The 57671-nt window shown below is 39.9% G+C and carries 51 protein-coding genes (2 of these 51 running past the window's edge); 14 read left to right on the top strand and 37 right to left on the bottom strand.

Annotated elements, in window-relative coordinates; genetic code table 11:
• The 5 genes in view from JXQ92_RS10180 to nqrE are tightly spaced (at most 8 nt apart) and all read left to right on the top strand, a layout consistent with a single transcriptional unit that may run on beyond the window.
• Positions 1-1356, top strand: partial view of a Na(+)-translocating NADH-quinone reductase subunit A gene (locus JXQ92_RS10180; RefSeq protein ID WP_421986510.1) — the 3' portion only. It extends 12 nt beyond the left edge of the window; only the last 1356 of its 1368 coding nucleotides appear in the window; its start codon lies off the left edge, out of view; it ends in the stop codon at positions 1354-1356.
• 5 nt (positions 1357-1361) lie between these two features.
• On the top strand, positions 1362-2585 hold the full coding sequence (locus JXQ92_RS10175) for an NADH:ubiquinone reductase (Na(+)-transporting) subunit B (RefSeq protein WP_421986509.1): 1224 nt from the start codon (positions 1362-1364) through the stop codon (positions 2583-2585).
• Positions 2572-3339, top strand: coding sequence for an NADH:ubiquinone reductase (Na(+)-transporting) subunit C (nqrC, locus tag JXQ92_RS10170; RefSeq protein WP_421986508.1), 768 nt, complete (start codon positions 2572-2574; stop codon positions 3337-3339). Before JXQ92_RS10175 ends, nqrC begins: the two co-directional genes overlap by 14 nt.
• Before the next feature lie 4 nt (positions 3340-3343).
• Positions 3344-4009: an NADH:ubiquinone reductase (Na(+)-transporting) subunit D gene (locus tag JXQ92_RS10165; RefSeq protein ID WP_421986507.1), complete on the top strand. Its 666-nt coding sequence runs from the start codon at positions 3344-3346 to the stop codon at positions 4007-4009.
• Between the two features lie 8 nt (positions 4010-4017).
• Positions 4018-4632, top strand: a complete 615-nt coding sequence (gene nqrE / locus JXQ92_RS10160) for an NADH:ubiquinone reductase (Na(+)-transporting) subunit E (RefSeq protein WP_421986571.1) — start codon at positions 4018-4020, stop codon at positions 4630-4632.
• Between the two features lie 293 nt (positions 4633-4925).
• Here the strand turns inward: nqrE and JXQ92_RS10155 are convergent, their stop codons facing one another.
• Entirely contained in the window at positions 4926-6185 is a 1260-nt protein-coding gene (locus tag JXQ92_RS10155; RefSeq protein ID WP_421986506.1) for an ABC transporter permease, read from the bottom strand.
• A gap of 258 nt (positions 6186-6443) precedes the next feature.
• On the opposite strand from JXQ92_RS10155, the gene queA reads away from it, so the two are divergent.
• Positions 6444-7490, top strand: a complete 1047-nt coding sequence (gene queA / locus JXQ92_RS10150) for a tRNA preQ1(34) S-adenosylmethionine ribosyltransferase-isomerase QueA (RefSeq protein WP_421986505.1) — start codon at positions 6444-6446, stop codon at positions 7488-7490.
• Positions 7491-7561: 71 nt separating this feature from the next.
• On the opposite strand, the gene JXQ92_RS10145 is transcribed toward queA, so the two are convergent.
• The 3 genes from JXQ92_RS10145 to JXQ92_RS10135 form a co-directional block, all read right to left on the bottom strand.
• Entirely contained in the window at positions 7562-10408 is a 2847-nt protein-coding gene (locus tag JXQ92_RS10145; RefSeq protein WP_421986504.1) for a M16 family metallopeptidase, read from the bottom strand.
• 97 nt (positions 10409-10505) lie between these two features.
• Entirely contained in the window at positions 10506-11111 is a 606-nt protein-coding gene (locus JXQ92_RS10140; RefSeq protein ID WP_421986503.1) for a hypothetical protein, read from the bottom strand.
• 132 nt (positions 11112-11243) lie between these two features.
• Positions 11244-11786, bottom strand: coding sequence for a pyridoxamine 5'-phosphate oxidase family protein (locus JXQ92_RS10135; protein ID WP_421986502.1), 543 nt, complete (start codon positions 11784-11786; stop codon positions 11244-11246).
• Between the two features lie 151 nt (positions 11787-11937).
• On the opposite strand from JXQ92_RS10135, the gene JXQ92_RS10130 reads away from it, so the two are divergent.
• Together JXQ92_RS10130 and JXQ92_RS10125 are read left to right on the top strand one after the other, a co-directional pair.
• On the top strand, positions 11938-14169 hold the full coding sequence (locus JXQ92_RS10130) for a Tex family protein (protein WP_421986501.1): 2232 nt from the start codon (positions 11938-11940) through the stop codon (positions 14167-14169).
• Positions 14170-14303: 134 nt separating this feature from the next.
• Positions 14304-16661 carry an FtsX-like permease family protein gene (locus JXQ92_RS10125; RefSeq protein ID WP_421986500.1) on the top strand — a complete coding sequence of 786 codons (2358 nt, stop codon included), beginning with the start codon at positions 14304-14306 and terminating at the stop codon, positions 16659-16661.
• Between the two features lies 1 nt (position 16662).
• Here JXQ92_RS10125 and JXQ92_RS10120 read toward each other — a convergent pair whose 3' ends face one another.
• Positions 16663-17448, bottom strand: coding sequence for a glycoside hydrolase family 16 protein (locus JXQ92_RS10120; RefSeq protein ID WP_421986499.1), 786 nt, complete (start codon positions 17446-17448; stop codon positions 16663-16665).
• 19 nt (positions 17449-17467) lie between these two features.
• The gene (locus JXQ92_RS10115) at positions 17468-19033 is read right to left on the bottom strand and encodes an aryl-sulfate sulfotransferase (protein WP_421986498.1); all 1566 of its coding nucleotides are present in this window, start codon (positions 19031-19033) and stop codon (positions 17468-17470) included.
• A 188-nt stretch (positions 19034-19221) separates the two neighbouring features.
• Here JXQ92_RS10115 and JXQ92_RS10110 point away from each other — a divergent pair, with 188 nt between their 5' ends.
• On the top strand, positions 19222-20559 hold the full coding sequence (locus JXQ92_RS10110; protein WP_421986497.1) for a M24 family metallopeptidase: 1338 nt from the start codon (positions 19222-19224) through the stop codon (positions 20557-20559).
• A gap of 8 nt (positions 20560-20567) precedes the next feature.
• Here the strand turns inward: JXQ92_RS10110 and JXQ92_RS10105 are convergent, their stop codons facing one another.
• The 8 genes from JXQ92_RS10105 to JXQ92_RS10070 all read right to left on the bottom strand — a co-directional run bounded on the left by JXQ92_RS10105 (position 20568) and on the right by JXQ92_RS10070 (position 30783).
• Positions 20568-22028 (bottom strand): S41 family peptidase, encoded by a 1461-nt coding sequence (locus JXQ92_RS10105; protein WP_421986496.1) that lies wholly within the window; start codon positions 22026-22028, stop codon positions 20568-20570.
• 171 nt (positions 22029-22199) lie between these two features.
• On the bottom strand, positions 22200-22550 hold the full coding sequence (locus tag JXQ92_RS10100; protein WP_421986495.1) for a hypothetical protein: 351 nt from the start codon (positions 22548-22550) through the stop codon (positions 22200-22202).
• A 42-nt stretch (positions 22551-22592) separates the two neighbouring features.
• Positions 22593-22784, bottom strand: a complete 192-nt coding sequence (locus JXQ92_RS10095; RefSeq protein ID WP_421986494.1) for a hypothetical protein — start codon at positions 22782-22784, stop codon at positions 22593-22595.
• A 131-nt stretch (positions 22785-22915) separates the two neighbouring features.
• Positions 22916-23572, bottom strand: a complete 657-nt coding sequence (locus JXQ92_RS10090) for a hypothetical protein (RefSeq protein WP_421986493.1) — start codon at positions 23570-23572, stop codon at positions 22916-22918.
• A 56-nt stretch (positions 23573-23628) separates the two neighbouring features.
• Positions 23629-25920 carry a tetratricopeptide repeat protein gene (locus JXQ92_RS10085; RefSeq protein WP_421986492.1) on the bottom strand — a complete coding sequence of 764 codons (2292 nt, stop codon included), beginning with the start codon at positions 25918-25920 and terminating at the stop codon, positions 23629-23631.
• A 100-nt stretch (positions 25921-26020) separates the two neighbouring features.
• Positions 26021-26317: a hypothetical protein gene (locus tag JXQ92_RS10080; protein WP_421986491.1), complete on the bottom strand. Its 297-nt coding sequence runs from the start codon at positions 26315-26317 to the stop codon at positions 26021-26023.
• Positions 26318-26320: 3 nt separating this feature from the next.
• Positions 26321-27409 (bottom strand): serine hydrolase domain-containing protein, encoded by a 1089-nt coding sequence (locus JXQ92_RS10075; RefSeq protein ID WP_421986490.1) that lies wholly within the window; start codon positions 27407-27409, stop codon positions 26321-26323.
• Positions 27410-27474: 65 nt separating this feature from the next.
• Entirely contained in the window at positions 27475-30783 is a 3309-nt protein-coding gene (locus JXQ92_RS10070; protein WP_421986489.1) for an amidohydrolase family protein, read from the bottom strand.
• 328 nt (positions 30784-31111) lie between these two features.
• Here JXQ92_RS10070 and JXQ92_RS10065 point away from each other — a divergent pair, with 328 nt between their 5' ends.
• Positions 31112-32557 carry a M48 family metalloprotease gene (locus JXQ92_RS10065; protein WP_421986488.1) on the top strand — a complete coding sequence of 482 codons (1446 nt, stop codon included), beginning with the start codon at positions 31112-31114 and terminating at the stop codon, positions 32555-32557.
• Positions 32558-32683: 126 nt separating this feature from the next.
• Here the strand turns inward: JXQ92_RS10065 and rluF are convergent, their stop codons facing one another.
• A complete protein-coding gene (rluF, locus tag JXQ92_RS10060; RefSeq protein ID WP_421986487.1) occupies positions 32684-33418 on the bottom strand; it encodes a 23S rRNA pseudouridine(2604) synthase RluF in 735 nt (244 codons plus the stop codon).
• A 115-nt stretch (positions 33419-33533) separates the two neighbouring features.
• On the opposite strand from rluF, the gene JXQ92_RS10055 reads away from it, so the two are divergent.
• Complete coding sequence (locus tag JXQ92_RS10055) at positions 33534-34403, top strand: bile acid:sodium symporter family protein (RefSeq protein WP_421986486.1); 870 nt, start codon at positions 33534-33536, stop codon at positions 34401-34403.
• A gap of 39 nt (positions 34404-34442) precedes the next feature.
• Here the strand turns inward: JXQ92_RS10055 and JXQ92_RS10050 are convergent, their stop codons facing one another.
• The 3 genes from JXQ92_RS10050 to JXQ92_RS10040 are packed head-to-tail and all read right to left on the bottom strand — an operon-like array spanning position 34443 to position 36578.
• Positions 34443-35414 (bottom strand): peptidoglycan DD-metalloendopeptidase family protein, encoded by a 972-nt coding sequence (locus tag JXQ92_RS10050; protein ID WP_421986485.1) that lies wholly within the window; start codon positions 35412-35414, stop codon positions 34443-34445.
• Between the two features lie 29 nt (positions 35415-35443).
• On the bottom strand, positions 35444-36082 hold the full coding sequence (locus JXQ92_RS10045; protein WP_421986484.1) for a hypothetical protein: 639 nt from the start codon (positions 36080-36082) through the stop codon (positions 35444-35446).
• 1 nt (position 36083) lies between these two features.
• Positions 36084-36578: an RNA polymerase sigma factor gene (locus tag JXQ92_RS10040; protein WP_421986483.1), complete on the bottom strand. Its 495-nt coding sequence runs from the start codon at positions 36576-36578 to the stop codon at positions 36084-36086.
• A 197-nt stretch (positions 36579-36775) separates the two neighbouring features.
• Here JXQ92_RS10040 and JXQ92_RS10035 point away from each other — a divergent pair, with 197 nt between their 5' ends.
• Both JXQ92_RS10035 and JXQ92_RS10030 read left to right on the top strand, forming a co-directional pair.
• Positions 36776-37714, top strand: coding sequence for a carbon-nitrogen hydrolase family protein (locus JXQ92_RS10035; RefSeq protein WP_421986482.1), 939 nt, complete (start codon positions 36776-36778; stop codon positions 37712-37714).
• Between the two features lie 41 nt (positions 37715-37755).
• The gene (locus tag JXQ92_RS10030) at positions 37756-40314 is read left to right on the top strand and encodes a M14 family metallopeptidase (protein ID WP_421986481.1); all 2559 of its coding nucleotides are present in this window, start codon (positions 37756-37758) and stop codon (positions 40312-40314) included.
• 36 nt (positions 40315-40350) lie between these two features.
• Here the strand turns inward: JXQ92_RS10030 and JXQ92_RS10025 are convergent, their stop codons facing one another.
• The 11 genes from JXQ92_RS10025 to JXQ92_RS09975 form a co-directional block, all read right to left on the bottom strand.
• The gene (locus JXQ92_RS10025; RefSeq protein WP_421986480.1) at positions 40351-40752 is read right to left on the bottom strand and encodes an RDD family protein; all 402 of its coding nucleotides are present in this window, start codon (positions 40750-40752) and stop codon (positions 40351-40353) included.
• Positions 40753-40866: 114 nt separating this feature from the next.
• The gene (locus tag JXQ92_RS10020) at positions 40867-41766 is read right to left on the bottom strand and encodes a hypothetical protein (RefSeq protein ID WP_421986479.1); all 900 of its coding nucleotides are present in this window, start codon (positions 41764-41766) and stop codon (positions 40867-40869) included.
• A 6-nt stretch (positions 41767-41772) separates the two neighbouring features.
• Positions 41773-42483, bottom strand: coding sequence for a hypothetical protein (locus JXQ92_RS10015; RefSeq protein WP_421986478.1), 711 nt, complete (start codon positions 42481-42483; stop codon positions 41773-41775).
• Positions 42484-43074: 591 nt separating this feature from the next.
• The gene (locus tag JXQ92_RS10010; protein WP_421986477.1) at positions 43075-43497 is read right to left on the bottom strand and encodes a DUF4279 domain-containing protein; all 423 of its coding nucleotides are present in this window, start codon (positions 43495-43497) and stop codon (positions 43075-43077) included.
• An 85-nt stretch (positions 43498-43582) separates the two neighbouring features.
• Positions 43583-44230 carry a hypothetical protein gene (locus tag JXQ92_RS10005; protein ID WP_421986476.1) on the bottom strand — a complete coding sequence of 216 codons (648 nt, stop codon included), beginning with the start codon at positions 44228-44230 and terminating at the stop codon, positions 43583-43585.
• 400 nt (positions 44231-44630) lie between these two features.
• Entirely contained in the window at positions 44631-45149 is a 519-nt protein-coding gene (locus tag JXQ92_RS10000) for a hypothetical protein (RefSeq protein WP_421986475.1), read from the bottom strand.
• A 150-nt stretch (positions 45150-45299) separates the two neighbouring features.
• Positions 45300-45596: a hypothetical protein gene (locus tag JXQ92_RS09995; RefSeq protein ID WP_421986474.1), complete on the bottom strand. Its 297-nt coding sequence runs from the start codon at positions 45594-45596 to the stop codon at positions 45300-45302.
• A gap of 11 nt (positions 45597-45607) precedes the next feature.
• The gene (locus JXQ92_RS09990) at positions 45608-45886 is read right to left on the bottom strand and encodes a hypothetical protein (RefSeq protein WP_421986473.1); all 279 of its coding nucleotides are present in this window, start codon (positions 45884-45886) and stop codon (positions 45608-45610) included.
• Positions 45887-45991: 105 nt separating this feature from the next.
• Positions 45992-46348, bottom strand: a complete 357-nt coding sequence (locus JXQ92_RS09985; RefSeq protein ID WP_421986472.1) for a hypothetical protein — start codon at positions 46346-46348, stop codon at positions 45992-45994.
• Between the two features lies 1 nt (position 46349).
• On the bottom strand, positions 46350-46646 hold the full coding sequence (locus tag JXQ92_RS09980; protein ID WP_421986471.1) for a hypothetical protein: 297 nt from the start codon (positions 46644-46646) through the stop codon (positions 46350-46352).
• Between the two features lie 154 nt (positions 46647-46800).
• Positions 46801-48990, bottom strand: a complete 2190-nt coding sequence (locus JXQ92_RS09975; protein WP_421986470.1) for a DPP IV N-terminal domain-containing protein — start codon at positions 48988-48990, stop codon at positions 46801-46803.
• 453 nt (positions 48991-49443) lie between these two features.
• On the opposite strand from JXQ92_RS09975, the gene JXQ92_RS09970 reads away from it, so the two are divergent.
• Positions 49444-50067: a hypothetical protein gene (locus tag JXQ92_RS09970; protein WP_421986469.1), complete on the top strand. Its 624-nt coding sequence runs from the start codon at positions 49444-49446 to the stop codon at positions 50065-50067.
• A 36-nt stretch (positions 50068-50103) separates the two neighbouring features.
• Here JXQ92_RS09970 and JXQ92_RS09965 read toward each other — a convergent pair whose 3' ends face one another.
• The 8 genes from JXQ92_RS09965 to trxA form a co-directional block, all read right to left on the bottom strand.
• Positions 50104-50532, bottom strand: a complete 429-nt coding sequence (locus JXQ92_RS09965) for a GNAT family N-acetyltransferase (protein ID WP_421986468.1) — start codon at positions 50530-50532, stop codon at positions 50104-50106.
• Positions 50533-50726: 194 nt separating this feature from the next.
• Positions 50727-51176: a DUF1569 domain-containing protein gene (locus JXQ92_RS09960; RefSeq protein ID WP_421986467.1), complete on the bottom strand. Its 450-nt coding sequence runs from the start codon at positions 51174-51176 to the stop codon at positions 50727-50729.
• A gap of 82 nt (positions 51177-51258) precedes the next feature.
• On the bottom strand, positions 51259-51852 hold the full coding sequence (locus tag JXQ92_RS09955; protein WP_421986466.1) for a DUF998 domain-containing protein: 594 nt from the start codon (positions 51850-51852) through the stop codon (positions 51259-51261).
• 1 nt (position 51853) lies between these two features.
• Positions 51854-53248 (bottom strand): hypothetical protein, encoded by a 1395-nt coding sequence (locus tag JXQ92_RS09950; RefSeq protein ID WP_421986465.1) that lies wholly within the window; start codon positions 53246-53248, stop codon positions 51854-51856.
• Positions 53249-53408: 160 nt separating this feature from the next.
• On the bottom strand, positions 53409-56039 hold the full coding sequence (locus JXQ92_RS09945) for an ABC transporter permease (RefSeq protein ID WP_421986464.1): 2631 nt from the start codon (positions 56037-56039) through the stop codon (positions 53409-53411).
• Positions 56039-56368, bottom strand: a complete 330-nt coding sequence (locus JXQ92_RS09940; RefSeq protein WP_421986463.1) for a PadR family transcriptional regulator — start codon at positions 56366-56368, stop codon at positions 56039-56041. Before JXQ92_RS09940 ends, JXQ92_RS09945 begins: the two co-directional genes overlap by 1 nt.
• A gap of 187 nt (positions 56369-56555) precedes the next feature.
• On the bottom strand, positions 56556-57236 hold the full coding sequence (locus JXQ92_RS09935; RefSeq protein WP_421986462.1) for a hypothetical protein: 681 nt from the start codon (positions 57234-57236) through the stop codon (positions 56556-56558).
• Positions 57237-57575: 339 nt separating this feature from the next.
• Positions 57576-57671, bottom strand: the end of a protein-coding gene (gene trxA / locus JXQ92_RS09930; RefSeq protein WP_421986461.1) for a thioredoxin. It continues 234 nt past the right edge of the window; 96 of the gene's 330 nt are visible here — the last part of the coding sequence; the start codon falls outside the window, past its right edge — the gene reads right to left on this strand; the stop codon is at positions 57576-57578.

Raw genomic sequence — 57671 nt, 5'->3', positions numbered from 1 at the left:
GTAAAGCTTAAAAAAGGCTTTGACATTAACCTTGCCGGAAAGGCAGAACAGACAATCGCCAATACCTCCCCTTCGGAAACGTTTGCTTTAAAACCGACCAATTTTATCGGTATGAAAAGACCTAAGCTATTTGTAGCTGTAGGTGACAACGTGAAGGCTGGTACACCTGTGCTTTATGACAAAATGCAGGAAGACGTTATGATCTGTTCACCAGTAAGTGGTGAGATTGTTGAAGTAAAAAGAGGAGCCAAGAGAAAATTGTTAGAGATTAAAATCTTGGCTGACAAAGAAATTGAATACGAAACATTCAAAACCTACAATATTTCAGATTTGCAAAGTCTTTCAAGAGAAGACGCGCAGTCTCAAATGTTGAAAGGTGGAGTTTGGCCGAATATTATTCAAAGACCATTTGGGGTAACTGCCAATGAGGCAGATACACCAAATTCAATTTTCATTTCTGCTTTCGATTCTCATCCATTAGCTGCCGACACAGCATTCACACTGAAAGGTGATGAAGAAGCTTTCAAAGCCGGTATTGCAATCCTTAAGAAATTCACTTCAGGAAAGGTTCATTTGAATCACGATGCAGATGGTGAAATTTCTACAGTATTTGCCAATATAGAAGGCGTAGAGAATAATAAATTTAGTGGACCACACCCGGCAGGAAATGTTGGCGTTCAGATTCATAACATCGACCCAATTGGAAAAGGTGGATTAGTTTGGACGGTTTCACCTTACGGCGTAGCGCAAATCGGTAAACTATTCCTGAAAGGGGTATATGATGCCTCTCGTTTAGTTGCAATTGCTGGTTCGGAAATCGAAAAACCAGCCTACCACAAAACTTACACAGGAGCTGCAATTAACAAGTTTGTTGATGGAAACCTAAAAAGTGACCACGTAAGATTCATTTCTGGTAATGTTTTGACTGGTGAGAAAATTGAAAAAGACAGCTACTTAGGGTTCTACGATAACTTGCTATCGGTAATTCCTGAAGGGGATCATTCAGATTTCTTAGGTTGGATTATGCCTAGGAAAGAGGTACTCAGTTTCCATAGAGCATGGGGATTATTCTCTTTCTTAAATGGAAAGAATAAAGAATACGTGCTCGATACTAATACCAATGGAGAGCCAAGAGCATTCGTGCAGACTGGAACTTTCGAGAAGGTAGTACCGATGGATATTTATCCAACTTATCTAATCAAGGCAATTATGGCCGAAGATTTTGATAACATGGAGGCCTTAGGGATTTACGAAGTAATTGAAGAAGATCTAGCGCTTTGTGAATATGTTGATGTATCCAAACACGACATTCAAGAAATTGTAAGAGAAGGACTGGAATTAGTTCAAAACGGTTAATTAGGATGAAGTTTCTACATAAAATATTAGAAAAACAGAGACCTATGTTTGAAAAAGGAGGGAAGCTTGAAAAGCTATACTACCTTTTTGAAGCAGGTGAAACGTTTATGTTCTCTCCAGCAAGCACAGCGGCTAAAAAGGGAGTTCAGATCAGAGATGCTATCGACTTGAAGCGAATGATGATGACAGTTGTCATTGCCATGGTGCCATGTTTAGTTTGGGGTATTTTCAATGTTGGATACCAACATAATATTGCCACAGGCCAAGCGACAACATTCTTTAGCATAGATAACTTATTATTTGGAGCAAGATGGGTACTACCTATAGTTCTTGTTTCGTATGCAGCTGGTGGATTGCTTGAAGCTTTATTTGCAGTAGTACGTAAGCACCCAATAAACGAGGGCTTCCTTGTTACTGGGATGTTGATTCCACTGATTGTACCACCTACCATTCCATTATGGCAAGTAGCGTTAGCTACTATTTTTGGTGTAGTAGTTGGTAAAGAAATTTTCGGTGGTACCGGGATGAATGTTTTGAACGTAGCCATGACGGCAAGAGCGTTCTTATACTTCGCCTATCCTTTACAGATCTCTGGCGAGGTTTGGACACAAATGGCAGGCGATACGGCAGTGAATGGTTTTTCTGGAGCAACTGCTCTTGCAGTAGCTAATAATGTATCAATAGCTGGTACTCAAACAGTGGTTGAAGGTTTAAATCAAGCCAACGCCATGTTATCAGCCCCTTTCTCCAGTGGAAGCTTCTTTAGCTTCGATAATATGTTGATAGGCGGAATACCTGGTTCTATTGGAGAAACTTCAACGCTAATGGCGCTAATTGGTGGATTAATTCTAATCGCCACCGGAGTAGGTAGCTGGAAGATAATTGTAAGCGTTTTTGCTGGTGCTTTTGCAATGGGTACAATATTTAACCTTGCTGGTGCCAATGAGTTTATGGCCTTGCCCGCACATTATCATTTGGTATTGGGTGGTTTAGCCTTTGGTGCTGTCTTTATGGCAACAGATCCTGTATCTGCTGCACAAACAGAGACAGGTAAATGGATTTATGGAGCCCTTATCGGGATGTTGACTGTACTTATTAGAGTTTTGAATCCGGCATATCCGGAAGGTATAATGCTCGCAGTACTTTTCATGAACGTATTCGCTCCTTTAATTGACTTTTATGTAGTTCAAGCAAACAAGAAAAGGAGGATGGCTCGTGCAACAGTCTAACAAATACATCATAATATTCTCTTTGGTACTGACAGCAGTACTAGGGGGCATGCTTTCAGGCGTATCGCAGGTTTTAGGACCTGCTCAGAAGAAAGCTCAAGATTTAGATACAAAAAAGCAGATTCTAGGTGCTATACCTTCAGAAAAAGAAGCATTAGCTGACATGGAACCTGAAGAGATTCTAGCAAGATATCAGGAAGTAATTAGCAGTTCAGTTGCTGACTTTCAGGGTAACTTGGTTGATAAAAATGAGAAAGGTGCTGATATGGTGGCCGAAGAAGTGAACATTGAAAAAAACTACAAGAAATCTGTAGAAGATAGAATGTTCCCTGTTTTTAAATACAGTTACAATGGTGAAGAGGCCTATATCTTGCCTGTTTACGGTGCTGGACTTTGGGATGCGATTTGGGGCTTTGTAGCTGTAAATCCTGACCTAAAAAGTGTAAGAGGAATAAGCTTTGACCATAAAGGAGAAACTCCTGGGCTTGGCGCTAGAATTACTAGCGATGAAATCCAAGCAAGATATCAAGGTAAAAGTCTATATGATGATAATGGTAATTATGTAGCCATTACCATGGTAAAAGGTGAAAAAACTCCAGAAGATAGATTAGGACCTAATAAGGTTGATGGTTTAGCTGGAGCAACACTTACAGCAAATGGAGTAAATGATATGCTATTGAACTATATCGGCTACTACCAGAAGTATTTTGACAAGCACGTTAGAGGCGGTGCTATGACCCTTAATAACCAATAGAGATATGAGTACTGAAACTGCAGAAGCACCGGTAGCTAAAGAGTCAGAAGCTTTACTATCGAAAAGAAGGAAAAAGTTTATAACCGATCCTTTGAATGATGATAACCCAATTACTGTACAAGTATTAGGGATATGTTCAGCACTTGCTGTGACTACGCAAATGAAGCCAACCATGGTAATGGCTTTATCGGTGATCTTTGTAATGATCTTTTCTAACCTGATCATTTCATTGCTAAGAAACGCCATTCCAGGTAGGGTAAGAATTATTGTTCAGTTAGCAATTGTTGCTACACTTGTAACATTGGTAAATGAAGTTTTAAAGGCATATGCTTTCGATATCTATAAGCAGTTATCTGTATTTATCGGACTGATTATTACTAACTGTATTGTAATGGGTAGACTTGAAGCATTTGCTTTAGGTAATAAGCCTTATGATTCAGTATTAGATGGTTTGGGTTCGGGACTAGGATATTCTTGGATTATCCTTGCCGTAGCATTCTTTAGAGAGCTATGGGGCTCGGGAAAAGTATTTGGTTACGACGTTATGGGCGCTATCGGTTTCGAAAGCTTCGCGGCTAACGGATTAATGGTGTCGCCAGTAGGTGCCTTCATTGTACTTGGATTCATTATCTGGGTGCAGCGGTCTAAAACAGGATATGTAGAACATTAAGGAGAGAAATCATGGATTTATTGAATTTAGGAATCAAATCAATTTTTATAGAGAACATGGTGTTTTCCTACTTCCTAGGAATGTGTTCTTTTCTTGCGGTATCTAAGAAAGTTTCAACTGCTTTTGGATTAGGATTAGCTGTAGTTTTCGTTTTAGGCATGACTGTGCCAATGAATTGGTTATTGAACGAGTTTGTATTAAACGAAGGAGCACTCTCTTGGCTAGGGGCTGACTTTGCAGAAATAGACTTATCATTCTTAAGGTTTATCATGTTTATTGCAATTATTGCGGCAATGGTTCAGCTTGTAGAAATGACTATCGAGAAATTCTCGCCATCACTATATGGATCGCTTGGTATCTTTTTGCCATTGATCGCTGTAAACTGTGCAATCCTTGGTTCGTCACTATTTATGGCACAACGAGATTATACTATCGGTGAGGCAACAGTATTTGGCTTTGGTTCAGGTACTGGTTTCTTCTTAGCGATTATTGCACTTGCGGCCATTAGAGAAAAATTAAGATATTCTAACGTGCCCGATGGTCTTAAAGGTCTTGGTATTACAATGTTTATAACCGGTTTAATGGGGATAGCATTTATGAGTTTTATGGGTATATCTATCTAACAAATACCAAAAGATTTTAAGCCCTGTTTCATCTGATGAGACAGGGCTTTTTTTATGCCCTGTGCAGTACGTATTACAGCTCGATGAATCCATGCAAGAGTTTAGACAAATGTCTTCAGTGGTATAAAGAAACTAAAGGTTAAATGATGGATAGAAGAGTTAAGTATCTGACAATTCCATTTTCGTGGTAAGGGTAAAGTTGTTATTACAACTTCATTGAAAATTATAGGGGCGTAAAAAAGCCGCAATAGAAATCTCTGTTGCGGCTTTTACTTTCTTATATTGGTTATGCCTTAACCAGCTCTCATAGCCTCTACAGGATCAAGTCTTGCTGCTTTAGCGGAAGGGATAATTCCAGATACTAACCCGATGGTACTTGATACTACGACACCTAGAATTACATTCTTGGAGGATAACGCTACATCTAATGGGATTGGAATAAACGTTAACAGGTAAACTATCAAAATCCCGGCTATACCTCCGAATAGACATAAGAAGATCGATTCGAATAGGAATTGGAATAATATGAAGTAATTTTTCGCGCCGAGCGACTTTTGAATACCTATAAGCTTTGTTCTTTCTTGCACCGAAACAAACATGATATTCATAATTCCGAATCCACCCACAAGAATAGCAAATCCACCAATTACCCATCCAGCAATGCCAAGAACATCGAAGATGCCGCCTAGCGCATCGGCTATTGCTTCTGGTCTGTTAAGGGCAAAGTTTGTCTCGTCTTTAGGTCGCAGGCCTCGAGCCTTCCGAATCATGCCTTCCATTTCATTCTGAAGTTCCACAAGTCCAATATCATCCTCAAAGCCTTTTACGGCAACGGAAGGGTTTATGCCAAATACTCTTCCGATATAGTAAAGCTTGGTGAACATTTTGTATGGAATAAAAACACGATCATCGCTACTTGGTGTTCCGATAAAGCTTTCGCCTTCCCGTTCCATTACACCAATAACACGCACTTTGAAGCCTTTTACTTTTATGTCCTGCCCAATGGCATCGCCACCGGGAAATAACTGCTTCGCTACTTCGTCTCCAATTACTGCGACTGTTCTACCGCCTTCTATTTCTTGTTGTGTAAAGTATCGTCCTCGATCAACGGCTACTTCATAAACATCTTTGTATTGGTAAGTAATTCCCCATAGGTCGGTGCCACTTAAGCTACTGCTTCCTTTCTTGATTGTTGTAGAAGATCGGCCAACAATAGTGACGGCAGCCGCACTCTTTAAATTGGCATTTAGAAATTCGTATTCCCCATAGTTATTGTTTGGTCTTCTAAAATACTTCCACCATGGGTAGTTAGGATCAGGGCCGGTTCCGAATGGGAATTTATCGACCGTCACGACATTTGAACCTAAGAAATCAAGGCTGTCTTTAACATTCTTCTCTAATGAATCGACCAAGGTGAATACCAGAGTGATCAGCATAATACCTATTGTTACTCCTAGGAGGGAGAGAGTTGTTCTTAAAAGGTTGGTAGTCAGTACCTGAATGGCAAATCTTACACTTTCACCTATTAATTTTAGAAATATTCCTAATCGCATAAGGGGAGCTCTTTATAGCAATGATATATATACAACGTAAAGGATGAAAAAATGTAAACACCTTCAAACGGAAAATGGTTGAAAAAACTTTTTAAGACATTAAAAGGGCGTTTATCCAGTTGAATGGGGACTCGTATTATTCAGCGACTTAAATAGCCATGAAGAATAAGATTTCCAAAGGATAACCTGTGAACCTCAAGCAATTATTCTTATCTTTGCGAGCTATTTTAAGCCAAAGGTTTAACACAGAATCCATATATGAAATTATCAGCATTCAAGCTTGAGCTTCCAGAAGACAGAATTGCCAAATATCCAGTAGAAAACAGGGATGAGTCCAAACTCATGGTTTTGCACAAGGATACAGGTGAAATCGAACATAAGATTTTCAAAGATATTGTAGACTATTTCGACGAAGGTGATGTAATGGTCAACAATGACACAAAGGTATTTCCTGCAAGACTTTATGGTCAGAAGGAAAAAACTGGTGCTCAAATCGAAGTATTCTTGTTAAGAGAATTAAATGCTGAAATGCACCTATGGGATGTATTGGTTGATCCGGCTAGAAAAATTAGAGTTGGTAATAAACTTTACTTCGGTGAAGGTGAATTAGTAGCTGAGGTTATTGATAACACTACTTCTAGAGGTAGAACAATCAGGTTCCTGTATGATGGAAGCGATGAGGAATTCTACAAGACTATTGATACGCTAGGAGAGACACCTTTACCAAGAACTATTCCTAGAGAAACTGAGCCAGAAGATAGAGAACGTTTCCAAACGATTTATGCTAAAAACGTAGGCGCAGTTGCTGCACCTGTTGCAGGATTGCACTTCACGCAACAAGTATTGAAGCGTCTTGAAATCAAAGGTGTAGATGTTTCTCCTATCACACTTCATATTGGTTTAGGTACCTTCAGACCAGTTGATGTTGAGGATTTGACAAAGCATAAAATGGATTCTGAGAACTACATTATCGAAGAACCAACGGCTGAGATTGTAAACAGAGCTTTAGATAATAAAAAGAGAGTTTGTTCTATAGGAACAACTTCTATGCGTGCCTTAGAGTCTTCAGTTTCAGCAAGCGATAGATTGAAAGCAAATGCGGCATGGACAGATAAGTTCATCTTCCCTCCATACGAATTCAAAATCTGTAATGCACTTTTAACGAACTTCCATTTGCCAGAATCAACACTGCTTATGCAAGCTGCTGCTTTTGGTGGTTATGATTTCATGATGGAAGCATACCAAGTGGCTATTAAAGAGAATTATAGATTCTATAGCTATGGTGATGCAATGCTGATCATCTAAAGATTAGATATTTAAAATAAAAAAGCCTCTCCGAGATATTCGGAGAGGCTTTTTTATGTGTAATGAATAGTCTATTTCTGTTCAGGAGAAACCATTTCATTAATAAGAACTGGTTTTCCAAAGCCTAGTTTCTCTAGTCTTCTCATTTGTGTTTTTGCATCGCCTACAACTAGCCAGAACATTTTATCCGGGTCGAGGTATTTGTCTGAGAGTGCCTGAATTTTCTCAACCGTCATGTTTTGAACGATAGCCTCACGATCCTTTACATAATCATCTTCCCAGCCAAATCTGCTAATGTTTTGAAGCATATTTAACTTAGAGCCGGCGGTTTCAAAAGCCCTTGCATTACTCTTAATCAAAAAGCTTTTTGTAGTTGCTAAATCTTGCTCAGAGTAGTTCTTTCCATAATCCGAAAGGATGTCTTTCACCAATTGTGCCGATTCATAGGTGACATTGGTTCTTACACCACTTGAAATGTTGAATGAACCCGCATCCTTACTACCAGAAAAACCAGAACGAATACCATATGTATAGCCTTTGCCTTCTCTTAACTGTTGGGTAAGCTGCGATGCAAAACCGCCACCACCTAGAATGTAATTCATCACAGTTGCGGGATAATAATCATTGTCAGTGGCAGCCATTGCTGGATAGCCAATCTGCAAAACTGATTGTTTTGCGTCTGGCACATCATAAAAGAATACCTGCGATTTATCTGGCGCTGATGGGGTATTATAAACAGGAATGTTCACTGCTTTCGTAGCCCAACCGCTTTCGATCGGCTTCAAAGAGCTCAAAACATCTGTTTGACTAATATCTCCGACAACGTGCATAGTCGCTATAGATGGAGAGATAAAGCGCTCATAGTACCCTTTTAAATCATCAATTGTAATGGAATTGACAGATGATTCTGAACCAAGAATGTTCTTAGACCTAATGTTGTCTTTTCCATAGATAAGAATGTTGTAAGCATTGTTGGCCACGGCATTCGGATTGGCTTCTTGTTGTTTGATACTACTAACAATACTCTGTTTCTTTAGGTTGAACTCTTTCTCATCCCACCTAGGCTCTAATAAAATCTCCTTGACCAACGCCATTGTTTTTTCATAGTTCCTTCTAAGTGTATTTCCAGTAACTGATATGCTTTCAGTACCAGCAAATACATTGATAGAAGCACCAAGTTGAGCGATAGCTTCTTCAAGTTCTTTAGGCGTTCTGTTTTTGGTGCCTTGAGTCATCAAATTAGCTGTAAGATTTGCTACACCCACTTTATTGAGATCATCAAGTAGAAGACCTCCTTTTATGGTTAAGTTAAATTGTACCAAAGGAACCTCATCGTTTTCAATACCAAGCACCTTCATGCCATTGTCTAAGTCGGCTTTCCATACTTGTGGAATGGCCACATTAGGCGAGTCACCATAAGGTGGCTCTTGTGTTCTATCAAAACTGGATGGTGTACGGTTATATTCAGCCTGAATTGAGGCATCAAATCGCTCTTCTGCACCTTGTACTATTTTCTCTTCAACCACATTAGCTTTCACAGAACCGCTCAATGCTTGGGCCGCTCTACCTCTTGGTACAAAGCTCGTAGCAATGAAGTTTTTGTCTTTAATGTATTTGTTATAAACGCGCGTAACATCATCAGCTGTTACGTTCAAAATGTTTTCTACATCTTCTTTTACAAAACCAGGGTTTTTTGCAAAGATGTTGTATTGTGCTAGTTGAAAGCCTTTTCCTAGCACACTGCTTAGGCCATTGTAGAATGCAGTTTCTTGACCTGCTTTAATTCTATCTAAATCTTTTTGAGGAATACCCTCCGTTTCAAACTTTGTAAATGCCGATCCTACAGCATCAGCCACATCATCTAAGTTTTTATCTGGAAATGCTCTCACTGACAATTGAAATTGTCCAGCTAGCTCAGAGGCACGATTACCCATTCTTACGCCAGAGGTGAGTTGCTCGTTTTCAACCAACACTTGATAGAATGGCGCCTGCTTTCCTCTGGCCAAATACTGACTTAATACATTTAAAGCATATGAATCTGGATGGTATAACTCGACCGTTGGCCAAACCATGGTCAGTTCGGGGAGTCTGGCAAAATTATCTTCATGATAAAGCTTGATGTTTTCATTCACTACGCCAGCACGTTTCGGTAAGTCCGAAATCTCTTGACCTTTAGGTATTTCATCAAAGTATTTAATAACCCACTCTTTGGCTTGCGCCGTTTCGAAATCACCTGCAATAACTAATGTGGTGTTATTAGGTACATACCACCTTCTGAAGAACTGTTTTACATCGTTTAGGGTGGCTGCTTGAAGATCATCCAAAGATCCAATCACTTGCCAGTTGTATGGGTGGTCTTCTGGGTAAAGCGCTTTGTCAATTACATATGAAGTGTGTCCATAAGGACGGTTATCATTACTTTGACGTTTCTCATTCTTTACTACTTGCTTTTCTTTAGCTAATACAGGGTCGGTGACTGTGTTAATGAACCAGCCTAGTTTGTCGGCTTCAGCCCAAATCATTTTCTCCAAGGCGTCTTTTGGTACCGTTTGGAAATAATTGGTTCTATCTCTGCTTGTAGATCCGTTGGCACCAGAACCACCAATTCTTGCACTCATTTTATCGAGACCACCTTTGCCCAAGTTTTCAGACTCTAAGAAGAGTAGGTGTTCAAAAAGGTGAGCAAAACCAGTTCTACCTTCAATTTCTCTGGCCGAACCTACATGGGCCGTAAGTGCTACCGCAACTACTGGGTCTGATTTATCTACATGAAGAATTACTTCCAGACCATTGTCGAGGGTGAACTTCTCGTAATCAACTTTAAACTCAGGTTGATCAGTTGGAGCAGTTGTTTGGCAAGACCATAACAAAGCGCAGCCAATAAAGGCGACGAATAGACTTAATTTAATTTTTTGCATTTGTAGGTTGTTTAAGAAACATTCGAGTATAGACAATTAATCCGTCGAGCACAATGACAGAATAATTCAGATTAAAAAATACTATGTGGTAATAGATTTATCTTAAGGCAATTGTATTGATGCCCATGCTTTGAATATCAGTGCCATTGGCAACAACATTTAGGCCTACCCAGCCCGTTCTAGTGGCAGAAGTAAATGGCAAGTAAGCCACACCATTCCATACGCTTTGACTACTGGTAGTTAATTGACCATTTAAGAAATGACCAAGGAATAATTCAGTTGCCGTAGTGAAACCAGTGAGGCTGTTATTAATCTCCGTTCCCGCTGGGAAGAGCACCAAACTTTCAAGAGAAACATCAGAACCGATAAGTTCGAATTGATCTTGGCTAGCAGTAATAGCATAACCAGTAGAACGAACGCTCAAAACAACATTGTCAGTCCAAGTAACTACTTGAAAACGGATATCAGTTGAGTTATTGGCATCAACATCTAAATTCGCTTCAAAAAACGTAGAATCACCACTTTGCGTAGTCATTTCAAAATCGATACTTGTAATATCAGTATTGTAACTAACGGTAGACTGAGTCGTATTTCCCATAATAATGAATGGGGCAGTTCCATCTCCGCCACCACCATCTCCATCGTCTGAAGAACAACTGAAAGCGAATAAAACTAGTAGGGAAAGTAGAACAGATTTTTTCATGGTGTTGTATGAATTATAATTGTGCAAGTTAATACAAAAACCTTTTATCGATAAGTATAACGCGGTTTATATCCTAAGGTACATGTCAGATTTAAAACAATTTAAGGAGGTAATACACTTAGCCAAATGGCACTACTCAAAAATACCCGTTGGGAAACCATCTATGCTATCTACATTTTTTTGTTTCCAATAATCGGATAACTCGTCATCGGATTTTTTGTTAGCCCAATCGGTTAATATTTGCCTGTCTTCTTGATATTCCATTAGTGGTACTGCAAAACCACAAGAGGTTTGGACAGATTCTATATCGATAACAAAAATATTTCTGGCGCCGGCGGTATCACCAAAATTATTAAAGTAATCATTCCATGCCGAGTCTTGCTTATGGATGGTGCATGCCTTTCCGTATACCCTAAGAATTAAAGGTTTACCATCAAAAGCACAAAACATAAGCGTAATTCTATTGACCAATTTTAAATGTGCGGCAGTTTCATTGCCACTGCCTGTCAAATTGAGCCAACTGATTTGGTTAGGATTAATGATGTTTAATGAATCCATTCCTTTTGGAGAAACATTAACACGCCCATCTTGCGCAGCGGTACCTGTAAAGAATATTTTTTGTGCTTTTATAAACTCAATATGCTGAGCTTCAAGTTGATCGAAGAACTTCGCCATAATAGATTTTTATGCTATGCTGAAATTTAGGGATAATTATAAACTCAAAGCACCCTAGACTTCATATTCTTCAGTTGAAAAAAGTGTAGAAAGCATTTTGACGCCTCTTACCTTTATTTACTTTTGTTCACCAATTTTTTGAAAGATCAGTATGTCAAATCACGCTCAGGTAGTTGCATCCGAACTCAATATTAAGTCAAAGCAAGTCATTGATACCATAAAGTTGCTCGATGAAGGCGGAACAGTGCCGTTTATTTCTAGGTATAGAAAAGAAATGACTGGTAGTCTCGACGAAGTTGCTATTGCTAATATTAGAGATCGAGTGCTTCAACTTAGAGAGCTAGACAAGCGGAAAGAAGCCATTTTGAAATCGCTGAAAGATCAGGAGAAATTAACTCCTCAACTAGAACGGGAAGTACAGCATGCGGAGAGTATGTCTAAGTTAGAAGACATATACTTGCCTTATAAACCCAAGAGAAAAACTCGAGCCACAATGGCTAGAGAAAAGGGGTTAGAGCCTTTGGCCAAGCTGATATTCAAGCAAGAGCTTAAAAATGTAGATGAGGAGGCAAGAAAGTATATCAATGCTGAAAAAGAGGTAGAAGATATTGAGAGTGCCTTGAAAGGTGCACGCGATATTATTGCTGAGCAAATCAATGAAAATGCTGAGACAAGAGAACGAATGAGGAAGTTGTTTCAGCGAACGGCCACTATAAAGAGCCGAGTTTTCTCAGGAAAAGAGGAGCAAGCGGAAAAGTTCAAAGACTATTTTGAATGGGAAGAAAAACTGAATCAGGCGCCATCGCATAGAGTATTGGCTATGAGAAGAGGGGAGGCTGAAATGCTATTAATGTTGGATTTACTCCCAGCTGAGGAAGATGCTATTGCCCTTTTAGATAAACAGTATTTGAAAGGAAATGGGCCGGCCTCGGCACAAGTGAAAGAGACAATTCGTGATTGTTATAAACGACTTTTAAGCCCTTCAATGGAAACAGAATTACGTATGCTTTCTAAAAAGAAAGCTGACGAAGAAGCTATTGACGTTTTCGCTAAAAACTTAAAGGAACTTCTAATGGCAGCGCCATTGGGAGGAAAACGTGTTTTGGCGATAGACCCTGGTTTTAGAACAGGTTGTAAAGTGGTTTGTCTTGATAAACAAGGGAAACTGCTTCACTTTGAGGCAATTTTCCCTAATGAACCTCAAAAGCAAACTACAAAAGCTGGTGCTGTAGTATCACACCTGGTAGAAAAGTATAAGTTGGAAGCTATTGCCATTGGAAATGGTACCGCCAGTAGAGAAACAGAGGCTTTTGTGCAACAGATTGGATTGCCCAAAGAAGTACTTGTCGTTATGGTAAACGAAAGTGGCGCTTCTATCTATTCTGCCTCAGAAATTGCTCGAAATGAGTTTCCAAATGAGGATGTAACAGTAAGAGGATCAGTTTCAATAGGAAGACGACTGATGGATCCTCTGGCTGAGCTTGTTAAGCTTGATCCTAAGTCAATAGGCGTAGGGCAGTACCAACATGATGTAGATCAGTCAGCATTGAAAAAATCTTTGGATGACGTGGTCATGAGTTGTGTAAATGCAGTAGGTGTAGAAGTCAATACCGCTTCAGAGCAACTGCTCACTTATGTATCAGGTTTAGGGCCACAGTTGGCCAAGAATATTGTAGACTATAGAAATGAAAATGGTCCATTTAAGAATAGATCGGCCATTAAGAATGTTGCTAGGCTAGGAGATAAGGCTTACGAGCAAGCGGCAGGTTTCTTGAGAATTCGGAATGCCTCAAATCCATTAGATAGTAGTTCAGTACACCCAGAGTCTTACGCCTTGGTAAAGCAGATGGCCAAAGATTTGAATTGCGAAGTGAAAGATTTAGTGGAAAAAGAAGCATTGAGAAAGCAAATAAATGCTCAGCGCTATGTAACAGATAAAGTGGGGCTCCCGACGTTGAATGATATAATTGCTGAATTAGCAAAACCAGGTCGCGATCCACGTGAAAAATTCGAAGCCTTTAGTTTTGCCGATGATGTCCATCATGTAGAAGACCTTAGGCAAGGCATGAAACTACCCGGTATTGTGACTAATGTTACTAATTTCGGCGCATTTGTCGATATCGGTGTTCATCAAGATGGTCTCGTTCATATTAGCGAAATGTCCGATACTTATGTAAGTAACCCCGCAGATATTCTCTCAGTTCAACAGCAGGTGGAAGTAACTGTTATGAATGTTGATGTGGCCCGAAAACGCATTTCTCTTTCAATGAAAACAGGGCAAAAGCCAAAACCTAAAAGGGCTCAGAAGCAAAAGAAGGAAAAAAGGCCGGAAACCGACATGGCCTCTAAACTTGCCGCTCTAAAAGGAAAGTTCGGAAACTAGGCTAGTTCATTTTTGTTATTTCTTCATTATGCAATGACTTAGATATCTGTCAATGGCTTATTTAGTTATTCAACTATATAATTAGTTTTTTATTTAATGAAGTCTGATTAGATTGTGGTTTAAAGCCAAATCTTATGACACCAAGCCTCAAGCACGCGTATAAGTCCCTTAAAAGATATAAAGCCCCAACCCTGATTAATTCCTTTGGGTTTACCATCGGTTTAACTGGAGCTATTCTTCTTTTGGCCATTTTAATGCACGATTTGAATTTTGATAAGTATCATCAAAATGACAATGTGTATCGAATGTCTGTTGGCCTAGATCTGCCTAGCGGTGCTCGGCATTTTGCATCTACCTCTGTCATAAGCGCTGAGAACTTAACAGAGGCCATACCTGAAATTACAGGAGTAATTCGAATGAGAACTATGCCAGCCACACTCATTAATGATGAGGATATTCTTACGAATGAACCAATCACTTATGTCGATTCTACATTTTACAATGGCTTTAGAGTAGATTTATTACAAGGTGTTTTACCCGATTCTCGTGATCAAATATTGATTAGTAGTGCTACAAGAGACAGGGTTTTTGGAGATAGAGATCCGATCGGTAAGCTTTTAAATGTTCAAGCTGAAACGGGTCTTCAACCACTATTGGTGGCTGGTGTTTATCAGAGCTATCCCACAAATGTGTCTTTTAGACCTTCATACCTTGCAAGTTTTGATTTAATAGAAGCAAGGCACAATAGGAATCACGGTGCGATAATGCCTTACCTCAATACTTTTGTTGTTACCAGCGGGAATGTTCAAACCACTGTTTTAAACGAAAAGATCAGTAAATACTATGAATCTAATTTGCCAGATGGACTCTTTGACGTGCTAAAGCATGAAGTGGAGGAATACGGTCAAATGCACTTTAGGAGAGGGTTGGAGTTTGATTTAGGGCAGAAACATGATCGCAGTACTTTATGGATCTTAGGAATTCTTTCAACTTTCATTCTCTTATCCACCGTCATCAATTATTTCAATATTCAGATGGCATTGGCGGTACAGCGAACAAAAGAATTGTCTATTCGCAAAGCATTAGGGCAGTCTTTTCTGAATAAGCTCTATCAAACTATGTCTGAGTCAGCTTTGCTATTACTGCCGTCCTTTATCATTGCTGGCATTTCTATTCATCTGCTATTAATCGAAATTGAAGCCTATACTGGTCAGACTTTAACTACAGGTTGGTTGGCTTCAGAAAGCTTACCCTTTCTTTTGCTAGCGCTTTTTGTTGTTTTTTGGATGGTTTCCCTTTCCATATCTATGATATTATTAAAGACTTCCAGCAATAATCTAGTCGCAAGAAAATCGGTTACCTCAAAAGCCTTTATTAGTAAAGGCCTTATCGGCCTTCAGTTTGCATTGGCAGGCTTTTTTATACTAAGTGCCATGGTTATCTCCAAACAGCTAAAGTTCATAGACGCCATAGATATGGGCTACGAGCCAGCAGGTTTGCTCAACGTTTCGCTTAATGTACCTACTTATGAAGAGGCTCAGAGGGTAAAGACTGTTTTTCAAGGTGTAGCAGGTATTCAGTCAGCGACAGTTTCCCAATCGTCTATTTTTGGCGAAAAAGGAAAAGCACAATTCTCTATTGAACAAGACACAGGAGCAGTGAGTATGCTTGTAAACTATAACTATATAGATAAAGATTTCTTGGCAACTAATCAGTTGAGGTTGGTTGCAGGTTCGAATATTACTGAGGGTAGGAACCAAGTCTTAATTAATGAAAAAGCGGTGAAGACTTTCGGGTATTCGAGTGCGGAAGAGATTCTAAATAAGAAAATTGATTTTACCCAAAGAGGTTCTACCATTGAGTATACTGTTGGCGGGGTGATATCGAACTACCATTATGCTACTATGCGACAGATGATCGAACCAATAGTCTTGCTAAAAAATGAAGGGCCGGGTTATTATAACCTCTCCTTGAAAACTGAAGGCAGAAATGTACAAGCTATGCTTCCGGCTTTAGAAGCCACATGGGATAAATTGTATCCAGGTTATCAGTTCAATTATCGCGCATTAACAGAAGTAATGGAAAACGACTATGCTGAAGATGCCCAGAAAGGAAGATTCTATCAGTGGGCTACTTATTTACTCGTTGTTATAGCAGCGCTCGGTATTTTTGGCCTTACCTATCATTACGCTGATCAAAAGCGTAAAGAAATCGGTATTAGAAAGGCCATCGGTGCTAGGTTGCTCAATATTCTATTACAGATTGGCAACCCGATTCTTTGGATATCAGGGATAGCTGCCGCAATTGCCATTCCAGTAGCATATAATTTGTCTAGCGAATGGTTAAACGCATATCAGTATAGAATTGAGATCGGAGCTTCTCTCATTATAACCACAATAGTTATCATGTTTGTACTTTCTGCTATAGCGATTTTGTACCCAGGGCTCAGAGCAAGTAAAATAAACCCTGTAGATGCACTGAGAGAAGAATGATCTAATTTATCTTGTGATTATAACCTCTGATATAGCCGATAATAAACTCTTTCGGGTATGTATTATCCTTAGGGTTATGGCTAGGCACAGGAACTTCATAAATATTGAGCATAAACTGCATAGGATAGTCAGGTGACTGATGAACTCTTCTTACTTTCTTGCCATTAATGAAAAATTCAACAAACTCAGGCGTCCAATTTACTGCATAGGTTTGAAAGTCTTTCACATCTAGATCAAACTCATCTTCATAGAATTCATCTTCGATTTGAGAGTCGCCAAATGGATGAAGTCCGTAGCCAACCTTAGCACCCTTTTTAGGTTGTTTTGCACCAATTATTTCAACGATGCAAATTTCAGCAGAACGATTAGGTTGATCTTCTATACCGATCATCCAAAGTGCAAAAACATTGTCAATACCCACTTTTGGAATTTTGCACCTTATTTCAAAATAGCCATACTGAGGTGTATAAGTAGTTTGTAAAGGTTGCTCTTCCCGTACTATAAGGTTTTTAGCAAACCGATGTTGGCCAAGTTTGCTTCCAAGAGGCCCAGAGTAAACCCCAGTTTGAAGGTTCGACACTTTTACATTACCATTAAACTCTTGGCTCCATGGTTTTTGATCGTCCGTTATTTTTAAGACCAATTGCCCCGCTCTAAAACAGAAGTTCGGGCGAGTAGCTTCTTGAGAACTCCATTGTGGTAAATAGAAAGGCAACCATTTTTCCGTGTTAAGCTCACCACTTTGAAAATCGTCCTCAAATTCGAGCGAAAGTTTATCGTAATTCATGTCGAATGAGCCAGAGAACTTAGTTTTCAGGCGGATAAAGACTCAAGCGTTCCGTCCGATGAAAAGTGATATTGAAAACGGCAATTGGCGGAAATATCGTAGCCTCGAAAACTACTTCCTTTGTAGAATAATTTAACTCCACCACTTTACCATAATTTCCATTGTTAATCACGGCGCCAGGAGAGAAGAAAACATGGTTTGTCATAAAATCATAATCTATGTCAGAAACAATTCTCGAGTAAGTAGACTGCCCTCTTTCTTTACCATATTGCCAGATTTGCTGAATGGTCATATTAGTCTGATCGACTTGATAATGAACGGCTCTACTGTAAGATCCAGTACCCGAAAAATTTCTATTATCACCATTGTCAAAAAGCATGATGTCATTACTTGACAATACTTGAGGTGCATGTTGATACCAATTCCATTCAAATGATGGATCATTCTCAGAACCATCTAGGATCGATTGATTAGTGATAGCCTGCCCCGCGCTGTTCAATGGTGTCAGTAACTTGGTGTTTAAATCAACACCATTTCCTGAGGTACCCCAGTCTTTATGAGGCCCCATGATCCACACAACCTCGTTTTGATCATTTACCTTAACTAGTCCCTGCGTTCTTCCAGACACAATGATCGTATTATCCGAACCGTCATATTCCACCGCATTAATGTGAAACCAATCGACTTGATCTTGTGTCATCGCAAAACGCGTTTGCTCTAAAGATTGCCTAAAATCCCATTCATTTACAATCTGTTTTGTCTGCCTGTCTATCTCAATAATGTGATCTTCAACAGTGCTGAGGCCGTTTTTATTCACCGTTACTATAAAGTTGCCATTGGGTTTTTCCAACACTTGATGATGGAAAGAATAACCGGGTAAATCCCAAGTATTTATCGTTTCACCCAGCATATTCACTTCATAAATTCTTCCCGAACTCCGATCGCCAAAGTACCAGTTTCCATTAGCCAGCCGCTCGATACCATTATCATAAAAGAGGTTATTTAAAGCATTACTCGTTTCAAATGTCAGATACCATCGGATATCACCAAATTCGTCGAAAATGAAAGGCCGTTGTGGGCTTTGGTTACCATTATGTCCAAAATAACTCACTAGCGTCATCCCTTCCTTTTTGGCTGCTTTATTGGTGTTAATCACAATATTGGCAGGTAAGTCTGCAATTAATGGAGCCGTTTCTAAATTGATGGCACTTGTACCCAAATCATTGCCCGATTCATCGTGCAGTGTTAATTCGACGGTGTTATTGTAACCTCCATAAAGGCCCAGTATGGTTAGGTTATGACCAGTTCTAAAACCTGGGAATTCTTTTACGACATCAGAATTCGGGCCATTTTTTCCTACCACCCGAATTGTGGCTCGTGTTGGAATAGCGGTCGACATAATGAGGCTAGAGGCTAAGGGAGAAAACCCAGATGGGTTTTGAATAATCGTTTGGGAAAGAATCTGTGCTTGTGTAAAGGTGCTACCAGTTTGTAAGCCAGGTTCCTCAGTGTCGTCACTTTTACAAGCCTGAAAAAGAAAAACAATGGAAGTTAAAAGTAAGATTCTGTGTGTAAGCTGTTTCATAGAATGGTAATTGACAGGAGAAGATCACTCAAAACAGACTTTAAATCAACTGATTAGTGAAAAAACCTTTCCTTTTCGTTCAAATGGTTATGCTCAACTAAAAAAGTTTATATCAAGCACGTCTAGATTTACTCTGAGAAGATGATTTTGTTGATTAGTTTACGACTGAATACAATTCTTCATCGACTATGACCTTACGCCCAATAATCAATAAAATAGCTTTCCTTTTCGTTGTGATTTCATTTGTATCCTGCACAGTGAATACGACAAGCAACTCTAGTATCGACACGGAAGCATATTGGGGAGATAATCCATGGCCAGAAATCAGAAAATCAAGGATTAATAAATTGCTTCCCAGTGCCATGAAAGCCGCTAATGTAGACTGTTGGTTGGTGGTATGCAGAGAGAATAATAATGATCCAATTGCACCACATGTAGGTGGCGAAAATGCTGGCGGAACTGCTGCCTTCCTGTTTTACATGGATAGTGAAGGTTTTCATTCAAAGGTTTACTCGCCATCGGGCGAATCTACTGCTTTGGATGATTTAGATATCCACGATGAAGTAGTGAGTGTGAGAGGAGCTTCTACAGTAGGAATGGCCATTGACTTTATTAAAGAGCGTGGATTTGACCAAATAGCGATCAATTCCTCCTCGTCGAATTCAATGGCGGATGGCTTATCATATACACAGCGACAGTCTATCGAATCACGGTTGGGTAACGATGTAGACAAGTTGGTATCGTCTACAGAATTGATCTACCAGTGGTTGTCTATCAAATTACCCGAAGAAGTAGAAATACTGAGAAAAGCTGCGCAACTAACCGCTGATTGGCAGGTAGAAGCCTACGAACAAGTGGTGCCGGGTAAATCTACAGATGCCGACATTGCTAAGTTTCTTAAACAAAAAATGGCTAGTTACGGGGTTACCGATGGTTGGGCACCAGATCAGAATCCTAATGTAAATTCTGGACCTGACAGAGGCCACTCGCACGCCACGGATAAAGTCATTATGCCAGGCGATGTTATCCAGATAGACTTCGGAATTAAATTATACGACCGCTGGGTAAGCGATATTCAGCGATTTGCCTATGTCTTAGAAGAAGGTGAAACTGTTGCTCCCGACGATATTCAGTTTTATTGGGAAAGTAGCAAAGCAGGGAGTAGAGCAGCACTAGCCGCAATGAAACCAGGCGTAAATGGAGCGAGCGTGGATCGTGCACAACGATTATTGATGCAAGCGGCGAAGTCTGAACCTGTGCCTTGGAGCACAGGGCACCCCGTAGGCTATGTGGCACATGATGTCGGTCCAAGCTTAGGCGGAGGGATGTCAAAAAGAATTCGTCCATCTTCCGCGAAACTCCTGAAAGAAGGAATGACTTTCGCTTTCGATGGCTTTCATGCTTGGAAAAGAGCCGATGGAACAGAAAAAACCATTTCCGTGGAGGAAATGGCTGTGGTTACTGCGAATGGTGCGGAATATTTGATTGCCCCCCAAGAGGAACTGATCTTAATAGGCAACAAATAATCAGCTCTTTATCGATTTAGGAAGTCTATGGCCTTTTCCATCGCAAGGTCTTTACCTAGAATATAGTCATCATAGGTCTTTTTGACTACAATATCAGGTTTTACACCGTGACCATAAAAGTCAGCGTTCGAAACAGATGAGTAATATCTTACAACTGGTATATAATAGGTGACTTTTGAATTGGGCAATGTTATTTGATATTGCAAGGCACTATTGTTGCCATAATAACCCCCACCTACTTCTCGGCCTATAAAAGTACCTCGCTTATTAAAGTGTAAAACAGCCGCGACATCGGCAGAAGTCGAAAAAGTATTGCCATCTGTGAGAATAACGAGTTCTCCTTCGAACGAATGCTTTCTAGGTTTTTGCTTGCCCAATGGTTTATGGTAATTGAAAGTAAAGTATCCAGGCTTCTTTTTATCCTTTTTAAAAAGTACCCCAATCGTATTGAACCACTTCGTATTCGAGTAGTCTTTATATTTAAACTTACTCGTTACAGTTTCCATTCGGTCGAAGTATTTGAAGTCTTCGTTTAGTAAATACTGACACAGAATAGCTCCAAAAACATCTGAACCACCACCATTTCCGCGTAGGTCTAAAATCAATTTTTCGACATTGTTCTCTTTCAACGACTTGAAAGTTTCTTTGAGTAACTTTTTGTATTTGATTTTATTGGATTTAAGCCAACCTCGAGCAAAAGTATTGATGTCTAAATAGCCAGTATCCTCTATCATTTTAAAGCTGGCCAATGGTGTGTTTGATCCACCGGTTTTCTTCGGGTACCGTTCTTTTTGTAAGGCCTTATGCTCTGCTTCTGTTAAGCCTTTTACCGTGATTCTTTCTACTTGCTGAGTATTGGGGGCTATAAACTCAATCTCAAAGGTATTTGTAGGTGTATTAAAAGTCTGATAGAATCTGCTGAAGTTCCAAGCCACAAAACTTCTACGTTTCGTCAAATTAAAGCCATCTGAAGGGGCATATTTTAAAAGTCCATCATAGACTTCTTGCAAAGGTTCACCATTGATTTGTGTAATCGTTGATCCGGCTGGGATCGATCGGTTTGGTGTTAAATCGTGAATAACGGTAAAGGCAGAATCCTCAAAATAGATATTGACGGGCAGGGTATAAGGGTTTGACTTAAATGTATTGCGCCAAAAGGCAGGTGTTTCCATCCAAGAATGACCACAGTTGATCGCTGCATAGAACTCTTGAAGTAAGGCATAAAATTCTTTTTTAGATAAGCTTGGGCTTATACTCGATTCTATCTTGCTAAACCTCTCGGCTACTTCTGTTGAATCGCTATACCAATATAACCCTGGGTGAATATCTTGAATTGAGTTCTTAAAAACACTAAAGTCTTCTTGCATGGCTTGAACATCAAAATCTGATTGCGCAAAACCACCAGCGTTGAACATAAATACGGAAAGTGTAAGTAAGAGGAGCTTAAATTTTGAGTACTGTTGTTTCATGAGGTATTTGATTTAACCTCGTGTTTACCAATCCAGTGCCAGATCTTAAAAATTGCTGATAGTCAGTTTGTTAGAAGTAGTTTTAGTTTTCACTGACCCTCATTATTTCCATATTGAAACAAATAGCTGTTTCGATGTGAAACAGGTTAAAAATGAAATGTGTTCTAGGATTTACTTTTTTGTCGGTTTTGGAGGTAAGGTCTTCGCATAGGCATGCGTCATTTCCATATAGATTTTGAGCGTCTCCTCCTCTTCGAATAATTCTTGAGGTAAGGGTACATATTCTCGCATAACGGCACCATAAGACTTTAAGTCTCCAACTTTGTATTTTTCTCGAAAGGCTTCATATTCTGCTTTGCCAAGTCTAATTCCTAAAATTCCTTCCTTGCCCATGTAGGTATACATGTTTCCATTCATGGAGGTATACCACATATTTTTTCCTTTTAATTCCATTTCTGGTACTAAGGAAACAGCATATTGGAATTGCTTTAAGTTTTCTTCAGGCGGGGGAGTTGCAGCCATGAAATTAGTATTTAGGAATACTTGAACAAAAAGAGACGTTGGCTAACCTGCCACACCGTCTCCATCGATATCTTTGCCGAGGTGTTGCTCTAAAGCTTTAAGCGTCTTGACTAAAAGTTCTTGTGTGTCTCTCAACTCTCTTTCCAAATACGCTACTCGATCCTCTAATGTACTGGCTCTATCTTTTTGTTCTTCAATTTGACTCTGTTGGATAAGGTCCCAAAATAATCCCATGGTATTCTTCCTTTTAGTGGCGTTGAAACTAAGTTAATAAAGTTTCAATCCTTTCACCATTTTCATGCAATAGTTAAATGAGATCAAGAGGTTGAGTATTGATTTTGGTTAAAGACTGTAACTGCTTTTTCCTACCTCTTTAACCTAATTGTGATTAACGAATCGATTCGATTTACTTCTGAAAGTGTATTCTCATGGCTACTAGAATTGCCATTAGACATTTCACCTAATATCACAATTCTATTCATAAATACTGGGTCTCTAAGGACTTCATAGTCTATCATTTCACCATTGACCATATCAAATGCCCTTTCAATAAAGGGCCATATTTTTTCTAATTGATAGTCATAGCTGAATTCCGAGGCTTTTTCTAGCGAATTAAGGTTGTCTTTTAGACTCACCATACTGCTAGTAAGTTCGCTTAAATCATTTTCTGAATTATTGATATATCTATTCAGGTACTCAGTTGGGAAGTTATAAATGCCCATTTGGAGTATGTTTAAGAAATAGTCCTCCGTTTTTTTGTCAACCTCAGGGCTTCTTGGTTGGTTTAGCACATTCAAAAGCTTCCCTATGTTCAATGATTTATCACTATAGAGCCCCTCGTCCTCTAAAAGAAAGGTTTTGTTGTAGGTATTTTCCTCTTTAACCATTTTCAATAAGCCCAGTTCTTTTATACCTGCTTTCCGAAGGTCATTCCAGTTATTAAGACTCAAAGCGATTAGAATGCCCAACACAACAAGAATAATCTCACCTAGGGCATACTTAAGGTATTTTGTTCTTTTCATTTCATTTAGGCCGGTTAAGTGTGGGCGTCTAAGTTTTCTGAGGAAATTTAGCATTACTAATTAAGTTGGGCAGTCCAAGATTCCTGCCATTCGCCTTGCTCTTTTAGAAATTCTATCACGACGTTTCTCTTCGTTTTTACGTCATCCTTAATACGACTTAATATATCTTGAAATGGTGTCGAATCGAAGATTTGATCATAAACGGGATCAGTTTGCAAGTCAATGAATGCGTTGGCGTATGCGCGCCGACCAAAATATAATTCATCAATAAGCGCAACAGCTTCGCCAACTTCTCCTTTCATAGCTGCGAGATTGAGTTGGCTAAATAATCTGCTGACTGAAACTTTATTTTCCTCGACTATGAGTTCGGAAAACACTTTACGCCTGGTCTCACGGCGACGATCCGCAATGGAGTCATGATAAGTCATATGCTGTCCAACTTTTTCAATGTAGTCAGAGGCTCTTTTATCTTTTTGAGCAATGAGGATATAAGTATAAATATTGATAGTAGCCGATAAATCATCATGACTTTGTGCATCTTGAATTTGATCAGGACTTAACTTTAGATCATACACTTCAGGGAAAAACTCATCAATTAATTCAATGACGCGGTCATAATCACCTTTTTGATAATGTGCCGCAATGCCCAAATTAGCCATAGGTCTTGCCGCGACTTCACCAAAGCGTTGTAGGATCGTTTCAGTAAAAATTAGAATGTCATCGTATTTTTTTTGATAAAACTTTGAGGAAATCATTTCAGTCATAGCCGTAAAATTCTCGGGGTACAGCGTTATAAATTGGCTAAGATATTTTTCGGAAACGGGCGGTAAATCAAGTGCTTGAGATAATTCTACAAGCTTATCGAGTAAACCCACGTCTTTTGGGAATCTTTTATTGGCCTCGTGTGCCAACAGAAAAGCTCGCTCGGTTCTTCCATAAGGAGAGTTTCTCATAAAACCGATCATTTGAGTATAAAGCGGTGCAAAATTTGGATGCTCTACTAAGGCCTCTTCAACTATTTCTATGGCTTTTTCAGTTTCTCCTCGGTTGGCATAAAGGCCAGCAACATTATGCGTAATGGCTTTATTCAGTGGATCTAATTCCCAAGCAATTAGTAAAACAGAGTCTGCTTCTAGGATTCTGTTCTGATCGCGCAATGAAATTTGAAGGTCATTAAAAGCTAAAGCATGATTAGGGACTAATTCGACTACCCTTTCTAAGTCTTCTATTACCTCTTTAAATCGACTTGGCCCTAGAGAGAAGTTTTTCCTGACAAACCATGCCCGGGCTCTATAGGCGTCTGGATCATTGGAGCTATGCTTTAGTGCTTCATTTACATGATACTCCATTTTCTCTAAAGTCTGATCATATGGAAAATTTCCATACTGATTCAGTAAATCATAGGAGAGGACTAAACTCGCATGGGCTTTGGCAAACTCTGGATCTAGGGAGATCGCTTGATTTAAGAGTTCGATTTCTAATTGGAGTGTATCTGCTGCATTCGAACGTATTTGATTTGCCCTGAGGTAAAGTTCGTAGGCCGCTGCATTTTTTGTGGGTTTATCCTCAAGTGCTAGCACTTCTTGTGGGAGCAATTCAACTCTTAATTCTTTGATGGCGGACTTGGCTATTTCGGATTGGATGTCAAAAATATCACTCGATTCTCTATCGTATGCCTGAGACCATATACTGGTTTCATCTTCAATTTTGACCAATTCTGTGCTAATTCTAAGCTGATCGCCACTTTTTCGAACTGACCCTGTCAAAATGTGATCAACATTCAGTTTATCCGCAATTTCTTTAAGCGAAAGGTCTTTGTCTTTAAAACTAAAGGAAGAAGTTCTGGCGATCACTCTAAGGCCTTCTACATGGGCTAATTCGTTTAGTAACTCTTCGGCAAGGCCATCGGCAAAAAAGGCGTTTTCGGGATCAGTACTTTGGTTTACAAAAGGCAGTACTGCCACGGATGGTTTTTCCTCTATAAAGAAGTTTCCAACAAAGAAGATGCGTTCCACCAATAGGAAAACAATCAATACCGTAAGCGAGGAAATAATAACTCGATTAAGCTTCTTTCCGGTTGTCGAAGTAATTGAAGTTTCAGTATCAACAATATCTGTTTTCTGAAGCCCTTCATTCGTCCATTCGTAAACCCAAGCAATAATTAATGCCACCGGAAAACCGATTAAGACAGTAAGGATAATTACGGTGTCCAACCAGTCGGGTAGAGAGAGTGGTTTTTCTATTGAAACGGCGATTTGAATTAACAACCAGCCAGTTACTGCATAGGCCGTGGCTACTTTAAAAACATTACGTCTTTTGAGTTCTGATGTGAGCTTAGATAGGTTCACGCGGTAGTCTTGGTAGAATAAGGTTAATTAGACTATAATTAACTACTTATTGCTTGTAAAACAAAGTTTTACAAGTCCCCATATGATCTTTACGCTTTGATTATATGATATCGTAGTGAAGAACGATTTGATCGAATGAAAGCATCATTTTTTGCGCTTCTTCGGGAACCATTGCTTTATTAATATCTTTTCCAGCAAAAGCTTCTATAGATTGATGGTCTTTCCAAACAGTAATTACAAGGCATTCTAGCCCTTGGTCTGTGTTCCTTTTCTGTACTTCCGATTTGATAAATCCTGGAAGTTCCTGTGCCTTGTTCAGTACTTTATTTTGGAGAAAGTCTATGTAACGATCATACTCGTTCTCCTTCAAAATACATTTCCATTGACGTGAAACCATGTTTTAATTGTCGTTTATCGATGGTAAGATAATCTTATTCACGATAGTGAAAGGTAATTTGTCGTTTGGTGAATTATAAGCGCCTCCTGTAAATATGGCGACTGTTTTTTGCTTTGGAAAAGTAAGAATATACTGTCCGCCATTACCCGTTGCGCAGATTGTGGGTACTTTTTCGTCATTCTTGGAAAAAGGTAGTTGCCACCAAAGGTAGCTATAGTCTAAACCTGTGATTTTGGTTTTAGGAGATGCTATTTCTTTAATCCACTCTTTGGGAATGAGTTGTTCGCCTTGCCAGTTTCCTTTATTGAGCATAAGCTGACCTAGTTTGGCCATATCGCGTGAGGTCATGTAGAGCCTTTCTCCTGCAGAGATTACTGGTTTCTTATTGGTGTGACCCCAACTCAAATTTTCAATACCCATAGTATCAAAAAGGTGTTTTTGGGCAAATTCAGAAAGGGCCAAGCCTGAAGATCGTTCAATGATTTCAGCAATCAATATCGTACCACCTGTACAATAGGTCGATGCTTCGCCCGGTTCGTTCGCCATAGGTAAGTTGGCCATAAACTGAATCCAGTCCTTCTTTTTATAGAGTTTGTCTTCTTGACCTTTCGACTTGGGGTTCCAATCGTTGCATTCCATTCCCGAACTCATGGTTAAGAAGTTTCGAATCGTTATTTGATCTTTTCGAGCGTCAGGATTTTTTGCTTTGCCGAATTCCTCTAAATACTTGGCCACTGGATCGTCAACACTTTTAACAAAGCCTTTTTCTATTGCGATACCCATAAGAAGAGCTGTAATACTCTTGGTAACCGACCTTAAGTCATGTTGTTTATTCACCGAATTATCTCCGAAGTACTTTTCAAAGAGCAACTCATTGTCTTTAACCAAAAGTATGCTGTGTAGCTCATGCTTTTCTTTATTCAAAGCATTGATGAATTGTTCGAAAAGTGAAGCGTTGACGTTTCGTTCTTCAAGGCTATTTACTATCCAGCCATCATCAAGCATATTGGGTTTTTCATAGGTGTAACTAGCCTGTGCTAGGCCAATTGTCCCATAACAAGTAAAGAGTAATAAGAAGAATAACTGTCTCATGGTCATAAAAAAGCATCATTGACATTACTTAGTCAATGATGCCTTCATAATAAGTGTTAATTCAATTACTTTTTTATGCCTGGAACACCTTTTGGTGCATAATCTTGCCACCAAAGCTTTGGCATCTTTTTCTGCTTAGGATGAATTTCATCCAACGTATTCCCTTCATAAAGCCTACCATTAAACATGACATGGCTTATGTCCTTAGAGTTTTTAATGTTGTCTAAAGGGTTACTATTCAGTATTACAAGATCACCCAATTTGCCGACTTCAATAGAACCAAGGTCGTTTTCCAAACCAATGGCTTCCGCACCTATGATGGTAGCCACTCGAAGCGCATCGTACTCATCCATACCACCAGACTGTACTGCCCAAAGTTCCCAATGGTAGCCAAGTCCTTGTAACTGACCATGACTTCCAACACCGGCACGACCGCCAGCTTCCACTAAATCTTTCGCAAAAGTCGATTGTTCTACATGAACATATTCATCTTCCATAAACCAACCTGCATTACGTCTACGTGTTCTAGAATCAAGATTCCAGTGCGGCATAAAGTGCGTTAGTTTGGCATCGCCATGTGGGTTTTCCGTAGCATAGAAGTAGTTTTCTGTCCACGGCCCGCCATAGGCCACCAATAGCGTAGGTGTATAGACCGTTCTTGAAAATGCTACTAACTCAATGGCATCTTTGTATAAAGGGAAAATCGGGAAGGAGTGTTCATGCCCCGGATAACCATCAATAACTTGCGTTAAGTTATTCTTGAAATCTAAGCCACCTTCAGTAGTAGGCATTATGCTTTGTTCAAAAGCCGCCTGTATGATCCATTGTCTTTGTTGACGGTTTCCTGCGCCATACATTTTTACTGTTTTGGTGTTGTAATAAGAACTGTAGCGTTTCATTACCTTTCTGGCATGGTCTAAACTACTAATGTTCTCTCCGCTGAAAATTCCAGGGCCAGTTGAATAAATCCTCGGGCCAATAAGCTTTCCAGCGTCTACTAAATCGCCATAAGTCAATACGTCAGTAGTAGCCGTTTGTGGGTCTCTAGTCGTAGTTACACCAAAGGCCAAGTTTGTCAAATAAGACCAGAACTGACCTCTGTGTAGGTTGACTGGGTGACGGAAATGAGAATGAATATCCACATAACCGGGAACAATAGTTTTACCCGTTACATCGATTACTTTCACGCGTCTGCCAACAGAAATATTCTTGCCGATCTCTTTAATTCTATTGTTTTCGATCAGAATATCAGTACCCTCAAGTACCTCATTGTTGTTCATGGTTAAAACCCGAGCATTCTTTAATAGAACTGAGCCTTTAGGAATATCTCTATCTGCCTTAATCTCTATTCTGCGCTCAACAGGAGTGTAGTTCTTAGGTTCATCTTTTTTGTCTTTATCAGCCTTTTCTTCTTTCTTCTCATCCTCCTTATCAGCGTCTTTTTTTGCTTTGGCTGCGGCGGCTTTTTCTTCGTCAAAGGTTTTGGCGGCACCCAAATCATACATAACATGAGCATTGCCAATTCCCCAGTGTACCATATTATTGTCCCATCCCCAAGCCGGAAATTGTCCACCAACTTCATCGGTCAGTTGTCTGGATGGAAATGCAGCGTTTTTGGCGTTTGCCACTGAAATGGTAGGCGCCGTATTGCTTACCTGAGGCACGGTCACTACATAAATATTCGTGCCGATTGCAGCTAGAGCTTGATCACCCTCTCTGGCCATTTCTATCCAAGAAGCACGAGGCGCATTTGACGAACCTGCTGATGCTTTCCCTCTTATTTGAACATGCTCTTTTTCATCTGTTCCATCCCAGCGTATGGAAAGTAAACCGCGGAAGCTCGACAGGTAAATTCGATCTGAATTTTTAACAAAGTGCGGATTAGAGCGCCCGTTTGTATAGCTGATAAAATTGTTACCAGAACCTTCAGAAGAAATCCACACTAAATCGCTCGTACCTCTAAACGCTGTTCTTTGTAAAGCATTTCTGAAGTCTTCAGATTGACCTTTAATTAATACAATTCTAGAACCATCGTTATTCCAAACTGGGCTTTGGAACACGCCGTCTTCTTGGTTTAGCTGTGTTAAGTTATTGCCGTTTGGTCTAACCTTATAGACTTTTCCACCCGCCGATTGCCAAGTAACAAAAGCAATCCATTCACCATCGGGCGACCAAACTGGCTCTGCTTGAGTTTCGTCCAAATCGACAAGTTTTTGAGGCGTTCCGTTTGGTAAATCAACGATGTATACTTCGTTTAAGGCCGTGAAAGCCATTTTTTTGCCATCAGGCGAAGGCGCTAAATCTCTGATTTGCGTAATGGTGAATTGTGCATCATCAGAAATTGGGTAATCAAAGTCTAACTCTGGGCCTAAGTCAATACTGCTTTTTACACGAAATGGAATCTCTGTCGCTTTTTTAGAGGCAACATTGATCCTGTGAAATTTACCACCATAAGAAATTACAATGTGCTTATCGTCCGGTGTCCAAGAAAAACCTGGCAATACATCTCTAGACGCTCTCGATTCCTGATCATCATGCTGAATAGGGTAGGCCAACCAACTTTCGTCACCCGTAATAAGGTCTCTTAGGATTAAACCGGTATGCGTATCATGTCTTGTTGCATAAACTAACCATTTGCCATCATGACTTGGGGTAGGACGAAATGCCGAACCATATCTTGAAGTTTGGGTAATCATTTCGCCGGTTACTCTATCATATTTTGCAATTTGATACTGCGGCATGGGTGCATTGTATGTCGAAGATCCCGTTCTTCTAGAGAACCAGATATAGCGATCATCATTGCTGAACGCACCTTCTAACATTCTCAGTGATCGTGGCTCTCTCACCATGGCTGTTCCAGATCCACCATCTACATGGTAAAGCCAAATTTTGTGAGACCCGCCTCCGCCTTGCTTCGAAGCAATCATATACTTTCCATCGGGCGTCCATTCTGGACCTTGATAACGGTTGCTGTTTCCTTTAGTGATTTGCTTTTTCTCTTTTGAGTCTAAGTCTACTGTCCAGACATTTTCTCCTCCGGATTCATCTGAAATAAAAATGACTTTTTTACCATCTGGGCTGTAGCGCGGTTGTGCATCGAACTGCATGCCTTCGGTAATTCGCGTGGCATCACCACCTTTCATAGGAATGGTATATAGGTCACCTAGAAAGTCAAAAACGATAGAATTGCCATCGGGACTTACGTCCAAAGCAATCCATGAACCCTCTTTAAGGTCGAAATCGAAAGTTCTTCCAGGTTCGAGGGGTAGATTTTTGTTCTTCTTTTTATCTGAGTCTTTTTTGCCTGAGGTGTCTTGGGCATAAGCTGATGTACATAGCAGTACCATCAGGCAGCCCAATAATAATTTTTTCATAGTTTTTGGTTAGTCAAACGAATGGTTATGAATGTAAATGGATATCATCAGTTGGCAAACTACTTTGGGATGAGAGGTTTGGTCTTATTTGCGCTTTTGAAATTATAATGACCTTTGAGACGCTGCGGAAGGTATGAACGGAAAGGGATTTTACATCTGAATGCGAATCGGTTCATCCCAATAATGGACTAATAGTCCCAGTATTGTAGTATTTACGCTTCCATCTCGCTTAAGATTCTTTAGATTTGTAGAACTGAGCGAATCCTGATACTAGAATTACTCTTTGGTACGTAATTAGTATGACGTTCACCGCAAAACATCATCTATTATGTTAAGAAAAACGACTTCGTTAATCCTATTCACTTTTGTACTGCTTTTCAGCTACAGCTGTGCCACAAATCCGGTAACGGGTAAGAAAGAGTTTATGCTCCTTTCAGAAGAAAAAGAGATTGCCATGGGTAAAGAATCCGACCCAGGGATTGTTTCCTTTTTTGGCTTGTATGAGGACGAGAAACTTCAGCAGTTTATTGAAACAAAAGGGAAAGAAATGGCCGCTATATCGCATCGCCCTAATTTGCCTTATGAGTTCAAAATTGTAGACTCTCCAGTGCTCAACGCATTTGCTGTGCCTGGTGGCTATGTTTATTTCACCAGAGGAATTATGGCGCATTTTAACAATGAAGCGGAATTTGCTGGTGTTTTAGGACACGAGATTGGTCATGTTACGGCAAGACATTCTGCACAGCAGTACAGCAACCAACAATTAGCGGGCGTGGGCTTAATGGCGGGTACATTACTTTCTGAATCAATAGGTAAGTATGCTGAAACTGCACAACAAGGTGTTGGTTTACTGTTTTTGAAGTTTGGTCGTGATGATGAGCGTCAGTCTGACGAACTTGGGGCGGAATACTCTTCTAGAATCGGATACGATGCGCAAGAAATGGCCGGTTTTTTCGAAACCTTGAAAAGGCAGAGAGACCTAAGCGGAGGTCAACAAATACCGACTTTTATGTCTTCTCACCCTGATCCGGCTGAACGTAATGAGTCGGTAAAGAAATATGCTTCGGAGTGGAGAACTAAACTCAATCTGACCGATCCTAAAGTAAATCGTAATGAGTATTTAAGATTGATTGATGGTCTTGTTTTCGGCGAAGATCCAAGACAAGGCTTTGTTGAGAATAGTAATTTCTATCACCCAACGCTAAAATTCACATTTTCTATTCCTTCAGGCTGGGGATCACAAAATTCTCCACAACAATTTCAGATGGCCGAACCAAATGGCAAGGCGAACATGGCTTTATCCTTAGGGCAGGGTAGTAGCGCTTCTGAAGCAGCCACAAACTTTGTTGCTCAGTATAAACTGGAATTAATAGAATCTCAAAATTTAAAAGTCAACGGTTTGAATGCTGTTTCCATTATCGCCGATCAATCTGATGAAGCTGGTAACAAGGCCATTCGTACCGCTACCTATTTTATAGAGTATAATAATAGTGTTTATACCATAATGGGTATTTCTTCTTTTGCTGAGCATGGTTTGCATGCGGCTTCTTTCAGCAAGACCATGGAGAGTTTCAAGGTGTTAACGGATTCGGATAAATTGAACCGTCAGCCGCAAAGAGTAAAAATAGTTGAAGTAGCATCTTCCACTTCACTTCAAAATGCTTTACAAGGATTTGGCGCTTCTACAGAACAAATGGCAGAATTATCGCTCTTGAACGGCATGCAATTGACGGATCAAGTAGCGAAAGGCACGTTGATTAAAGTATTGAGGTAGTAGCTCAATTATTATCTCCAAAAAGGCCAAATTGATCCATTTTCGATCGGTTTGGCCTTTTCTTTTTGCCTGAGTTCACTGAATTTCTTTTCAATTCCAGAAAGTAGCAAAGAAACTATCTAAGACTTAGTCATGCGTTTTGGCAGAGTCTGAAACCAGGGCATTGATCTCTTTCAACTCTTTTTCAGTAAGGTCGCGCCATTTGCCCACAGGTACATCCAGCCCTACATTCATAATGCGCGTTCTTTTAAGTTTGGAAACACGATAGCCAAGGTACTCGCACATTCTTCTAATCTGCCTGTTTAGCCCTTGGGTTAAGACAATCCTGAACCTGAATTTACTGAGTACTTCTACTTCACATTTTCGAGTTACGGTACCAAGAATCGGAATTCCGTTACTCATTTTAGCAGCAAAATCAGGGCGCAGCGGCTTGTTAACCGTCACCATGTATTCCTTCTCATGATGATTTCTGGCGCGGAGTATCTTATTGACAATGTCACCATCATCGGTTAGGAAAATGAGTCCTTCGCTGGGCTTATCCAGTCGCCCAATAGGAAAAATACGACTCGGATAGTTGATATAGTCTATGATATTATCCTTTTCCACCCCAGTGTCCGTAGTGCAGACAATGCCAACCGGTTTGTTAAAAGCGATGTAGACATTCTTTTTCGCTTTCGGTTCTGAAATCAGCTTACCATTAACACGCACCTCATCGCCTTCGGTAATTTTGGTACCCATTTCTGGAACCTTGCCGTTTATGGTCACTTTACCTTGATCTATTAGCTTATCTGCTGCTCTTCGGGAGCAAAAGCCAACCTCGCTGAGGTATTTATTGATTCGTGTGGATTTGGGTTCTGACATACCGATTTGAAATCCAAAAATAAGGGAATAATGCCAAACCTTTCTATGCAAGTCCGAATCCCTTCGCTCCCGAATAGTTTAATTTTTCTTAGATTCGACATTCAACTGAATAGGTATGGATCAACTCGCAACAATAGTTTTAGCTGCTTCGCTCTTCATCATCATGTTAGGCATGGGGCTTTCGTTAGTCACCGATGATTTTAGAAGAGTTTTAATATACCCGAAAGCTGTTATTGTAGGGCTATTTAGTCAAATAATTCTCCTGCCACTGATCGGTTTTGCAGTGGCTTCATTATTCAACCTAAGACCAGAAATAGCTGTGGGGATTATGATTTTGGCCGCTTGCCCAGGTGGAGCTACTTCTAACCTGATTTCGCATATGTCGAAGGCAAATACCGCTTTATCAGTTACTTTGACGGCTTTTAGCAGCTTTATTACCATACTAACCATTCCGTTTATTGTCAATTTTGCACTGAGCGAGTTTATGAATAAAGGCGAAGTCATACGACTCGATGTTGTTCAAACGATAATTCAGGTCATGGTGATCACTATCATTCCGGTGATTATCGGCATGACGATAAGAAAATATAAGACGGCTTTTGCCTTAAAAATGGAAAAGCCAGTACGAACTGCCTCAGGTGTAGTCATTCTATTAGTTATTGTAGGGCTTTGCGTTAAAGAGAGCCAGAATATTATCCCTTATATCAAGGAAGCTGGCGTAGCGGCGATTGTGTTGAATGTCGGTTCAATGCTTGTTGGTTTTTATTTAGCTAAAATGTTCAAGCTCAATGATAAATCAGCTTTATCCATTTCCATAGAATCTGGAATTCAGAATGGAACTTTGGGTGTTTCTATAGCCGTAGTGCTCTTAAATAATACGGAATTGGCCATTGCGCCGGCGGTTTACGGTCTACTGATGTTCTTCACAGGTGGCTTTGTGATATACTGGGCTAATAAGCGTTTCGCGAAATTTGTAGAAAGATAAGCTCCGATTACTCAGCGCTTATCTCTCTTAATGCTTGCCTTATTTATTCTTGATCTTTTCTCCGCGAACAGGAGAGTAGTCCTTTTTCAATTCCCCATTGACCATAATCTCTGCAAAGAAGGTTCTTCCGCCCACGGCTTGGCTAATCTCTTCCACATGCTGAAGGTGGAAATGCAAGTGCGGCTCCGAAGAATTACCCGAATTTCCAGTTAAGCCCAGTAAGTCGCCCTGAGCTACTTTTTGCCCTTGTTTTACCACAATAGAATGCTGCTTAAAGTGTGCGAAGAAAAGGTATTCATCATTTGCAGTTTTTATAATGACTGTGTTTCCCGGAACATAAGCGGGATTCATAGTTCCAGGTTGGTTGTCTTTTATGCCATCTACCACCAAGACAATTTCCCCCGCAGCTGGCGCGATAATGTCTTTTCCGAAAACGTAATAATCCTCATTGGAGAGCCCATTGGTTTTATAAGAATTGCCCTTTTCATCGGTCATCACCAAGTCAAAAGCACCGCGCTGAGATTCCACCGCTACATGATAGTTCTGTGCTTCTGTAGTGCCACCCCAAAACACCGTCCATTCTTCTTTAAAAGGAAGCATCATAGGGGTAATATTGCGTTCAATGATAGGCGTGGTATTCTCTTTAAAAGGCAAAATACGCATACCGCTAATCTTTTTTTGACCGTCTACTACTAGATTAAAGCCACGGATTCCCTGTGTAAAGGTCATTTTGTAAAGTGCAACACCACCGTTTTCATATTTGATGAACTCGCTTTTGGTAATGGCACCCAACTCTGACTTTAAATTGGTTAAGAACGGACTTAATGTAGCCATTGGAACGGCATTCTGCATTTGACTAGAAAACATATCAAATATTACTTGAGCTTGGTTAGCGTTAAAGGCCTTAATGAACGCCGCGGATGCTGTTTTTAAGTCGCCAGATTCTTCTTGTGCCTGAACCTTCGGTGCGGTGATGATTAATAATAGGAGTAGGATTATTATGTTTTTCATGTTTTGGTTGTTTAAGTTTTTTGAGTCGTTTATGCTTTGGTTTCGAGTTGTGTTTCTATTCGATTGATTTCTTCAATAATGGGGGTTAAGGTCTTCTTGACGGCCCTTTTATTCAACCATACCACAAAAGCACTAAATAAGGTGACGCTAATAGACATGCTGAGTTTGCCTTTCATGGTAAAGGGCATGAAGTCGAAAAAACCGGGGTCCCAATCGTATACTGCAGGGTCGCCAATGCCATAAATAAAGATCAAGTTGGCAAGGAGCGGAGGAAGCACATACCAATAAAGGACAGAGTTTAAAAAGGCAGCCTCTTGTTCCATGTTCTTTCGCTGTCGGTGAAGCTGTTCTTTATAGGGCAGTGTTAAATCGACTGGAGCCTTTGTTTTTCTGTTATGTCTGAACTTAAAAATGATGTAGACAAACCAAGCAACGGAAAGCACCGCACCAATCTTTGTAACTAAAAACGGAATGGCAAAGGCAAAGTAACTGAACATGGCTATTCCGAAAATAGAAGCTGCAATCTCCCTTCGATCTCTGTTTTTAATCACCTGATCGAGTCGTTTGGCCCGTTTGTTCAGATCGCTCAATAATCGACTGATATCGAATGTGATGCGTTCCATTTGAGACGAATTCCTCCAGATGTTTTTTAGCTCTTGTTCTACCATTTTAATCTAGTTTTGGGGCTATACATTCAAAAAGTAACTTCCGGATGCGTTTCATTTTTACTGCAATGTGGTTTTCGGTAAGTCCTGTAATCTCGGCCATGGCCTTATAGGGTAAATCCTCTAAATACAAGACTAATAAGGACTGATCGCTTTCTTTTAGCATTTCAATACAAGTCCTCAGTGCTTCATATTTCAATTGCTCTTGCGCATTGTCATGATCATCGGCCGGTAAGAAGAGGATGGAATCGAGCCTTACATTTTTGGCATGGTTGCGTTCAAGTTTTAGTCGAGAACGTTGCCCAACGTTTAGGGCAATTCTGTAAACCCAAGTATCAATTCCCGCATTTCCTTTGAAACTGGGCAGTGACTTCCAAATCTGAAAAACCACTTCCTGAAACAAGTCTTGCGGTTCTATCGGATCAAGGGCATAGATTCTACAGATTCTGTAAATCTTTTCCTTGTTTGACTCTAGTATGTCTTCAAATTTCTGTTGCAATTGATTTTGACTTACAATCCAGCTTTACTTTCTACTTCTATTAGTGACAAGACTGTCTGAAATATGACAAGAAATCTGGTGTTTTTTCAAAGAAGATATTTAATGTACTGATAATCAATTGAATAAGAGTCGATAAAAAGATGGCAGCTCATGTAATTCTGGGCTTTACCCAGCCGAAATATCCCTAACTTTCCAATATGTCAGCAAAGTATATAGCAGCTGTAGTTCAAGCCGCTCCAATTTTATTCGATTTAGAAGCTACCCTTGACAAAACTGCCGATTTGGTAAGTCAGGCCAAGGCAAAAGGTGCCCAATTGATCCTTTTTCCAGAAGCTTTTATTTCTGCTTACCCAAGAGGCTTAAGCTTTGGTACGGTGGTGGGCAGTCGAGATCCGGCGGGAAGGCTGTTGTGGCAGCGCTATTGGGAATCGTCCATAGCGGAAGGTGATGCGGCTTGTTTGAGGTTGGGCCAAATGGCGAAGGATGCCGGTGCGTTTTTAGTGATCGGCGTGAACGAAAAGGACACAGTTTCTGGAACACTTTATTGCAGTATGTTCTATTTTGGTCCGAATGGAGACTTTTTGGGCAAACACAGAAAGATAAAACCCACGGCACAAGAAAGAGTGATTTGGGGAGAAGATAATGGTTCCACTTTATCGAGTTTCGACACTTCGATCGGTAAGATGGGTGGACTTATTTGTTGGGAAAACTATATGCCGATGGCACGTATGGCCATGTATCAGCAAGGCATACAGGTGTATTTGGCACCAACCGCGGATAATCGAGACGGTTGGCAACAGACCATGCAGCATATTGCCCTAGAAGGCCGATGCTTCGTTTTAGGGTGCAACCAATATGTGACCAAATCGATGTATCCAACCGACTTACCCGGTTTTCAAGCGTTAGAAAATCAGCCCGAGGTAATGGCCACAGGAGGGTCTATTATTGTCGATCCTTTAGGGAAGGTTCTGGCCGAACCGCTGTGGGGAGAAGAAGGCATATTGACCGCTGAAATAGACCTAGACCAAGTCATACAAAGTAAACTTGATTTTGACCCGATTGGTCACTACAATCGTTCAGATATATTTGATTTTAAAGTAAACAATCAACCACCGATTAAGGTAATTGATCAGTAGCCATGATTTCTATTTCTTGATTAACCGATAACTTGCATGCTATGAAAAACAGACGTTTAATTACCTTCTTGGGATTGATTTTGTGCCTTGGCCTTCATACGGTTTCCGCCCAGAGTGATTACTTTTTTCCTGCGAATGCGCGCTTCGACCCGAAAATTCCAACGCCTGAGCAGTTTCTAGGCTACCCGATCGGTACGCTACACACGCGACATGATGCAATTGTAGGCTATATGCGAGAATTGGCCAGATTATCGGACAGGGCCAAGCTAGATACGATCGGCGAAACGTATGAGCACAGACAATTAGTTGTGCTAAAGGTTACTTCCCCCGAAAACCTAGCCAATCTAGACGAAATTCAGGCGGCACACGTGAGGGCCATCACCCCACCGATTCAAGAGGAAGATTTAAGCGACCAAAAATCAATTGTGCTTTTGGGCTACAATGTTCATGGAAATGAGCCTTCGAGTAGTGAGGCGGCTTTATTAACGGCTTATTACTATGTAGCTGGCCGACATGCAGAAGTAACGAATGGCTTAAAGGATGCGGTTTTACTGATCGATCCGGCTTTTAATCCTGACGGAAGGGATAGACATAGTACTTGGGCGAATAGCTTTAAGGGCGACCCTATGGTGTCTGACCCAATAGACGCGGAACATAATGAAATGTGGCCACGTGGACGAACGAATCACTATTGGTATGACTTGAACAGGGATTGGTTGCCGCTGGCTCATGTGGAGTCGCAGGCGAGAATTGACTTTTATCACCAATGGTATCCGCATATTGTGACCGATTTTCATGAAATGGGTACGAATTCGACCTATTTCTTTGAACCGACGAAGCCTTTCGGGTCTGAAAACCCAGTGGTGCCGCGCGATAACTACGACGGACTGAATAACCTCTTTGCGGGTTATTTCCATGAGTCGTTGGACGAGATTGGCTCACTCTATTTTACCAAAGAACAATACGATAACAGTTACCCTGGCTATGGTTCTACCTATCCGGACATCCATGGAGCGCTAGGGCTAGTTTTTGAGCAAGCGAGTTCACGAGGCCACTTGCAAGACTCTAGAATGGGAAAAGTCGCTTTTGCCTTTACCATTAAAAACCATTTAACCACGAGTTTAGCCACCGTAAGAGGGGCTGTGGGAGAAAGAGAAACCTTGGTAAACCATCAGCGAAAGTTCTTTAGAACGGCTGTAGAAGAAGGCAAGAAAGCCAGCGGTGGTTGGGTTTTTGGTGACCAAACGGACGATGGCAGAAATGCTGAGTTTATCGATTTACTGACAAGGCATAAAATAAAGACGGTTCAGCTGAATGAAGACATTACGTTAAAAGGAAAGGCTTTTAAAGCCGGAAGCGCATTTTATGTGCCGAATGAGCAAAGTCAATACCGTATGGTGAGAACGATGTTTGAAAAGGTGACGAATTTTTACGATAGCATCTTCTACGATGCTTCTTCTTGGACCACGGCACTGACCTACAATATGCCGCATGAACGATATACGGGCAAGGCCGATCTTGACGGTAAAGTTGTTGACCGCAATTTTGACGGGAGCACTTACATCGGCGTAGAGAAAACGAGTTATGCTTACTTGATTGAATGGGATGAATACTATGCACCAAAAGCACTTCACTACTTGTTAGAAAAAGGGCTTTACGTGAACACAGCTTTCAGAAAGTTTGGTTTAAAGACCAATGAGGGGGAGAAGGAGTTTGGCTATGGTACTTTAATGATTCCAGTGGCGCGACAGGAAGTAAATGCCGATTTGGTACATGCTTTTATTGAAGAGGCCACAGAACTTGCAGGTATTAGGGCTTATAGCGTTAAATCTGGTTATAGTACTACGGGAATAGATTTAGGTAGCGGCAACTTCAGAACGATTCGACAACCGAAAGCGCTGATGCTGATCGGTGGTAATGTGAGTAGTGCCGAAGCGGGTGAGGTTTGGCATTTACTGGATGATAAAGTGGGCATGCCGATCACTAAGGTAATGACCAGCAGCGTGGGCAGAGTGGATTGGAGTAAGTACAATACGTTGGTATTGCCTTCTGGCAACTATAGTTCGCTGGGTAAGAACACTATTGATAGAATTAAGCAATGGGTAAGAGAGGGTGGCACTGTGATTACCCTAAGAAGTGCGACCAGCTGGGCGGTGAGTTCAAAGTTTGTGAATGAGAAATTCGCCGAGCGTCCGAAAAGAGATGTGCCTGCGCGTATGGACTATGTGACTTCTCGCGAATTCAATGGTTCTAACGCTATTGGCGGCTCCATGTATATGACGGATGTGGATATTACAAATCCTCTTGCTTTTGGCTATACGCAGCGTGATTTGCCAGTCTATAGAAACCATTCCATCTTTTTGGCACCGAGTAGCAGTCCTTTTAGAACAGTGGTGCAGTACAAAGAGAATCCGTTGTTGGGTGGCTATGTAAACAAGACCAACCTTGAAAAACTGGGTGGAACGGCCTCGTTGATAGTTTCAGGCCTTGGCCGTGGCAGTGTGATTATGTTTGCGGATAACCCGAATTTTAGAGGGATGTGGTATGGCACCAATAAACTTTTCTTTAATGCACTGTTTTTAGGGAATATGGCGAGGTGACGTTCTTTGTGTGGTGCGTATCCCAAAGGGTATGCACTATACACCTTGTTGTGAAAAGTTATTTTTTTCCTCATCAATAACATAAGTTTTGGATAGTACATCATGCCAAGCTCTAGCGTCAATGCCAAGTGCCAGGGATGCAAATTCGAAAGGGATTAGTCTACTACCAAACCGAATCACCGCCTCCTTTAAAGAAATTCTATTACCATCTTTATTAACTACTCTGGTTTTAAAAACGAACTTGCCAACTGTCTTACCAAGGAAATATTCCATTAGGATATGGTACCCTCCAAATACAATGGCGACTCTCAAAGCTCTTATTGCGGTCTGATACGTCATAAGTTCTTCTAATCTAAATGTGATTTCCATTAGTAAACCAATTACAACGAGATCAACAATGAATCCATAAAGTCTTTTTCGCTTTCTTGTTTCCTTCATATAATAAAAAGCTATTTTCTGATTGTTATAAGAATCGAATTTTTCGCAACGTTTTGTTTGTGAGCGGTAACGTCCCGGAGGGAGCTATTGCTTATAGGTTTAGTTGTGAGCATTTTATTCTAAATATCCATTTATAAACCTTTTTAAAGCATGACTACTTGTATAAAGGCTATAGTTTCTCCTATCAGCCGTTCCTAGTTTATGGTTGGTGTTACCTCCAAAATCACTTACACTTTTTATTGACAAGAAGTTAGGGGCATAGTCTTTATATACCTGTGTGGCTGAATAATATATTCCATATGTTTCCATATCTAGGCCCTTAACTCCAACATATGAGTCATTAATTTCTTTCATAATTGAAGAGCTTCTTAGTAAGGAGCTTCCTGTAACCAAAAGCCCGATATGCGCTTTTAATGATGATGTAATTTGTCCTTTATCTGCGTAATTTTCCTTTATTTCCTGAATTGCTTTTGATTTACAGAAAAGTTCAAGTTGGTTTTTCATGTGCCCATTAATTGAGCATAGATTGTGCATGAATTTTTTACCCTTGATTTCGTCCTTTCCCTCTATTTCAACAACGCTATGATAATTAAGCGACTTTTCTGCTATTATGATATCTCCGACTTTAGAAAGGTTTTTGTTGCCTGCACAAATACCACTCATGAAAATATAGCGAGGTCGGAAATTGCTTATGACCTTTGTGGTCAATGAAGATGCGGCTTCAATACCCATGCTGTACGGAAAAGGGACTAAGACTTTAAGCACTTTCTTTTTGGATTGGATGGTGCCCTGATAATAGATAGTAGAGTCATTCTTGTTGAATGTTACTGGCTTAACGGAATCTAAAATTGACTTGACAGATTCAAATTCATCAACGGATGCAGTAATTATTACAGCGTCAAAAAGGCCGTGATGCTCTTCAAATTCAAATAAACTTTGATTAGTTCCAAGAATCTCAACCGCTTCTTTTTTGAACTCTTTACATGAATCAATTATGTTGTTTATATAAGACATCGTTTATTATGAGAGAAGATGTTTTTTCATGGCTTTGAAAAAGTTCTCATAAACCTTTTCATCATCAGTATCAGGGATGGTTAATTGGACATTAATATTCAAAGTAACATTTTGTCCAAGTTCATTCGTGAATTTTTGTGTGATTGAAGTGGAATCTGAAGTCGATTTAGCCTCAACTTCTTTTTGGGTATCTTCTTTATTTAATGATTCCAGTTTTGGTGATAGAGGAACAATTCTTACTGGAGAAAGTAATCCATCATTCTCCTCGATGAGGTCCGAAAATTCCATCATTTCGATCAATGAACCAGTACCAGTTTTATTCCGACCTTTAAGTTCCTTTCCTAAGGAGTATGCAATGTGGGACTGAAAATCATCCACAGATCTAGGTTTAATTTCGAGAGCAGTTATCATAGATTCGATAAACTCATTTTCTGATAAAAGCTTTTTAATTTGGGTTTTGGCTTCATCTTCCATGAAATTGGCAAGAGCAAGTCCTAATTTTTTACCATCAGGTGTTGCCTCTTTTTTATTGCCACCACTTATAGCACCAATTGAGTCAAGAAAACCATTATTGGAACTTATTAAAGTTTTATTAATTCCAGTAAGTTTATTTAAATCGTCCAACGATGCAGCGTTCTTACTCTTTGCGAAGGCAATTAGGAGTTTTGTAAGTTCTGAAAAGGATGAAACTGGTAGTTTAAATTCTGAATCTGCCATATTTAATTGTTTTAGTTTTTATTGCTCACAATATTATATATAAGTCATAGAAGTGACTGATACATTACCAATGTTTAGTTGTTTATGACTTATAGCCAACCAAATTAGGCGGCAATACGCATTATTACTTTGTCCGCAAGATATAGCTTGAAATGAGAGGAGCTATCTGTGTTTATCTTTTATGAAGGAAAGAAATTATCGGGATAGTTACAAGTAGATAGGGTGGGGAAATGGTTTAGCTAGAAGGTTCTTGGGTTGGTTGTAGTTATCGATACCCCGAATTTCAGAGGCATGTGGTATGGCACCAATAAGCTTTTCCTTAACGCGCTGTTTTTAGGGAATATGGCGAAGTAACGCCCAGGTATGGCACTGTGGCCTCCGAGTTTTATTAATTGCGATGAAGTTAGCTTATCGGCCGGTGCATTTAAAGTATCAGACTGGCACTGCGCCATGCAGATCAAAAACTCCCACGAGCAGAAAAAAATAGAAAGCATTTCGATTTCTTGGCGGCAGATAAGCGGGATGTTTTGCAAGCTCTTGGCAGATAGCTAAGCTAGGCAGTGCGACCATATCGTTTGTTGTGAGGCGTGTTTATTCGTCAGCAGAGTTGTACCGATAGATATCAACGTCCGTTGTTGTTCCGGTTCGATGCAGAAAGTTGATCACTTCAGAGCTGTGTCCCAAGTACGGAGTTGACTGTTCTTCGTTAACGTCGATATAAATGACGATTGCAAGAACTGTGTCTAGGTTAATGCGTTGCTTTAGATTATTGATGAGTTCGATCTTCTCTGAAAGTTGAGATACCACTTCGTTCACTAGTTTGTCCATATCAAGCAGTTCGTCTGATGTTGACTTAAGTTGCCAACAAGAATATTTCTGTTGTTGGATGTATTTGCCTGGTTCACCAGTTCTCCACGCGTCAGTTGGTTCGATCCCAAGTTCAGTTGTTACTAATTTAGGATCATAGTCGTCCCCTTGAAATGCGAAATATACGTAAGAGTTGGATTGGTTCATATGCGATTTGGCTTATGCCTCATAACCTTCCGTGTATGGCGCGTATCCCGAAGGGCATTCCGTATAGGTGTTGTTGTGTGCCGTTTTAATTTTTACACTGTACTGTGAGTGTTTCAATAATCTTATCAGTCGAATGCATTTCAGCGTAATGTTCTATTGAGCCTATTTCAAATTTCAGAGCACAGTCTTTTTCTGTCCAAGCGATTATTCGATGTTCTTTTTGATAATTCAACAAATGGGTTTTGTCAAATAAACTCATTTTGTGTTTGTTCTTTTTTAAATTCTTGTATTTAACAATATCATGAGAATGTTCAATTCCCATATTAGTTAGTTTATCGGTAATTGAATCAATAAATTGCCTCGGATTCTTTATAATGAGGCAATGAGTACCAAATTTTCTCATCCTCACATCAATCCTATGAACTGGCTTTCTTTTTAGCAATAAAGTCGAAATGGCATAAGTAGAAAATATATTCCCAATATGACCTTCGTAATTTTTTCTTAATTGAAGATTAGCATTATTTAGTACTATTGGATTGTTAGGTATTTTGAGAGTTAGTTTTCCACTTAAGTTTTCCACTTCATAAGCTCCTTCATAAATATCTCCTATTCCGTCTTTTTCATACTTTTTGAACCATTGTATCGTGTTCATGTAAATTTCCCCTTTTTTCAAGAGATTATCTATATGTTCTTTTTGTCCGAACTTCAGAAAAAATACTACATCAATGTTCATTCAAATATTACCTAATGCTATATATCGGTCATAATTATGATTGATACATTTCCTATAATTGTTTATATGTCATTAGCCCACCAAATTGGGCGGCTATAGGCACTATTACTTTGTCAGCAAGATATAGCTTGAAATGAGAGGAGCTATGTGTTTATCTTCTATGAAGGAAAGAAATTATCGGGATAATTACAAGTTGGAGGTAATTAACTGAACGGATACTCTTTGTGCCAAATAGCCGGCATGATTAACAATTGTCCTATCATCCATAGTACAAGAAAAATCAAATAACTTTCTTAATTGTTCACTTATGCATGACAATTTTAATTCCACACCCTAGCATTCAGCTATAGTTTGAGAAGTCTAATTTAGTTGAGGTATTTTACCTTATTCTTGAGCTTTTTTAGCTTGGATTCCATAGGTCTATTCGTGTTAATTTTTCTTTTAGGAAGAAAAATCGAAGTTGAGCGTCTGTTATTTTTCCTCTTGCGGAAATAGGAACTCCACACGTTCTATAAGCTTTAGTATCTTGATAAAACTTAATTTCAGCAGTTGTTTGACAACTCTCTGGGAAGTTTGCTTGAATACTTTCTATTGTTGTTTCGTTAGTCAAAATTAGGCTTCCAATTTTAACCTCTTTAATTCTTCCATCCAATTTGATCACACTCAACAAACAGTTTTTAGAGTTAGTGAAATACTCAAAGTAAGTTCCGCCAATATAGACAAGCGAATCTGCTGTTGACATATCCATTAATTCTGGAATTGGTCGAATACTATCAATTTTAACTCTTTTTGATCTTAATTCGCTTAATGTCAAGGAATGACCAATTGTACCATTGAGTAGAATGTCTCCAACTTCAACAGTTTGAGCATTAAGTAAAGAGGTCAATCCAAATAGAGCTATGAAAAGTAGCTGTTTCATGTTTAAGTAATTAATTACGAAGTTCTTTATAGGGATAGTTACAAGTTGGTGGGGTGGGGGAATGGTTTGGCTAGAAGATACTAGGGTTAGTTTTGGTTATGCGTTGTTGTAATAAGAATTTGATTGAGGTCATTCTGCATTCAGCGTTACTCATTTTCTTGATTCCAATTCAGCTTTTATTTTTTTCATATTTCCAAAATTCACAGGAATTATGGCACTCAAAGCTATTGGCACAACAATTAAAGCGTTGAAAATTCCATTATCATCTTTTTTTGATAGTCCATAAATACAAACAATGAAGAGCACACTTAAAACTCCAATTATTGCTCCATTTATAATTTTTAATCCTCTTAATTCTCCCTCAAGTTTTTCCGTAGATTTTTCGTCCAATTCCGCAACTGATTCTATTTTCTGTTTTGAATTAAAAAGTACAATGTCCCAACTCATCTGTAGTTATTTTATGAATTCAATTTTTTCATTAACTGTTTAATTCGATTTGCTTGTTCAGTTGTTAAATTAGTTTCTGTCTCAGATATGACGTAAGTCAAATGTTCAAATGCACAACCAAATTCGTTTTGTTCTAAAAAATCTGAAATAATTTCTTCACAGTCCATAATTCCAGCGCTATCTATTTCTGTAGATTCGATTCGAATTTTCCATTGGTCATTCAATATGTTTTCAGATAAATCTCTAATCTCATTTTTTAAAGTATTTCCGAAAATTGATTTAAGTTTCATATGGTCTGTCAAATGGTGTACAACGTTCGAAGGTATGAACTGTGAATCATGGAGGGATATCAAAATGTTTAGTTTGCCTCTAATACAGTGTTAGCGGTTGTTTTTTTATTCTTTTATTTCTGTTTTCCATTTTATTTGTCCGTCAATCTCTGAGCAAATTCCAATTCCGCCCAAACCGTAGTCATATCCTAAATTAAACTCAATCTGTCGTTGGTCAATAAAGTCGGACAATTCGGAGGATACTTGTACCATTTTCGTAAAAAGTAACTTTATCTCGTTTAGTTCATTTAATGCACTTCGTTTTGTGATATTTTTGAGTTCATTTTTAATAGTCCAACCTGTTATTGAAAATGAATTTTTGTCTTTGGCACTAAAAGTCAAATCGCCAACTTTAAACGAGTTGCTGTCTTGAAGTATTACAAATGCACTTCTAATTCTATGTTTTAATTCTTCTTCGTTCATTCTAATCAAGAGTCACACTTCCAATAATTATATAGTCAAAATCATCGAAATCTTTTGTTACTAAAGCTCCTCCGACTGTTACAGAGTAATATTGCAAAAGTGGTTTAAAAGTCTCCTTCTCATATCTCGGTCTTAGCTCCATTAAGTTACTAGTCAGTTTTTTTCCTTTAATAGGTTTTGTTAACTCTATTAAAAGCTTGTCGCCACCACGATCAAACAGAATTGTTCCAAAAAGATTTTCCTCCCAATCCCAAGGCTCACTAACTATAATTCGAACCGTTTGACCTTTTAAGCTCATTTTCTGATTGGTGTCGTTTTAATAACCGCTAACGTTCCGTGTATGGTGTCGTAGCATCCCGAAGGGTGCTATTGCTTATAGGTTTTGTTGTGCCTCTTTTTTTATTTCTTTTGATATGGCTAAACCCGTGGAGTCGCTCGGTGTACTCGTTGACTTATCTCGTCCGTGGGTCAGGAGAAAATTTGATCTGAAACTCTTTGGGTGACTTGGCGCCCATTAAATGCTGAACAAAATAATCCCATCGCCTCCTCATAATGTAGTAACTATCAGCACCGTAACCATGTCTCGCATTGGGCAGCAGCAAGAAATCAAAATCTTTATTGGCCTTAATCAAGGCATCTGCAACCAAATAAGAGTTATAGGGAGGAACGTTATCATCCATTCCACCATGTATAATCAATAACTTTCCTTTTAAGTCTTTGGCAAACACCTGATTCGCCTGTTTTTCATAGTTCGATACACCGTTGGCGTCTTCAGTTTCTAAGCCAATATATCTTTCTCCCCAGTCGTCTTCGTAATTTCTATTGTCGTGGTTGCCCGATTCTGAAATGCCAACTTTGAATACATCAGGGTATTTAAACATGGCTGCGGCTGTTGCAAACCCACCCCCTGAGTGGCCCCAAATTCCGATGTTATCCAAATCAAGGAATTTGTGTTGTACTTGCAATTGCTTTAAACCCGAAATCTGATCCGATAATGTGTTTTCTCCCATGTTACCATAGCAGGCATCGTGAAAAGATTTAGACCTATTAGGGTTGCAACTACCCTCAAGTTGAACGACAACAAATCCAAGTTCGGCAAGTGCCTGGTTATCACCGCGCGATGCCCTAAAGCTCCATGAGCCAACACTACCACCTTGTGGTCCGGGGTAGATGTAAACAATGACGGGTAACTTTGCGTCTGGCTTCATTTCACTAGGGGTGTACATAAGGCCATGCAAATCCCATTGCCCATTGGCTGATTTCACTGTAAAAGGGCTAGGGGCTTTCCATCCGGTGGCTTGTAGTCTAGAAACATCCGTTTTCTCTAAGGTGCTGATCAGTTTCCCTTTAATATTTCGGACATTATGTACTGGCGGTACATTAGGTTGTGAATAGGAATCAGTGAAATACTCACCATTAGGTGAAAGGTTAACCGAGTGATGACCTTCTTCAGGCGTTAACATTTTTAGCCCTTTGCCATTAAATTTTACGCTGTAGAGGTAGCTAAAATAGGGATTGCCTTTTCCTTCATGGTGACCACCAACAAAATAGATCAAACGGTTTTTCTGATCAATTTTTATAATATTTCTCACTACGTAGTCACCCGTGGTGATTCGATTTTTGACAATTCCTGTTGTCGCATCGTATAAATAAAGGTGCCCCCAATCGGTTCTTTCAGAATACCAGATGATTTCGTTCGTCTTTGAAAAGTATCTCCAGTTTATTCCTCCCTGTCCAGATTCATATTGGGTGTCTACTACTTCCTCGAAGATGTCTTTGACCTCACCGGTTTGGGTATTGGCGGTTCTGATGTTTTCTCGTTTGTGATCGCGACTTGTAGATACAAAAACGAGCTGTTGACTATCTTCACTCCATGCGATATCATCAAATCCGCCTTCACATGAAATGTCATCGCATAATGTTCCGCGCCTCGCATCAGGACTCATGCGTAGTTTGGTGATGCTAGGACTTTCACTCACGTTAATAATCACTCGGTGGATACGAATAATGTCTTCGTCACCTGGGATAGGGTATTTCCATTGCTTCAGTTCAGGAGCACCTACTTTTGTCTTCACCAAATACATATCGCTGACATGTCGTTGATCTTGCTGAAATGTTGCGATCTTTTTAGAGTCGGGCGACCAACTGAGAATAGGGCGATCACTTTGTTTCCATCCTGCATTATCAGTAGCGTAACCAAAGTCTTTGATGCCATCTGTCGTTAAAGCCCACTCTTTGCCAGTAGCCACATCTTTTATCCACAAGTTCCAATCACGAATAAAGGCAGCATGATTACCATCAGGAGATAAGACCTGATTGCGCGATGGTCTCGTTTGGTTTGACTTAATATCTCCTTTATCCAGCAGCTCTTGCATCGTACCTGCAACGATTTGCTTTTTATTACTAGGATCAAACAGTTTAAACTCCATCTGATTTTCCGTTAATGATCTATACCAAAGTCTTCCGTCTGGAAGCCATTGAGGCCTGATGTCATTATCAATCAGTTTACTCGTATTTCCGGAAAGCATGGCCGCTGCACGCTTATAATCTGAATCTGTAAGTGTTTTTACAGTTTGTGCTTGCGTATTAGTGCTGATAAAAAGAACTAATAATAAGCATAGTGGAGTAAGTCTGTTTTTCATGATCAATAATTTTCTTGCTTTGATGTAATGCCTAATCAAAAGATATCCTAGAAATAGCGGATTGCCGAAGTTAATAAAATGTCTGCTTTTACGGCGTATGTTTTTAATGCGCCGTCTTTGTTGCTGTTGCACATCTAAGAATTTATTCTTCTAGGTACCTTCTAGGTTTTACAAACACAATGAAAAGATCGGCTTCAATAGGAGGTGAGGGTGGCTATATGCACCTTTTGTTCTTCAGAAAACACAGCACATGAAATAGGGTAGACGGCGTGTTTATCTTTAAGGAATAAAAGATATTGAAGAGATAGTTACAAGTTGGTGGGTTGGTAGCTCAATGGCTTCGGTACCACTTTCCTATAGCTATTGAGCTATAATTTTGAATTAAACCTTTTAGTTAAAGTGAGGTCTAATGGTAATTAGTTAGAAATATAACGCTGTTCAAAACATATTTTTATGAAAAAAGACAAACAAAAAGCAAAAAGAAAAGAGTTTTGTTATGCAATTAAAATGCGTTTATTCATTGTTTTGGCTTTTATTTTATTTCATGGTTGTAGTTCTAATGAAGAAGAGGCGACAAATACTGCAATAACTGAATCGCAAGATCCAGAAGTGAATTTACCATTGATCCAAACTCCAGCACCATTGATTCACCTTGCAGACAATCTGGATGAACAAGATCAACTAGGTTGGTGTATAGATACACGAGGCAATGGATTCAATGAAAACCTTCACACACATTCTTGTAAAGCAAGCGGGGGAGATGTCCAATTTATTTATAATGAAGAAACTCTTCAGATTTGCTCAGTTGAGTTTACTGGTTATTGTGTGGAAATGTCAGGAGGACCTATTGTAGGCATGAGCTTAAGTCTCGTTGAAAGTAATACGGATTCACCAGATCAGAGATTTGTTTATAACGAAAGTAGTGGAGAGTTTAATCCCGAGGAGGATACTAGTCTTTGCATGGCAGCAGGGAATACTAGTGCCGCTGCTGGTATCTATATGTCTCGTTCTCTTACACTGGAAATTTCATCTGAAACTGAAGAAAATTTAAAAAAATGGGTCATCGTTTCTAATTAGGAAGGCCTATGAATTAAGCTAACAAATGCAGCCTAATTACTTGAGGCGGCCGTAATACGTCAGGTCTACAATTTCGCCAGCCGTGGTCATGTAGTCCATTCTAATGGTGCCTTCTAGTTCAAAGCCACATCGTTCAGCGACTATTTGTGCGGCTGTATTGGAGTGGTGCATTCTTAGGCGTATTTTCTTGAAGTCAAACGTCTCGAAGCAATAGTCCACAAAGAGATTCATGGCTTTGGTGGTCACCCCTTTACCAGCAAAGTTTTCGTCGGTATAGCAACCAATTTCGATTTCCGGAATGGACCAATCCGCATTTTTGAGGTAAAAAAAAGCGATAAACTCATTGGTTGAATTGTCTATGACCAGGTAAGTAAAGTACTCTCTCTTTATTCTTTTTTCGTCAATGTCCTTTAGGAATTGTTCGGTAGCGGCTAAGTCCTTGGTTTTGGAGACCGTTCCGATCAAAAAATCTTCGAGCCTTTTCTATTGCTCTCTACTAAATCGAAGTATTGATTTAGGTCGCTTATGGCTAAAGGTCTAATGGTGTATTTATCAAATTGGATCATGTCGACAGCTCGGTAAAGAGGTTCTTTTCCGCAAGGCTATTAACGTTCCATAGCAGTCAAAATTATTACTAGAATATCTTAATTGGAGAGTTATTAAACATCAAATTGCCTTAGGTGATGGTCGAAGTGTTTCCATTGTACAATAGCCCATTCATCAGGCGATAGCTTGCCAAAGAATTGGTGTGGTTGTCTTGTACATTTTTCAGGACCATTGTCATGAAACTTTTGGACCAGCGCGATGGCCTTGGTTCTTTCCTTTTCGAAATCTTCTTGCCCATCCATAATAAAGTTTTTGCCTGTAGGCGAATTCTTTGAAAACCGCTTTTTACTGACATATCTTGATTTAAAAAAACTGCCGATTATTCTTCCACTCAGCATTCTTTTTGGAAAGCTCAAATCCAATGGTATTTCTAGAAATGCATTTAAATGGGCTAACATCTGCGCTACATCCATTTTTCCCCATTGTCGCTGCGCATTAGGTGTGAGTTTTTCGAGCCTTTCTAAAATTCCATCGACATCAGGTTTATGGTAGAGGTTATTCATGAGCTTCCTAGACTAAGTATTTTCACTCAGTGATAATGAAATAAACGGCAGTTTTGTTGTACAACTTGACTTGGAACAAAGCTCAATTTGCTACGGCTTTAGGTTTACTAATTAATTCTATTGAGGTAATGCCTGTCCAGCCGAAGACGATGCCAAAGACAAGTCGGTGGGCAATGGGCATTGACCAAAGTTCTAACACAAAACCAATCATTGAGAGCATCAAAATTGTCGCGGTAATATTCGCCCTGAGTCTGATGTGTCGTTTGAGCTGTTTATTGTAGCCCAGTCTCGATAAACCAAACATCCAACAGGCCAAGCCGAGACATATGGCTACTATATGCGCTTTAGAAACGGGTGTTCTGGACAATTCCATGTCCATGGGTATGGCCGTTAGGGCAAAACCGATTCCAAAGAGTGAAAGGAGAATGGAGAGGAGCTTATCTTTTAGCATTTTGCCATAGGCTAAACCAAAGGCAAATAGGAGCAGACCGACAAGGACAAAACCGGTAATGTTAAACCAAAAGGCATTGGGTTCTCCCTTGGCGCCGAGTTTACTGATGAAATCGTTGATGAAACTAAAATTGGTATTTGTGAGCCCAAACAAAAGCAAGGCAGTCATTAAAAAGATGACCGATGAGAGTCCTAGAATACCAATTTTCTTTTCAGATAAGGTCATTTTAATGAAATGGTGCTAGTTCAAAGTTTTGCTTATCAAAGTAGTCCATTCGGTAGGAAACAGCCTCTTTTATGAACGTTCTCAGCGTTTCCGTGAGTGTTTCTGGTCTATACTTATAGGCGATATAGAGCAAGAAAGTTTCGGCGATGTCTTCTCTATCGGGGTTGTCTCTAGCGTATTCTGAAATGAAAGTGCCATCTGCCGTTTGCGCATATTGCCAATCTGGATCGTCTTTTATGTAAGCGTCAAGGGAAGTGTGGGAGCCTTCATGAACCAATGTTTCTAGGAGAATGCCTCTTGGTTCATAAACGGTTGCTGTAGTGCCGGTATGAATAAGGAAATTGTTGTTTCCACCACCAAAAAGTTCTTCTCCTTTATGAATCCACATGGTTTCAGCATCCCTTTTTAAGACTTTCGGTAAGCGACCGACTTCTCTGCCGTATTTTTCGGCTTCTTGTAAGGCTTCGGTGGCTGTAAATTCTGGATTTACTTGAATCTCGATGGTAAATCCATCGGAATAAGTGGCGTTGAAGAGTCTGGCTTCTTCTTGATTAAAGCTTGCTGTTCTTCGGTCGTACATGGTGCGCGTTCCAATTCCGTTCGCTGTTACGGTCATAAGTGTAGAAGCATCTTCTTGAGTCATGATGGTAGAGCTCAGGAAAATCGTTCCTTCTTGCGACGGGGCAGGAGGTGTGATTGATTTGTCTAATGGAATTTCAGAAACCCGCACCTGTGCAGCTTCTCCATTCGTGTCTTCTACACGTGCACTGATGGAGATGTCACCATCATTTAAATTGACTAGGTTGGTTTGAGGGCTTACCCATGTGCCATTGTTGACCGTTGTGGTCTGACTAAATCTATTTTCTCCATCAGAAAAAAACAGGCGCACGGTTTGACCATTGGCGGCGTCCGTAGTACCATATACTTTTAGCACTTTCGATTCTGCCGATACAATTAAATCATCTAATGCGATCGGTGTTGTAATGTTGATTTGAAGATCATTCTGATCTAATAAAACTTCGCTCTCGGCTGTTTCAGCACGATTCCCCGCTTTGTCGCTTACGTTGGCCGAGATGGTAATTGGTCCATCACTGAGCGATTGTATATCGATACCAAGTGTTGACCATTGACCATTCATTACACTGGCACTGGCTGTAAGGTTATTGAGGTTGTCAGAAAGACTAAGGCTCACGGTTTGATCATTTTCAGCATTGGAAGTGCCAGAAATCACAAAAGCGTTTGCTTCAGCATCATCTACTATGCCATCACCTGCCAGTATATTGGCAATGGTTAGCTCAGGGGGTGTTGTGTCTGCTGGGCCAGAAGTATCGTCGGAACTACCACATGAAAGGAGAGTGCAAGTAGTAAAAGAGAGTATAAGGAATGATTTTTTCAATGGGCTTGGTTTTAGGTAAGGCCTATCAATTAGCTCGTATTGAATCAAATATACTCTGAAAAATTCTAAGGATTGAGTTGACCTTAAGAATCTGTTTATACTGATCCGGCCGAAGCAAAACAACTCAACAATCGGCCGGATAATCAGTATAGGTCAAAATTTAATCGTCGCGCAGGGTAGTGGCTGGGTTAGCACTGGTTGCTCTCCATGCTTGCCAGCCGATGGTCATTACGCCAATGCCTACCATTGAGAGCATCGTCATCAAGAATATGTCTATCCCGAAAGATGTTCGGTAGGCAAACTGATTAAGCCATACGTTATTCGCCAAGTAAGCCAACGTAAAGCCAATTACAAACGAGATGGTCAGCATAATACTAAGGCTTCTGGATAACAGAAACACCAAACTTCTAATGCTGGCACCCAATACTTTTCGAATGCTTACTTCTTTCATTCTGATCTGAATGGCATAGGTGGAAATGCCTAACAGTCCCATGCCTGCAATGCTTATGCTCAAAATAGCAATCAATCCAACGATGTAGAGGATGTCATAAAAGAAGGCGTTGAACTCGTCTATGTCACTTTGGAATGCATTCATATCTATTTCGTGATTTGGATCAAACTCATCCCACACCGCCTCGATGGCAGTCAGCTCTTCAACCATATCGAAACCAGAAATTTTAACCTGTGCAATCGAGAAGTTATTAGGGTTGTAAGTCAACATCATGGGTTGAATGTCCATGTATAGCACCATAAAGTTGTAGTCTTTCACTACGCCCATAATGGTCGTTGAAACAGAATCTTCTTCACCTATAAATTGTTGACCAATGGCGTCTATTGGGTTTTCAAAGCCAAATTTTGCCACAGCTGTTTCATTGATGATCGCTGAGCTTTCATTAATTGACTCTTTTCCTTTAATGAACTCTGAACCTGCTATTAATTCCAATTTTAAGTTACTGATATAGTCCTCGTCTACATTAAAGTAATTGATGTTGAAGAACTCTTCTTCGCCATTTCGTTTTACTTCTCGAATAGCGTGCATGCCCGTGTTAGGGATGTTATTGGTGCCAGATACACGCTCTACGAATGGTAGTTTCTCTAGTTCAATTTCTAGCTTCGAAAAACTCTGACCTTGCATGCGAATGTTGAAAATATTCTCCTTTGCATACCCATAGTCAGTATCAACCATAAATTTGATTTGCTTGTATACAAGCATAGATGAAACGATCAACAGAATAGAGATAACAAACTGTATTACGATCAATGCTTTACGCATGCTTAATCGTGATAGTTTACTATTCGTAAGCGTCTTCTTCATGGCCTGGATTGGCTTAAATGAGGAAAGGTATAGTGCTGGGAAGATGCCTGTGATCAGCCCTAAAATCACGCTGAAACCGAAGAATTGTAAATAGGCTTTTAGGTCAATTTTTAATTCCCATTCGAGAAGAGAACTGACCTGTAGTCCTTCAAATGCTGGTATTAAGAGTTGTAAAAGTCCAATGGCCACTATTAAGGAGAGGACAGATACTAGAATAGATTCTACAATAAACTGAATGGTTAACTGTGACTTACGAGCACCCATCACTTTTCTAACACCAACTTCTTTGGTACGGGTTAAGGCCCGAGCAGCGGAAAGGTTGGCGTAATTAAACGTAGCACACACAATGATCAGCACAGCCAGTATACCCAAGCCGATGATGAAGAAACTAGGCATGCCTGCACCAATTTGATTTCCGTAGAGTGGGCCTGGAGTAATTTCAGTCATCTTCTGAATACTGAATTCTCGTCGTTCATCAGAATCGACTTCGTAGTGCGTTTCGGTAGCTTCTGCTAAATAACCTTCAAGACTTTCTAGTGTATAGCCCTCTCGCAGATTAAAGTAAGTCCAAGATACGCTTCCGTTTTCCCAGTTCCCAATAGATGTACCTAGGATGTCTTGCTTTTCAAGGTTCTGTAGACTAGACATCGATACGAGTGATTCGAATTCGATGTGCGTCTTTCCAGGAAACTCTTTGAGGACTCCCGTAACTTGATAGATTCCCCTGTTTCCTACTTCTAAGGATTGACCCATTGGGTCCTGGTCCTTAAAGAGCTTTTCGGCAATGTCTTTTCTAAGCACTATAGAATTTGGCTCTGAAAGAGCTGTTACTGGATTCCCTCGCTCTAATTCAAAACTAAAAAGTTTAAAAAATGAAGGTTCGGTAAAGTAGCCTTGTAGTTCAATGGCTTTACCTTCTTGAACAACATCGCCGATGAAGCCTCTTCGGAATTTAACCATGTGTTCGAAGCCTGCGAACTTCTCTTGCATTTCCACGCCTAATGGCATAGGCACAGTGGCCATAGGTATGTTTATATCATCAGAAACGGTGTGCGTAAAACGATAAGTATCATCAGCGTTAGCTTGCCAGTCATCATAGCTGAGTTGATCGTTCATCATCAGAATAATAACCAGACAAACCGCCATTGATACGGAGAGTCCTAATACATTAATGGCTGTAAATGACCTGTTTTTCAATAGGTTTCTAAAACCTACTTTGAAGTAATTACTGAGTATTGACATGTTGTTGAAATATTTAGATTGACCTGATTTTTTGAGTGTATGTCGGTTCATGAACCTTAGTACATCGAACCAAAATTTTCTATTGGCTTTCTTTTGACCGAATTGCTCCACGTTATCGTCGAAACGCTCATACAGGTCGCCAAGGATGGAGTCTTGTAGACTTGGGTGACAATACCATGCGAAGAATTTTTCAGCTGATTTTGGTGGGTCGATATAGTTGTTGGGTTTATTCACTAACCAACTTCTAGAATGAATTTTGGAATCATGTTCCAGATATGATTTCTGGCTTCACGTGTTTCTTTTAAAGCAGTTTTACCTTGTGCGGTAATAATGAAAACGCGCTTTCTTCGACCTCTGCGGTTTCCTTCGGCATCGCCAATTTTGGATGATACAAATCCTTTTTCTTCCAGCCGATAGAGTGCAGTATGTACACTACTCATCGTGACAGAACGATTTAGTTCCTTCTCTATGGCTTTAGTAACGGATAGTCCATACGCTTCTTCGTGCTGTGCAGCAACAAGCATTAAGACTATTTCTTCAAATTCTCCGAGTTTACTATTCATTTTATTTTACCCTTTTGTAAAACAATTAAAGCATGAAAAAGGCAAAATTCCTAGTGCCTTCGGTAATTATTACCCAATTGTAAAACAATTACTATTAGGTAGATGGAGAAAGCTCTTGAAATGTTACACTTTCAGGAAAAATAATTTCGAAAAGGGAGAAGAAGGAGGGGGTAAACCTCTTGTTAACCTACATTTTAAGCCCTCTTTTCAGGTCTTTCAATGCTTCGCCTTTCAATAACCATGCACCGGCAAATAAGGCGAGCATAACTACTTCTATCCAGAAAACAAATCTAGTTCCGGCCTTTTCTGGAAAGCCAAAGAGGATTGTACCAGCAATGGCCAAGGTGACTAAAATGCCATAGCCGCAGAAATAATAGGCTAGGTTTCGCAACTTTTTACCGGGTTTTGAAAGATCTCCTTTCGTGAATTGTCGAATGGCCATAAGCGCCATGCAAATGAAAAAGAGAACGGCGCCTCCAAAGTGAATTGACCCTATGGGTAAAAAACCAAAAAGGATGTCGCTTTCTAAAACCATAATTGGGGTGGACTTAAGACCAGGAACCCATGTCTCGTATGGCGTTGGAAAAATGGCTACTAAGGCTATGGCCACGCCACCTATCCAAGTGACTGCATTATCGAATGGGTCATAACCTCTATAAGAAGCTAGAAACACACCAATGAGCATTAAGAGACTGGTAAATACAATGCCTGATACGGAATAGTAGTAGTGGCTTATGGACGGTAAGTTCTGCGCGGAGATAAGAGGTAATAGAATTGGGAGCAAAGCACCAAAGGTTCCAATCCATTTCCGTATGCGATAATAACTCAGGTTGGTGTTTGTACCGATGTTTGGGTTGGTTGAAGACATGATCGATCTTTTTTCTAATTTCAAGGAAATCGATGAAAGCCACAATACCAACTTTTGGGTACAGGACTAAGGCGTGTTGTCTTCTAGTTTTTTATACCTTTTTAGTAAAAAGTGTTCCACACTACCCGCCTTCAAAAAGTACATAAGACCAAGAATCACCTTAAGTAAGGAGAGATTAATAAAATCTATCCGCTATGAATAATATCCCGAGAGCATGCACCAAGAAATAGTTGCAGAATGATCAATTCAGCGCTAAAACTGCTCTTGATTTTATCTCTTAGAACAAAAAAAAGCCTTGATGATACGTCATCAAGGCTTTTAAATTTTGTTAGCTATAGTTTATGCGCCGATAGCTTCGTCCAATTTTCCAGTTAGTACGTTTTTCGGTACAGCACCGATTACGCTATCTACTACTTCGCCATTTTTGAAATAAAG

The sequence above is a fragment of the Roseivirga sp. genome (assembly GCF_049099775.1).
Taxonomy (GTDB): Bacteria; Bacteroidota; Bacteroidia; order Cytophagales; family Cyclobacteriaceae; genus Roseivirga.
Note: the sequence above shows the minus strand (reverse complement) of the source record. Positions and strands in the feature narration are given on the sequence as shown.

Bases quoted from the DNA above. Each gene is read 5' to 3' on its own strand.
- JXQ92_RS10175 (WP_421986509.1), top strand. From the start codon at position 1,362: ATGAAGTTTCTACATAAAATATTAGAAAAACAGAGACCTATGTTTGAA.
- JXQ92_RS10165 (WP_421986507.1), top strand. From the start codon at position 3,344: ATGAGTACTGAAACTGCAGAAGCACCGGTAGCTAAAGAGTCAGAAGCT.
- JXQ92_RS10155 (WP_421986506.1), bottom strand. From the start codon at position 6,185: ATGCGATTAGGAATATTTCTAAAATTAATAGGTGAAAGTGTAAGATTT.
- queA (WP_421986505.1), top strand. From the start codon at position 6,444: ATGAAATTATCAGCATTCAAGCTTGAGCTTCCAGAAGACAGAATTGCC.
- JXQ92_RS10145 (WP_421986504.1), bottom strand. From the start codon at position 10,408: ATGCAAAAAATTAAATTAAGTCTATTCGTCGCCTTTATTGGCTGCGCT.
- JXQ92_RS10140 (WP_421986503.1), bottom strand. From the start codon at position 11,111: ATGAAAAAATCTGTTCTACTTTCCCTACTAGTTTTATTCGCTTTCAGT.
- JXQ92_RS10135 (WP_421986502.1), bottom strand. From the start codon at position 11,786: ATGGCGAAGTTCTTCGATCAACTTGAAGCTCAGCATATTGAGTTTATA.
- JXQ92_RS10130 (WP_421986501.1), top strand. From the start codon at position 11,938: ATGTCAAATCACGCTCAGGTAGTTGCATCCGAACTCAATATTAAGTCA.
- JXQ92_RS10125 (WP_421986500.1), top strand. From the start codon at position 14,304: ATGACACCAAGCCTCAAGCACGCGTATAAGTCCCTTAAAAGATATAAA.
- JXQ92_RS10120 (WP_421986499.1), bottom strand. From the start codon at position 17,448: ATGAATTACGATAAACTTTCGCTCGAATTTGAGGACGATTTTCAAAGT.
- JXQ92_RS10115 (WP_421986498.1), bottom strand. From the start codon at position 19,033: ATGAAACAGCTTACACACAGAATCTTACTTTTAACTTCCATTGTTTTT.
- JXQ92_RS10110 (WP_421986497.1), top strand. From the start codon at position 19,222: ATGACCTTACGCCCAATAATCAATAAAATAGCTTTCCTTTTCGTTGTG.
- JXQ92_RS10105 (WP_421986496.1), bottom strand. From the start codon at position 22,028: ATGAAACAACAGTACTCAAAATTTAAGCTCCTCTTACTTACACTTTCC.
- JXQ92_RS10100 (WP_421986495.1), bottom strand. From the start codon at position 22,550: ATGGCTGCAACTCCCCCGCCTGAAGAAAACTTAAAGCAATTCCAATAT.
- JXQ92_RS10095 (WP_421986494.1), bottom strand. From the start codon at position 22,784: ATGGGATTATTTTGGGACCTTATCCAACAGAGTCAAATTGAAGAACAA.
- JXQ92_RS10090 (WP_421986493.1), bottom strand. From the start codon at position 23,572: ATGAAAAGAACAAAATACCTTAAGTATGCCCTAGGTGAGATTATTCTT.
- JXQ92_RS10080 (WP_421986491.1), bottom strand. From the start codon at position 26,317: ATGGTTTCACGTCAATGGAAATGTATTTTGAAGGAGAACGAGTATGAT.
- JXQ92_RS10075 (WP_421986490.1), bottom strand. From the start codon at position 27,409: ATGAGACAGTTATTCTTCTTATTACTCTTTACTTGTTATGGGACAATT.
- JXQ92_RS10070 (WP_421986489.1), bottom strand. From the start codon at position 30,783: ATGAAAAAATTATTATTGGGCTGCCTGATGGTACTGCTATGTACATCA.
- JXQ92_RS10065 (WP_421986488.1), top strand. From the start codon at position 31,112: ATGTTAAGAAAAACGACTTCGTTAATCCTATTCACTTTTGTACTGCTT.
- rluF (WP_421986487.1), bottom strand. From the start codon at position 33,418: ATGTCAGAACCCAAATCCACACGAATCAATAAATACCTCAGCGAGGTT.
- JXQ92_RS10055 (WP_421986486.1), top strand. From the start codon at position 33,534: ATGGATCAACTCGCAACAATAGTTTTAGCTGCTTCGCTCTTCATCATC.
- JXQ92_RS10050 (WP_421986485.1), bottom strand. From the start codon at position 35,414: ATGAAAAACATAATAATCCTACTCCTATTATTAATCATCACCGCACCG.
- JXQ92_RS10045 (WP_421986484.1), bottom strand. From the start codon at position 36,082: ATGGTAGAACAAGAGCTAAAAAACATCTGGAGGAATTCGTCTCAAATG.
- JXQ92_RS10035 (WP_421986482.1), top strand. From the start codon at position 36,776: ATGTCAGCAAAGTATATAGCAGCTGTAGTTCAAGCCGCTCCAATTTTA.
- JXQ92_RS10030 (WP_421986481.1), top strand. From the start codon at position 37,756: ATGAAAAACAGACGTTTAATTACCTTCTTGGGATTGATTTTGTGCCTT.
- JXQ92_RS10025 (WP_421986480.1), bottom strand. From the start codon at position 40,752: ATGAAGGAAACAAGAAAGCGAAAAAGACTTTATGGATTCATTGTTGAT.
- JXQ92_RS10020 (WP_421986479.1), bottom strand. From the start codon at position 41,766: ATGTCTTATATAAACAACATAATTGATTCATGTAAAGAGTTCAAAAAA.
- JXQ92_RS10015 (WP_421986478.1), bottom strand. From the start codon at position 42,483: ATGGCAGATTCAGAATTTAAACTACCAGTTTCATCCTTTTCAGAACTT.
- JXQ92_RS10010 (WP_421986477.1), bottom strand. From the start codon at position 43,497: ATGAACCAATCCAACTCTTACGTATATTTCGCATTTCAAGGGGACGAC.
- JXQ92_RS10005 (WP_421986476.1), bottom strand. From the start codon at position 44,230: ATGAACATTGATGTAGTATTTTTTCTGAAGTTCGGACAAAAAGAACAT.
- JXQ92_RS10000 (WP_421986475.1), bottom strand. From the start codon at position 45,149: ATGAAACAGCTACTTTTCATAGCTCTATTTGGATTGACCTCTTTACTT.
- JXQ92_RS09995 (WP_421986474.1), bottom strand. From the start codon at position 45,596: ATGAGTTGGGACATTGTACTTTTTAATTCAAAACAGAAAATAGAATCA.
- JXQ92_RS09990 (WP_421986473.1), bottom strand. From the start codon at position 45,886: ATGAAACTTAAATCAATTTTCGGAAATACTTTAAAAAATGAGATTAGA.
- JXQ92_RS09985 (WP_421986472.1), bottom strand. From the start codon at position 46,348: ATGAACGAAGAAGAATTAAAACATAGAATTAGAAGTGCATTTGTAATA.
- JXQ92_RS09980 (WP_421986471.1), bottom strand. From the start codon at position 46,646: ATGAGCTTAAAAGGTCAAACGGTTCGAATTATAGTTAGTGAGCCTTGG.
- JXQ92_RS09975 (WP_421986470.1), bottom strand. From the start codon at position 48,990: ATGAAAAACAGACTTACTCCACTATGCTTATTATTAGTTCTTTTTATC.
- JXQ92_RS09970 (WP_421986469.1), top strand. From the start codon at position 49,444: ATGAAAAAAGACAAACAAAAAGCAAAAAGAAAAGAGTTTTGTTATGCA.
- JXQ92_RS09960 (WP_421986467.1), bottom strand. From the start codon at position 51,176: ATGAATAACCTCTACCATAAACCTGATGTCGATGGAATTTTAGAAAGG.
- JXQ92_RS09955 (WP_421986466.1), bottom strand. From the start codon at position 51,852: ATGACCTTATCTGAAAAGAAAATTGGTATTCTAGGACTCTCATCGGTC.
- JXQ92_RS09940 (WP_421986463.1), bottom strand. From the start codon at position 56,368: ATGAATAGTAAACTCGGAGAATTTGAAGAAATAGTCTTAATGCTTGTT.
- JXQ92_RS09935 (WP_421986462.1), bottom strand. From the start codon at position 57,236: ATGTCTTCAACCAACCCAAACATCGGTACAAACACCAACCTGAGTTAT.